General features: G+C 54.9%; 48 protein-coding genes (1 of these 48 only partly in view). 23 read left to right on the plus strand and 25 right to left on the minus strand.

Annotation, left to right across the window (positions count from 1 at the left end; genetic code table 11):
• Positions 1-141 precede the first annotated feature (141 nt).
• The gene (locus ACQE3D_RS03255) at positions 142-813 is read left to right on the plus strand and encodes a hypothetical protein (protein ID WP_313729113.1); all 672 of its coding nucleotides are present in this window, start codon (positions 142-144) and stop codon (positions 811-813) included.
• A gap of 160 nt (positions 814-973) precedes the next feature.
• A complete protein-coding gene (locus tag ACQE3D_RS03260) occupies positions 974-1,513 on the plus strand; it encodes a DUF1697 domain-containing protein (protein WP_313729112.1) in 540 nt (179 codons plus the stop codon).
• 341 nt (positions 1,514-1,854) lie between these two features.
• Here the strand turns inward: ACQE3D_RS03260 and ACQE3D_RS03265 are convergent, their stop codons facing one another.
• The 20 genes from ACQE3D_RS03265 to pyrF form a co-directional block, all read right to left on the minus strand.
• Positions 1,855-2,892 (minus strand): coproporphyrinogen III oxidase, encoded by a 1,038-nt coding sequence (locus ACQE3D_RS03265; protein ID WP_313729111.1) that lies wholly within the window; start codon positions 2,890-2,892, stop codon positions 1,855-1,857.
• Positions 2,893-2,966: 74 nt separating this feature from the next.
• Positions 2,967-4,829: a polysaccharide biosynthesis protein gene (locus ACQE3D_RS03270; protein WP_313729110.1), complete on the minus strand. Its 1,863-nt coding sequence runs from the start codon at positions 4,827-4,829 to the stop codon at positions 2,967-2,969.
• Positions 4,826-5,851 (minus strand): MraY family glycosyltransferase, encoded by a 1,026-nt coding sequence (locus ACQE3D_RS03275; RefSeq protein WP_313729109.1) that lies wholly within the window; start codon positions 5,849-5,851, stop codon positions 4,826-4,828. The genes ACQE3D_RS03270 and ACQE3D_RS03275 overlap by 4 nt, the downstream gene beginning before the upstream one ends.
• Before the next feature lie 5 nt (positions 5,852-5,856).
• Positions 5,857-6,822 carry an NAD-dependent epimerase/dehydratase family protein gene (locus ACQE3D_RS03280; RefSeq protein ID WP_313729108.1) on the minus strand — a complete coding sequence of 322 codons (966 nt, stop codon included), beginning with the start codon at positions 6,820-6,822 and terminating at the stop codon, positions 5,857-5,859.
• Positions 6,823-6,853: 31 nt separating this feature from the next.
• The gene (locus ACQE3D_RS03285) at positions 6,854-7,996 is read right to left on the minus strand and encodes a glycosyltransferase family 4 protein (protein ID WP_313729107.1); all 1,143 of its coding nucleotides are present in this window, start codon (positions 7,994-7,996) and stop codon (positions 6,854-6,856) included.
• 15 nt (positions 7,997-8,011) lie between these two features.
• The gene (gene asnB, locus ACQE3D_RS03290; RefSeq protein ID WP_313729106.1) at positions 8,012-9,949 is read right to left on the minus strand and encodes an asparagine synthase (glutamine-hydrolyzing); all 1,938 of its coding nucleotides are present in this window, start codon (positions 9,947-9,949) and stop codon (positions 8,012-8,014) included.
• Positions 9,950-9,985: 36 nt separating this feature from the next.
• Entirely contained in the window at positions 9,986-11,086 is a 1,101-nt protein-coding gene (locus ACQE3D_RS03295; RefSeq protein WP_313729105.1) for a glycosyltransferase, read from the minus strand.
• A 15-nt stretch (positions 11,087-11,101) separates the two neighbouring features.
• Positions 11,102-12,136 (minus strand): glycosyltransferase family 4 protein, encoded by a 1,035-nt coding sequence (locus ACQE3D_RS03300; protein WP_313729104.1) that lies wholly within the window; start codon positions 12,134-12,136, stop codon positions 11,102-11,104.
• Complete coding sequence (locus ACQE3D_RS03305) at positions 12,136-13,227, minus strand: glycosyltransferase family 4 protein (RefSeq protein WP_313729103.1); 1,092 nt, start codon at positions 13,225-13,227, stop codon at positions 12,136-12,138. The genes ACQE3D_RS03300 and ACQE3D_RS03305 overlap by 1 nt, the downstream gene beginning before the upstream one ends.
• 84 nt (positions 13,228-13,311) lie before the next feature.
• Positions 13,312-14,526 carry a hypothetical protein gene (locus ACQE3D_RS03310; RefSeq protein WP_313729102.1) on the minus strand — a complete coding sequence of 405 codons (1,215 nt, stop codon included), beginning with the start codon at positions 14,524-14,526 and terminating at the stop codon, positions 13,312-13,314.
• 64 nt (positions 14,527-14,590) lie between these two features.
• The gene (locus ACQE3D_RS03315; protein WP_313729101.1) at positions 14,591-15,688 is read right to left on the minus strand and encodes a polysaccharide pyruvyl transferase family protein; all 1,098 of its coding nucleotides are present in this window, start codon (positions 15,686-15,688) and stop codon (positions 14,591-14,593) included.
• A gap of 2 nt (positions 15,689-15,690) precedes the next feature.
• A complete protein-coding gene (locus ACQE3D_RS03320; protein WP_313729100.1) occupies positions 15,691-16,566 on the minus strand; it encodes a nitroreductase family protein in 876 nt (291 codons plus the stop codon).
• 59 nt (positions 16,567-16,625) lie between these two features.
• Positions 16,626-17,828 (minus strand): glycosyltransferase family 4 protein, encoded by a 1,203-nt coding sequence (locus tag ACQE3D_RS03325; protein ID WP_313729099.1) that lies wholly within the window; start codon positions 17,826-17,828, stop codon positions 16,626-16,628.
• 303 nt (positions 17,829-18,131) lie between these two features.
• Positions 18,132-18,590: a DUF411 domain-containing protein gene (locus ACQE3D_RS03330; protein ID WP_064024111.1), complete on the minus strand. Its 459-nt coding sequence runs from the start codon at positions 18,588-18,590 to the stop codon at positions 18,132-18,134.
• A gap of 10 nt (positions 18,591-18,600) precedes the next feature.
• Complete coding sequence (locus tag ACQE3D_RS03335) at positions 18,601-19,020, minus strand: secondary thiamine-phosphate synthase enzyme YjbQ (RefSeq protein WP_071155903.1); 420 nt, start codon at positions 19,018-19,020, stop codon at positions 18,601-18,603.
• A complete protein-coding gene (hemE, locus tag ACQE3D_RS03340; protein ID WP_313729098.1) occupies positions 19,020-20,090 on the minus strand; it encodes a uroporphyrinogen decarboxylase in 1,071 nt (356 codons plus the stop codon). The genes ACQE3D_RS03335 and hemE overlap by 1 nt, the downstream gene beginning before the upstream one ends.
• A gap of 21 nt (positions 20,091-20,111) precedes the next feature.
• Positions 20,112-21,689 carry an AAA family ATPase gene (locus tag ACQE3D_RS03345; protein ID WP_313729097.1) on the minus strand — a complete coding sequence of 526 codons (1,578 nt, stop codon included), beginning with the start codon at positions 21,687-21,689 and terminating at the stop codon, positions 20,112-20,114.
• Positions 21,679-22,761: a 3-dehydroquinate synthase gene (gene aroB, locus ACQE3D_RS03350; protein WP_313729096.1), complete on the minus strand. Its 1,083-nt coding sequence runs from the start codon at positions 22,759-22,761 to the stop codon at positions 21,679-21,681. The genes ACQE3D_RS03345 and aroB overlap by 11 nt, the downstream gene beginning before the upstream one ends.
• The gene (locus ACQE3D_RS03355) at positions 22,742-23,287 is read right to left on the minus strand and encodes a shikimate kinase (protein ID WP_064024119.1); all 546 of its coding nucleotides are present in this window, start codon (positions 23,285-23,287) and stop codon (positions 22,742-22,744) included. Before ACQE3D_RS03355 ends, aroB begins: the two co-directional genes overlap by 20 nt.
• A 163-nt stretch (positions 23,288-23,450) precedes the next feature.
• The gene (gene pyrF, locus ACQE3D_RS03360) at positions 23,451-24,176 is read right to left on the minus strand and encodes an orotidine-5'-phosphate decarboxylase (RefSeq protein WP_313729095.1); all 726 of its coding nucleotides are present in this window, start codon (positions 24,174-24,176) and stop codon (positions 23,451-23,453) included.
• Positions 24,177-25,157: 981 nt separating this feature from the next.
• Here pyrF and ACQE3D_RS03365 point away from each other — a divergent pair.
• Positions 25,158-26,534 carry an undecaprenyl-phosphate glucose phosphotransferase gene (locus ACQE3D_RS03365; RefSeq protein WP_254786686.1) on the plus strand — a complete coding sequence of 459 codons (1,377 nt, stop codon included), beginning with the start codon at positions 25,158-25,160 and terminating at the stop codon, positions 26,532-26,534.
• Here ACQE3D_RS03365 and ACQE3D_RS03370 read toward each other — a convergent pair.
• On the minus strand, positions 26,531-27,346 hold the full coding sequence (locus ACQE3D_RS03370; protein ID WP_313729094.1) for a VanZ family protein: 816 nt from the start codon (positions 27,344-27,346) through the stop codon (positions 26,531-26,533). The two genes, ACQE3D_RS03365 and ACQE3D_RS03370, sit on opposite strands and share 4 nt — an antisense overlap.
• Positions 27,347-27,916: 570 nt before the next feature.
• Between ACQE3D_RS03370 and ACQE3D_RS03375 the strand changes: the two genes are divergently transcribed.
• The 12 genes from ACQE3D_RS03375 to ACQE3D_RS03430 all read left to right on the plus strand — a co-directional run bounded on the left by ACQE3D_RS03375 (position 27,917) and on the right by ACQE3D_RS03430 (position 40,647).
• Positions 27,917-29,401 carry a lipopolysaccharide biosynthesis protein gene (locus ACQE3D_RS03375; RefSeq protein ID WP_313729093.1) on the plus strand — a complete coding sequence of 495 codons (1,485 nt, stop codon included), beginning with the start codon at positions 27,917-27,919 and terminating at the stop codon, positions 29,399-29,401.
• Complete coding sequence (locus ACQE3D_RS03380; RefSeq protein ID WP_313729092.1) at positions 29,401-30,492, plus strand: glycosyltransferase family protein; 1,092 nt, start codon at positions 29,401-29,403, stop codon at positions 30,490-30,492. Before ACQE3D_RS03375 ends, ACQE3D_RS03380 begins: the two co-directional genes overlap by 1 nt.
• 14 nt (positions 30,493-30,506) lie before the next feature.
• Complete coding sequence (locus tag ACQE3D_RS03385; protein WP_313729091.1) at positions 30,507-31,106, plus strand: acyltransferase; 600 nt, start codon at positions 30,507-30,509, stop codon at positions 31,104-31,106.
• On the plus strand, positions 31,096-32,337 hold the full coding sequence (locus tag ACQE3D_RS03390; RefSeq protein ID WP_313729090.1) for a glycosyltransferase: 1,242 nt from the start codon (positions 31,096-31,098) through the stop codon (positions 32,335-32,337). The genes ACQE3D_RS03385 and ACQE3D_RS03390 overlap by 11 nt, the downstream gene beginning before the upstream one ends.
• 148 nt (positions 32,338-32,485) lie before the next feature.
• On the plus strand, positions 32,486-33,205 hold the full coding sequence (locus tag ACQE3D_RS03395) for a class I SAM-dependent methyltransferase (protein ID WP_313729089.1): 720 nt from the start codon (positions 32,486-32,488) through the stop codon (positions 33,203-33,205).
• A gap of 80 nt (positions 33,206-33,285) precedes the next feature.
• Positions 33,286-34,563, plus strand: a complete 1,278-nt coding sequence (locus ACQE3D_RS03400; RefSeq protein WP_313729088.1) for an O-antigen ligase family protein — start codon at positions 33,286-33,288, stop codon at positions 34,561-34,563.
• On the plus strand, positions 34,563-35,438 hold the full coding sequence (locus tag ACQE3D_RS03405; protein ID WP_313729087.1) for a glycosyltransferase family 2 protein: 876 nt from the start codon (positions 34,563-34,565) through the stop codon (positions 35,436-35,438). Before ACQE3D_RS03400 ends, ACQE3D_RS03405 begins: the two co-directional genes overlap by 1 nt.
• Before the next feature lie 62 nt (positions 35,439-35,500).
• The gene (locus ACQE3D_RS03410) at positions 35,501-36,118 is read left to right on the plus strand and encodes a CatB-related O-acetyltransferase (RefSeq protein WP_313729086.1); all 618 of its coding nucleotides are present in this window, start codon (positions 35,501-35,503) and stop codon (positions 36,116-36,118) included.
• Positions 36,119-36,133: 15 nt separating this feature from the next.
• Positions 36,134-37,276 carry a glycosyltransferase family 4 protein gene (locus ACQE3D_RS03415; RefSeq protein ID WP_313729085.1) on the plus strand — a complete coding sequence of 381 codons (1,143 nt, stop codon included), beginning with the start codon at positions 36,134-36,136 and terminating at the stop codon, positions 37,274-37,276.
• A gap of 274 nt (positions 37,277-37,550) precedes the next feature.
• Positions 37,551-38,321 carry a WecB/TagA/CpsF family glycosyltransferase gene (locus ACQE3D_RS03420; protein WP_313729084.1) on the plus strand — a complete coding sequence of 257 codons (771 nt, stop codon included), beginning with the start codon at positions 37,551-37,553 and terminating at the stop codon, positions 38,319-38,321.
• A gap of 14 nt (positions 38,322-38,335) precedes the next feature.
• Complete coding sequence (locus ACQE3D_RS03425) at positions 38,336-39,430, plus strand: Gfo/Idh/MocA family protein (protein WP_313729083.1); 1,095 nt, start codon at positions 38,336-38,338, stop codon at positions 39,428-39,430.
• Positions 39,431-39,780: 350 nt separating this feature from the next.
• Entirely contained in the window at positions 39,781-40,647 is an 867-nt protein-coding gene (locus ACQE3D_RS03430) for a hypothetical protein (protein ID WP_313729082.1), read from the plus strand.
• Between the two features lie 365 nt (positions 40,648-41,012).
• On the opposite strand, the gene ACQE3D_RS03435 is transcribed toward ACQE3D_RS03430, so the two are convergent.
• The 3 genes from ACQE3D_RS03435 to ACQE3D_RS03445 all read right to left on the minus strand — a co-directional run bounded on the left by ACQE3D_RS03435 (position 41,013) and on the right by ACQE3D_RS03445 (position 47,273).
• Positions 41,013-43,118, minus strand: a complete 2,106-nt coding sequence (locus ACQE3D_RS03435; protein ID WP_313729081.1) for a right-handed parallel beta-helix repeat-containing protein — start codon at positions 43,116-43,118, stop codon at positions 41,013-41,015.
• A 654-nt stretch (positions 43,119-43,772) separates the two neighbouring features.
• A complete protein-coding gene (locus ACQE3D_RS03440; RefSeq protein WP_313729080.1) occupies positions 43,773-45,632 on the minus strand; it encodes a right-handed parallel beta-helix repeat-containing protein in 1,860 nt (619 codons plus the stop codon).
• 1,302 nt (positions 45,633-46,934) lie between these two features.
• Positions 46,935-47,273, minus strand: coding sequence for a hypothetical protein (locus ACQE3D_RS03445; RefSeq protein ID WP_313729078.1), 339 nt, complete (start codon positions 47,271-47,273; stop codon positions 46,935-46,937).
• Positions 47,274-47,475: 202 nt separating this feature from the next.
• Between ACQE3D_RS03445 and ACQE3D_RS03450 the strand changes: the two genes are divergently transcribed.
• The 7 genes from ACQE3D_RS03450 to ACQE3D_RS03480 all read left to right on the plus strand — a co-directional run bounded on the left by ACQE3D_RS03450 (position 47,476) and on the right by ACQE3D_RS03480 (position 56,307).
• Positions 47,476-47,883, plus strand: coding sequence for a transposase (locus ACQE3D_RS03450; RefSeq protein WP_231883784.1), 408 nt, complete (start codon positions 47,476-47,478; stop codon positions 47,881-47,883).
• Positions 47,859-48,209, plus strand: coding sequence for an IS66 family insertion sequence element accessory protein TnpB (gene tnpB / locus ACQE3D_RS03455; RefSeq protein WP_313727828.1), 351 nt, complete (start codon positions 47,859-47,861; stop codon positions 48,207-48,209). The genes ACQE3D_RS03450 and tnpB overlap by 25 nt, the downstream gene beginning before the upstream one ends.
• Positions 48,210-48,240: 31 nt before the next feature.
• Positions 48,241-49,800 carry an IS66 family transposase gene (gene tnpC / locus ACQE3D_RS03460; protein ID WP_427551397.1) on the plus strand — a complete coding sequence of 520 codons (1,560 nt, stop codon included), beginning with the start codon at positions 48,241-48,243 and terminating at the stop codon, positions 49,798-49,800.
• Positions 49,801-50,247: 447 nt separating this feature from the next.
• A complete protein-coding gene (locus ACQE3D_RS03465; protein WP_313729077.1) occupies positions 50,248-50,892 on the plus strand; it encodes a hypothetical protein in 645 nt (214 codons plus the stop codon).
• A 157-nt stretch (positions 50,893-51,049) separates the two neighbouring features.
• Complete coding sequence (locus tag ACQE3D_RS03470) at positions 51,050-51,325, plus strand: hypothetical protein (RefSeq protein WP_313729076.1); 276 nt, start codon at positions 51,050-51,052, stop codon at positions 51,323-51,325.
• A gap of 964 nt (positions 51,326-52,289) precedes the next feature.
• Positions 52,290-52,886: a hypothetical protein gene (locus ACQE3D_RS03475; protein ID WP_313729075.1), complete on the plus strand. Its 597-nt coding sequence runs from the start codon at positions 52,290-52,292 to the stop codon at positions 52,884-52,886.
• A gap of 406 nt (positions 52,887-53,292) precedes the next feature.
• Positions 53,293-56,307 (plus strand): hypothetical protein, encoded by a 3,015-nt coding sequence (locus ACQE3D_RS03480; protein WP_313729074.1) that lies wholly within the window; start codon positions 53,293-53,295, stop codon positions 56,305-56,307.
• Between the two features lie 93 nt (positions 56,308-56,400).
• Here ACQE3D_RS03480 and ACQE3D_RS03485 read toward each other — a convergent pair whose 3' ends face one another.
• On the minus strand, positions 56,401-56,925 hold the full coding sequence (locus ACQE3D_RS03485; protein ID WP_313729073.1) for a helix-turn-helix transcriptional regulator: 525 nt from the start codon (positions 56,923-56,925) through the stop codon (positions 56,401-56,403).
• A 102-nt stretch (positions 56,926-57,027) separates the two neighbouring features.
• Between ACQE3D_RS03485 and ACQE3D_RS03490 the strand changes: the two genes are divergently transcribed.
• Positions 57,028-57,671, plus strand: the 5' portion of a protein-coding gene (locus tag ACQE3D_RS03490) for a cytochrome b/b6 domain-containing protein (protein ID WP_313729072.1). Its footprint extends 34 nt past the window's final position; only the first 644 of its 678 coding nucleotides appear in the window; it begins with the start codon at positions 57,028-57,030; its stop codon lies beyond the right edge, outside the window.

The raw sequence follows: 57,671 nt of genomic DNA on the forward strand, positions 1-57,671 counted from the left end.
GAGGAACTCTAACTGGGATACGACAAAAATCTCCAGGCAGCATAGTTTGTTTGTTTGACTGAAATTGCCCGCTTCTATAGAATCCGCGCAGCCTAGCCAAAGGTTAGGAAGCCTGCCAATTCAACAATTCAAGGAGAACTCATGTTTAGATTTTTGGATATTTCACGCGGGATCGCTCTGCTAGGCGGCATGCTGGCAATCAGCTCGGCACAAGCCACAGTAGTTGCCGGAGTGGATTTCGGCAAAACCGCAACCGCTCATTACGTTATTAACGCAACGGGGAGTTCGGCTACCTACAGACCCTCTTTAATCGTAATCGGCGCGGATGGCTCGGAGCCAAGCGAGAACTTTGGACCATTCAGCATATCCGGTTCATTTGACGTCGAACGCTATCAAAGCACGGCAAGCCCTTCTTCAACGTCGGCAAGCGGAGAAATCGCCAACAGGATATTGTTTACCAACGCCAATATCACGCTGAACGGCGCAATCCATAGCTTCGATTTTCCCAGCTTCTTTAGTGCCATGATTAGCGGCACGGCATTTCAGTCGGAGCCTGAATCTCTCGGTTGTTCCATCCCGTCAGGCGTCATTGCTTCCTGCGTGACAATGCCCAATCTAAACCCATCTTTTTGGTCCGGAACACTGAGCGATCAATCCATAAGCATTGACGGTTTCGCGGCGGTAGATAGTATAAAAGCGGGGTATAACTATCACATAGAAGCTTCCGTCATTCCGTTGCCAGGAGCCATATGGTTGTTTGCTTCCGTACTGAGTTTGGTTGGAATGAGCCAAAGAAAACGCCATAGCAATTAAGTTTTTCGCGAAGGACCGTAGATACTGTTAGCGGTAGCGTAATCGGACGTATGTGATTGCGTTCCTCCGAATACGCTGCGCTAATCGGAGCTTGTACTGTGGCGCGCGCCTTTTATGTCGAATGTTCGGTCGCTTAGAGATTTACTCTGGTACTGACAATATGAATACTTACGTTGCCTTTTTTCGCGGTATCAATGTCGGTGGCAGCCATTCGCTACCGATGAAGGAACTTGTTGCCGCCTTGGAACACATCGGGGCTCGGAAGGTTCGGACATATATTCAAAGCGGCAACGGGGTATTTGAGAGTACTGAAAATAACCTGGCTCATCTTTCCAAGCAACTTTCCGCCGAGATCAATATGCGCCGTGGTTTCGAGCCGCATATTCACATTCTTACTCTCGAAGCACTCTCCAAAGCCATCGCGGAGAATCCATTTCCCGAGGCGGTGATTGCCCCGAGTAGCTTGCACCTCGGTTTTCTCTCCGCATCGCCACAAAATCCAAATTTGGAGAAGCTTGCCGCCCTAAGAACGAATAGCGAACGTTTTCTGTTAACCGAGCACGTGTTTTACCTTCATGCGCCGGAGGGGATTGGTAGGTCGAGGCTCGCTGCTAACTCAGAGAAACTTTTGGGTATCTCAATGACGGATCGCAACTGGAAAACGGTTTGTAAAGTCATGGAAATGGCGAGTTCGGGATAGCAGCTTCCTAAGCTCGCAATGCGCCGGAGCCGCGCAAAAAGCCGCGCAGTTCATGGTTCGTTACTATGTTGGTTAAAGCTCGGCGGCCGGGTTTTCGTAGAGCCGAAGGCTAGGGGGACGGCAACAGTGGTGTCCGAGACAGCAATTGCGAAGCGCCTGCGAAAGCCGGCGTTCTAAAACCCTTCAATTTCATTGTGATTCGGCTCATTCCCGACAGATTTGACTTCTTTGCTTAGTTTGAGCAGTTGAGCCGTCACCTTGATGCTCTTCTAAATGGTAAGCAATGCCTACCCAAAGCCCGAGTTTTGAGACAAACCCAGCCGTCGAAGGCTTCATTTTCGTCAACGATGATTGCTGACCGTCGGCGGAATGGAGTTGCCGCTGGCTTGCAAGTCTATGGCCTCCGGATGCGCGGTGTAGTGTTGCCTGAGGCAAGCCGCGAACGCTTGCTTGGTCGCGTCTTCGATCGGGCAGGGGTCGGTTTCCGGCAGACAGGCCAGCAGGCCGCGCAATAAAGCGTCCTGCGGCGCCGGTATTCCGGCGAGCCACGAGGCCAGCAAGCCGCGATGAATTTGGGCCGGCAACGAAGCCAGAATGCCGATGTCGTTCTGATCGTGTACCAGCAAGCCGGAAGTGGTGCCGCGATCCAAGGTCAACACTTGGAAAAGATACAAGGTGTGGTAGTCGAGCTGGCGTTGGCGGTGTTCCTCGCTGGGTTGGGTGCGGGTCGCCAGCGCCGCCGCCAATATCGCGCAATAGGTATCGATCGCGGCCGTGCCGACGGCCTGGGCCAGCTCCAGATCGGCGTCGAAATCGCCGCTATTATGGTTTTCCAAATAAAAGTGGCTGACGCCGCGATGGCGCCGTAACGCCGGGATATAGAAGTAGCGGTCGCCTTGTCGCGCGGCTTCGTCGTAGAGCGCCGGCGCGGCTTGTTTCAGGCAGTCGGCAAACCGGGTCGTGTCCGATTCGATCGGGTTCGACGGATTCAGGTCGGCCATCATCCGCCAGTAACCGTTGCCGTCCTTCATTTCGGTCCAACTGATGTGGATGTGTACCGACGGCGCCAGCGGGTTGTTCGGATGGATGATCGTGGAAAGCGCCGACGCGGAAGCCAGCTTCTTGGCGGGGTCGTCGTCGTACTGAACTTGCGAGGTGTTGACCGAGGCGCGGTTGAATGCGTTCAGGTCGGTGGCCATGTAGCGGGCGCCGCCGCCGTGCCGGCCTTGGTCGCGCAGCCATTCGATCGGCTCGAATGGCTGGCCGTCGCCGAATTGGACCGCGATTGGGTTCAGTTGGCTCACGAAACGCCGCCTAAGCTCGCGGAGCATCGCGTAAGCGCGCTCGGCGCGCGGGGATTTTGCGTGAATCGCTGGCATATTCTGATTTCCGAGATTTAACGAGTTGGTTGAGGTGGGTTAGGCAACGGTCGCCGCGATGCGCCGATCGGGTGCTACCGGGGCGGATCGATGGTCTCGACTCGGTTTTGGGTTTGTTGTTGAAATTCAGGGACCAATTGTTTCAAACAAGATAGCAGCTCGCCGGCTTCGCGGCACAGGCAGCCGGCCTGCATGCGCTCGATGCTGGCCAGCCATTCGCCGCTGTCGTAGACCCTGGCCTTGGCTAGCCGCAGTTTCGGCAGGCCGGTGGCTTGCAAGGCCTCTTGTTCATGGAACAGCTCTTCGTACAATTTCTCGCCGGGACGCAAGCCGACGTATTCGATCGCGATGTCCCGATCCGGGATTTTGCCGCTGAGCCGGATCATTTGTTCGGCCAGATAACGGATCTTGACCGGCTCGCCCATGTCCAACACGAAAATCTCGCCGCCGGCGCCGGCGGTTTCGGCCTGCATGATCAACTGGCAGGCTTCCGGTATCGTCATGAAGTAGCGGGTGATGTCCGGGTGGGTGACCGTGACCGGGCCGCCGGCCTTGATTTGCTCGCGAAACAGCGGCACGACGCTGCCGGCCGAATCCAGCACGTTGCCGAAGCGCACCGTCGTGAAGCGGGTCGAGCCCGGCCGGTCCAGGTTCTGGCACAGGATTTCGGCGGCGCGCTTGGTCGCCCCCATCACGTTGCTGGGATTGACCGCCTTGTCGGTCGAAATCAACACAAAGCGCGCCACGCCGCCGGCGATGGCGGCTTCGGCGAGGATTTTGGTGCCGATCAGGTTGTTGTGCACGGCTTCGCGGACCTGATATTCCAACAAGGGCACGTGCTTGTAGGCGGCGGCGTGGAACACGATTTCCGGACGCTCGGTTTCGATCAGGCGTTGCACGGTTAAGACGTCGGCCACGTCGCCGAGCACCGCGACGCGCGGCAATTGTGGAAACAGCCGGGCCAGGTCGGCGTCGATCTTGTACAAATTGAATTCGCATTGGTCCAAGACGATCAGCCGCCGCGGCTTTACCTTCGCGAGTTGCTTGCACAGTTCCGAACCGATAGAACCGCCGCCGCCGGTGACCAACACGGTCTTGTCGCGCAGATGGGCCTGAATGCCGGGCCAGTCCAATTTGACCGGCGCCCGACCCAGAATGTCTTCGATCGAGACGCTACGCAGATTGGCCTTGGTGACCGCGCCGCTTAACAACTCCTTGACCGACGGCAGGGTTTGGAAATCGGCGCCGCAGCCTTCGCAGATTTCGACGATACGGCGCATCTGCGCGGCGTTGGCCGACGGCACCGCGATCAACACGGTTTCGATGTCCCATTGCTTGACCAATTCCGGAATTTGCTCGGCGTTGCCGGCCACCCGGATGCCGCGAATCTCTCGGCGAAATTTGCCCGGATGGTCGTCGACGAAAATGACCGGAACGTAGCCGCTGTCGTGATTCGCAAGCAGGTCGCGCGCCAGCATTTCGCCGGCCGATCCGGCGCCGACGATCAACGCCCGCCGGCCGACCCGCTCGACGAAGGCCCGCTCCTTCCAAAACCGGTACACCAAACGCGGCACGCTGAGCAGCGAGAATAGAATGATCACGTATAGCGGTACCACCGAGCGCGGCACGCCTTGCAGACGGTTGTAAAGAAACAGGCCGCAGGCGATCCAAAACACCCCGCTTAACACCGCCTTGCCGATCCGGATCAGGTCGGGCAGCGACGAATAACGCCAGACGCCCCGGTACAAGCCGAACAGCCAGAATTGCCCGACCTGGACGCCGATGACGCCGGGCAGAAACAGAAACGCCGAATACAGGTATTCGTCCGGAATCGCGTGCAGATTAAAGCGCAGCCAATAGGCGCCGAACCAGGCCAGCGGCACCATCGCCAGATCGTGCAGAAAGATCGTCGTGCGCGAGCGGAAACGCCAGGTCACGGCTGAAACTCGGGGTGGCCGGCTTGATAATGCCGGGCAAGCAGGATCAGCGGCGTGTAGGCCAGCGCGATCGCCGCCAGCGCGTAAGCGGGGCGGGAGAACACCCAAAATGCAATCGGCAACAGCCAAAGCAGATTGATCGCCCAGCAGGCCAGCAAGACGTTGGCGTGGCCGTGGCGCTTGGCGGCGTGTTGATAGGTGTGCGAGCAATGCGCCGCGTACCAGCGTTGGCCGCCGAGCGCGCGGCGCGCCAACGTGTAGCTGGCATCGACGATGAACAAGCCGTAAAGAATGACACCGCAATACAGCAGCGCCGGGGCCTCGCGCGTGGCCAGCACGATCAGCAAACCCAGCGCCAAACCGATGAAGCCGCTGCCGACGTCGCCCATGAAGATTTTCGCCTTCGGCCGGTTCCAGATCAGAAAACCCGCGCTGGCGGCGGCTAAGGTCAGCGCCGTTGCTGCTAGGCCGGGGTGGATGTAATGTAGCAAACCGGCCAGCGCCGCCGACACGAACAGGGCTTCCGAGGCGGCGATGCCGTCGGTGCCGTCCATGAAATTGAACAGATTCAACGACCAGACCAAGCCCAACAACGCTAAGGCATAGCCCAGGCTGCCCACTTGCCAAATCAGCCCGCCCAATAATCCGTCCAGCGGCGCCGGCATCAGCACGGCCGGTAAACCGTTCAGTAGCCAGACGGCCGTGCCGGCCGACAGCAGATGAACGGCCAGTCTTAAACGGGCGCTGACTTCGGCATGGTCGTCGAGAAAGCCGATCGCGGCGACCGGTAGCGCGGCGGCCAAGGCTAGCGCGGCGTCGGCAGGTAAACGGCCGTCGAGGTATAGCCAAGCCGAGGCGGCCGCGAAACTGATGACCATCGCCAAACCGCCGCCGCGCGGGGTTGGCGTGGTGTGGGAGCTGCGTTGATTGGGGATGTCCAGCACGCGGTTGCGCAAGGCGTAAAGACGGATCAGTCCGGTCAGGCCGGCCGACAGGCAAACGACGAGGAAGAAAAGCAGCACGCGGATCAGGTCAAATAGCGAATCAGGTCGGGCAGGGCGTCCCGAAGATTGCGGGTGGTAGTAAAGCCCAGTTCCCGGCGGATTTTAGCAGACGAATACCAGGCCGAATCGGTTAATTTCCGCAAGGTGTCGCTATCCAACGGCATGCGCTGCCGGCACAGCCGGTTCAGGCCGTCGCCGAACCGAGCGGCGGCGCGCAGAGCTTGGAACGGCACGCGCCAGCGCGCCGGCGGTTTGCCCAGCGCGGTGCGAATCCAGTCGTAAATTTGCCGGGTGGAATAGGGCGTATCGTCGGTGACGATATAGATTTGGCCGGCGGCGGCCGGGTGTTCCGCCACCAGGATCGCTGCCTCGACCAGATCGGCGACATGCACCATCGAGCGCCGGTTGCCGGTTTCCGGCAGCGGCGGAAATCGGCCTTGGTGGATGGCGCGTATCATCTGCGGCAAATTGCCCTTGTTGGTGTTGCCGTACACCATGCACGGCCGGATCACGACCGGATGCGGCACGTAGCCGCCGTGCAATACCAACTGCTCGGCGGCGTATTTGGAGCGGCCGTAAGGCGTGTCGGCCGGCGCGGACGCGGTTTCGTCCCACGGCGCTTGCTCGGCGTCGCCGACGGCCTTGACGCTGCTAAAATAAATGAAACGCCGCACGCCCGCCGCTTTGGCGGCTTCCAGTAATTTGTGGGTGCCTGCGGTATTGACCGCGAAGTACTCGGCCTCGTCCTGGCGATTTTCGGCCAGCGCATGGGCCTTGCCGGCCAGATGGAACACGGTATCGATACCGTCCAGCAACTCGGGCGGACAAGCCGCTTCGCCGGCCATGTCCCAGGCGAAGTCAATGCCGGCCGTCGTGGCGCGGCCGGCGGTTTTCGGCGCATGGCCGCGCACGCATAAGGCGTCGCGTAGGGCCGAGCCGATAAAGCCGTTGGCGCCGGTGATTAAAATCGAGCGGATCGCGTCGTTCATCAAGTGGACAGGGATGCGGCCGGAGTTGGGTTTAGTCGGGGGCGGCGTCGAGCAAGAGCCGATACACCGCGAGTGTTTGCGCCAGGACGATGGCGTCGGAGAATTCCTGTTCGACCTTGCGGCGGCCGGCTAGTCCCATGGCTTGGCGCAACGCTGGGTTGGTCAGCAGTTTTTCCAGCGCGGTGGCCAGGGCCGGTACGTCCTTGACCGGCACCAAATAGCCGTTCTCGCCGTCGGCGACGATTTCGTCGCAGCCCGGCGTGTCGGTCGTGACGATGGCGCGGCCGCTGGCGGCGGCCTCAATCAGGCTCTTGGGAATACCTTCGCCGTAAAACGACGGCAACACCGCGATGTGCGCGTCGCGCCAGAAGTGGGCGACGTCGTCGACGTGGCCAACGCAGCGGACGTCGCCTTGTCGGTTCCAAGCCGTCAACTGGGCTTGGCTGATCGGCGCGAGGTTTTCGTGATCGGGGCTGCCGACCAGCAACGCGTCAAACTCCAGGCCCTTGCGTTTCAAAAGGCCGACGGCGGCGACATACTCGCCGATGCCCTTGTCCCACAGCAAGCGGGAAACCAGGGCTATCGTTACCCGGCCGGGCGGTTCCGGGATGGCGCGAAATTCGTCGGTATCGACACCCGAACCCTTGATCAGGTGCAGGGCCGACTCGGGAACCCGCAACTGGTCGCGCAACAACGCGTAATCCGCGCGATTCTGGACGATGGTTTGGCTGTTGGGGCGCCGGAACAACAGGCTGAACAGCGGCTGGACCACTTTCCGCAGCCATTTGGCGCGTTGGTGTGACGACGAAAAAATCGTACCGAGGCCGGCCAACAGGTTGACCGTTTTCAGTTCCGGCATCAGCAATGAGACGATGCCGCCGTAAAGTACCGGCTTCAGCGCGACTTGGTGGACCAGATCGGGTTTTAGGTGGCGATAGGCCCGCCACACTTGCATCAAGGTGTTTAATTCGATCCACGGATTGGTGCCGCCGCGATCGACCGGCAGGTCGATCAGTTCGAAGCCGGCCGCGCGGATCGCGTCGCCATGGCGAGTGACGCGGGTCATGACGCTGATGTCGAAGCCGGCGGCTCGAGCCGCCTTGGCCAACGCCATCCGGTGCGAGCAGAAATACCAGTCCTCGGTGACGAAATAGAGCAGTTTCGGGTTTGCCATGACCGAATTATCCGCCTAGCCCGTCTGCTTTTCCAGCCATGCCTGAAACATTAATACGTTCCACAGCGGGTATTGACGATTTAAACGGCCACCTCGGTGGGCTTGCCAGGCCTCGACTATCGGTCGCGGTTTTAGAAAACCCTGCTCGCGCAAGCGGCGTTCGTTCAATAGGTCGTCGGCCCAGTCGCGCAACGGTTCGCGCAACCATTGGTCCAACGGAATCGAAAAGCCGGTCTTCGGCCGCTCCAGCAACGCCGGCGGCACGTGGCGGTAAAGCACTTGTTTGACGATATGTTTGCCTTGGCCGCCGCGGATTTTCATCGCCAACGGCAAGCGCCAGGCAAATTCGACCAATCGGTGATCTAGAAACGGCACGCGGGTTTCCAGGCTGACGTTCATCGCCGCTCTATCCACCTTGACCAGAATGTCGTCCGCCAAATAGCCGACGGTGTCGGACAGCATCATGCGTTCGACGAAACCGAAACGAGCGTCGGGCGATGGCGTTGCCGGCTCGCGGCCGTCGACGACTAACTCGGCCGGTTCCCGCCAGTGCGAAATCAAATGCCGATACAGCGCGTCCGGCGAGCGGGCATGCAGCACGCCGGCCAGTTTGTGCAATTTGTCGCCGGGGTTGGCGTAGCGCCAGGCGTTCGGCAATAACGGCGCGGCCAACCGGGCCAGCCGGTTCCACTGTTCGGCGCCGAAGCCGGTTAACAGATTCGCCGCGAGGGTGCGCGCGACGGGCGGCAACGGCGCCAATTTGCGCCATAAACCGGCACCGAGGAAATAGCGGTTATAGCCGCCGAACAATTCGTCGCCGCCGTCGCCGGACAGGCTGACCGTCACTTGCTCGCGCGCCAATTGGCTGACCAGCCAGGTTGGAATTTGCGAGGCGTCGGCGAAGGGTTCGTCGTAAATCGTCGGCAGATTCGGGATTACCGCGCGGGCCTGAGCCGCCGAGACGTAGAGTTCGGTATGCTCGCTGCCCAAATGGCGGGCCACCGCGTGGGCGTATTCGGCTTCGTTGTAGCCGGCTTCGTTAAAGCCGATCGTGAAGGTTTTTACCGGCCGCGCCGACTGCGCTTGCATCAACGCGACGATCAACGACGAATCGATGCCGCCCGACAAAAACGCGCCGAGCGGCACGTCGGCCAGCATCTGACCGGCGATCGATTGGTTCAGCAAGTGCTCCAATTCGGCGGCCGCCTCGGCTTCGTTGCCGGGATAGGGGGAGTCGATCCCGGCCGCCGCCGCGTTTGCCGTCGACCAATACGCGACCGGTTGCGGGTCGTCGCGCCCGGCGAAACGGACGTAACAGCCAGCCGGCAATTTGCCGATACCCCGGTAAATCGAAAGCGGGGCGGGCACGTAGCTCAGACGTAGAAACAGGGTCAGCGCTTCGCGGTCGATCTCGCCGCGAAAATCCGGATGCGCTCTCAGCGCTTTCAACTCCGAGCCGAACAGCAGCGTGCCGTTTTGCCGGCCGTAATACAACGGCTTTTCGCCCAACCGGTCGCGGGCTAGCGTCAACACGCGATCGCGCCGGTCCCACAACGCGAACGCGAACATGCCGACACAGGCGGCCAGGGTTTGTTCCAGGCCCCAGGCGGCAATGGCCGCCAGCAGGGTTTCGGTATCGGAGTGACCGCGCCAGACCGGCGCGCGGTTTTCGCGTTCCAACTGTTGGCGTAGCGCCAGGTGGTTGTAGATTTCGCCGTTGAAGGCGATGACGTAGCGGGCGCAAGCCGACGGCATCGGCTGGTGGCCGGCCGGACTCAAATCCTGGATCGCCAAGCGCCGATGCGCCAAACCCAAGCCGGCCTCTGCATCCAGCCACAATCCGCTGTCATCCGGGCCGCGATGGTTCAGCGTGGCGTTCATGATAGCGAGGCTGTCGCCAAGACGCGTGGAATCGCCGCCGTTGGGCTGAAAGATGCCGGCAAAACCACACATGGTTTCAGTGTCCTCGAATATTGTATGTAAAGGTGTTCATGCCAGCGCTTCCGGGAAAATCGCTTCAACCGCCCGCCGCCAAGTATAGCGTCGATTGTAGTCGCTCAGCTCCGGCTGGGTCCGGTCGGCCAAATAGGCGGCGATTTGCTCGGCCGCCGCGTCCGTGGCGAGCGAGCAGGGAATTTGGCAGGCGCCGGGCGGGGTGATTTCCGGCAACGAGCCGCCGTCCGACACGACGATTTTGCGGTGGAAGCGGGCGGCTTCCACCACCGGTAGGCCGAAACCTTCGTAGGCCGATAAAAACATCAAGGCGTCGGTGTGGGCATACAGCGCTAGGAGTTCGGCGTCCGAGACGTTGCCCAGCACGCGGATGTCGGCGCGGTCGGCGATATAGGCGTCCAAATCGAAATCGAAGTTCCGCCGGGAACCGGCCAGCGCCAATCGGCCCTGGTAACCGTGGCGGTCGCGCAGCAACTTGAAAATATCGACGATGCGGCGCAGATGTTTGTGCGGACGACGGTCGCCGACGTAAAGCAGATACGGCGGGTTCAGCAGCGGCGGTTCGATGTCGCCGCCGGCGTCGGTCAGCACCGGTCCTTCGTAAGCCACCCGGACTTTGCCCGCCCAGCGTTCGCCGACCTGTTCGAGTATATCCTGGCGAGTCGTGGCCGACACCGCGTAACAGGCTTGCGCCCTGGCGACGTGGTGGCGCAGCATTTGTCGGAAATACAGTTTCTTGGCGAAGCCGAGCGACTGCACATAGCCGTCCACCAGCAGCGGAATCAAGTCGTGGACGACGAAGGCGCTCGGTATCTTGATCCCCAGCGGCATGTCGAAATGCGGATAGAAATAGCGGTCGGCGCCTTGCCGGTTGACCCAGCGCGGCACCGAGACGTGTTGACGGAACGAAATCGGCGGCGCATCGACGGCGTGCAAGCGGCAAGCGCCGAGTTCCAGATAACGTTGCAGGGCCCGATAGTGCATGCCGTTGGGATCGCAGCCCCGGTCGATCAGCACGTCGATGGTCAGGTCGGCGCGGCGCGGACTGTCCAACAGGGCGAGTAGCAGCGAGGCGGTGTAGCGGCCCAGGCCGGTGTATTGCAGCGCGATCGGGCGGGCGTCGTAGATCAGTTTCACGGTGGTCTGCTTGGGTTAACGGTGATTGACGGCCGGCGCTAGACGTTCGGCGATTTTTGTCAGCCAGCTATCGATGTCGTCCGGATCGGCTACCAACGCCGTCGGGTCGGCGATGGCCTCCGGCAGGCCGCCGCGCGCCGAAGCCACGACGGGAATACCTAGGACTTGCGCTTCCAGCACCACGCGGCCGAATGCTTCGTGCCAGCGCGACGGGACGATGACCAGTTTGGCGTGGGCGTAAACCCGGCCCGGCGATTGCCACGGCATCGATATCAGATTGCCGTCGCGTCGCTCGGTCAGGTTGCGCCGGTCGAACAAATAAAACCGCTCGCCGGGCAAACGCGCGGCGATTTTACGGGCGATATCGCCGCCCTTGAGAATATTGTCGCCGATCAGGACGATGCCTTTGTTCGACACGTAGGTCGCGTGTCGCGCGAAATCGGCTTGTAGCGTCGCGGTATCCAGCTCCGGATATTCAATGTCGATGGGGGCGTCCGGCGCCAAGCCCTGCAATTCCTGGGCGATAAAGTGCGAATTGGCGATCAGCCGCGACTTGGCGATGGCACGGCGCAAATCGCGCAACCACAAGCGCTCCAGCGGCCATTCGGCGAGCCGGTACAGCGCGAACAACCATCTTTTCAAGCCTTGCCGGTAGTTTCGGTTCCAGCCCAGCCCGTATTCGTCGCGCACCAGATACACGGTTTGGCCGGTAAAAGCGTTGATTACCGCCGGTGCGTACAGGCCGTAAGCGTAAAGTGCGTCGAAATCCTTCAAAGAGCTACCGAGTTCGCTTAGCGCGGCGCGGTTGCGCCAGTAGGCGAAAAAGCGGAAGCGCACCGTATCGGCCGGCAGCGAAATCGAGCGAATGTGCCAGGTGTCCGGCAGCGGCATGCGCAGCGACTCGGCGCCGTGGCTGCGCAGATTGGCGACGATGACGGCGGTGATATTGTCGCCGGCGGCTTCGCGGCGTTTCAACAGCTCCAAGGTGCTGTGTTCGGCGCCGCCGATGTTGTAACCGAAGTACTTGGAAAAGATCGCGATACGGGCCATCAAAAATTCCCGCCGGCAAACTGTAAGATCGCTTCGGCGCGCCGATGCCAGGAATAACGTTGTTCGGCGGCGCTCAGCGCGTTGGCGGCACGGCGCGCGGCGGCGGCTGGGTCGCTCAGGAATGCTTCGAAGCCGGCGTCGATACTGGTCGCTTGCTCGGGATCGAAACAAAACCCGACGCTGTCGTCGAAGACTTCGCCTATCGAGCCGATGCGGGCGCCGAGTATCGGGGTGCCGCTGGCCATGTATTCGAACAATTTCAGCGGCGAGGTACACCAGTAAATCGGCGAATGCCGGGTTGTCATATAAAACAGCAGATCGGCGGCGACCTGGTACTCGCGTATCGTGTCCGCCGGGCGGTGCGGCACGAACTGGACGTTGCTTAGGCCACGGTCGCGATAGTAGTCGCGCCAAACTGCGCACTCGCCGTCCTTGCCGCCGACATGCACGACAGTGATCTGTTCGCGGCCGCGCGCCAGGTATTCGAACAGTTCGGCGCCGCCTTTGTAGAGGCTGCCGGTATGTACCACCAAGAGTGTATCGGTCGGCAAATTCAGGCGTTGTCTGAGCGCGGCTTTCGGCAATGCACGCAACGGCGCGTAGGCTTCCGGAAAGGCGGCATTGTGGGCCGGCAGCAGGTTGGAGTCGCTAAAGCCGTAGACCTTGCGGTAGTGTTCGGCCAATGCCAGGCAATTTGTGGTCATTTTAAAGCGGCCCGCTCGGTTCAATAGCCGAAACAGGGTTTTGGGCAGCCAGCCGTGCGGTTGATCGTGCGCTTCGTAAACTACTTGGCCGCCGGCGAAAATCACGCAGAACGCGACGACGATGTCGCGGGTGACAAATAGAGCCGAGTGCTCGGCACGAGCACCGCTCAACGCCGCCAGACAGGCTCGGATATAGCGTTGCCATTGCTTGGCCGACCAGGGCAGCGGACGGTGCGCGAACGGCGGATTGCCACTCAACCCGCCGGGCGAAATCAGCAGAAATTGCCCGGCCAGCCGGTCGTGGTAGGCCTGGGCCATCGACAGGATTTGACGGGCCTGGGCGCCGGACGCGGACAAGCTGGCACGGGTGATGTAAATAACGCGCATGCGGTTCCAATATTTTCAACTAACGATCATGAAGCGGTTTTTTCGGCCGAACAAGCAAAAAACTTGGCGTGGGAACGGCCGGGCTTAAGCCGGACGCCCTTCCGCGCCGGACCAGGCCAGCAGCAATTTCGCGGTCGCTACGTTCAATACGGTATTGACCAGCAAGGCCAGCGCCAGCGCCAGCGGCTGGGTCAACTCCAGCGCGGCCAGCAAGGCCAGCAAGGCCGTGGCCGGCAAATAACTCAGCGGCGACACCCAATAGACTTGGCGCTGGGTGATGGCGTTGCTCAGCGTCGTCCGCCACACCAAGAACGGCGAGCCGGCCAAAATGGCTACGGCCGCCAGCAAGGTATCGTTCCAGCCCTGTTCCAGCGCCAGCGCCAATGCCGCCAACCCGGTGCTGAGCAGCACCGAAGTCGCCAGCACCCAGCGGGCTCCGCGTCGGTATTGATCGCCCAAATCGCGATCTTGCCGGAATAGGCCGTGACGGACATGCAGGCGTTGTAGCACAAAGTCGGCGATGTTGGTCACCAGGCCGCAGACCTTTTGCAAATAACCGAACAGGCCGGCGCTGCCGAAATCGGCTTGCGCGGCCGGAATCAGCAGCAAGTAGCGCACGCCTAACTGTTGCAGCAATTTGGAGAAAAACAGCGTCATCGCTTGATAGACCAAGTCGCGGTCGAGTCGGCGTAACGACAGATTGACGCTCAGCCGATAGTAACGGCAGATTCGCAAGTTGCTCAAACAGCCGCCCAATAATTCCAGCGTGACGATTTGCAGCGCGTCGCCGTACCAAACCAGCGCGGCGGTCAAGCCCAGGCGTAACGCCGTTCCCTGCGCCAATTGCGCGTCCAGCAACTCGGCGTAACGCTCCGGATCGGCGATTTTGGCGGCGTGAATTCGAAATCCGCAACCGGCCACACAGAACAGCAACATAGACCAAAACCCGGCGGATAAGGGTTCCGGATACAAAGTGGCGAACAGACCAGCCGCCCACGCTAGGCTGATCAGACCGGCATAAGTCGCGGCGCGATCGATCAACGCGTCGCTGGCGGCTTTATCGAGCGACAATGCCGCGCGGCGGCGGATCAATTGCTTATCCAGTCCCGATGCCGTCAGCAAGGTTGACAGATTGAACAAGGCCAGCAAACTCATATATTCGCCGATTTCCGCGAACGGCCAGCGCCATTGCATGACCAATAAAAACAGGCCTTGCGAGGCAACGCTGAGCAGGCGCAGCCAGATCGGTTTGACTACCGCGCGGGTTCGGGCGCGATGGGGGCGGGACGGAGCCGGCATCCGGTCCTACCAAATACTGTCGTGGCGGGTTTCGCCGGTGTAGGCGGAACCCGCCAATGCCGGTCTAGTCCGCATTCGCCAGACGCGCCCGCAACTCGGCAAACATTGCGCGGACTTCGTTCAGTTTCTCGGCGCGGTTTTGCCGGTAGGCGCCCCGATAATACGCGCGCCCGGCTTCGACGGTGTCGCCGTCCGCTATATTCAGAGGATATTGCCAAGCTTGCAGCAGCGATTCGTATTTTTCCGACCAGCCGACCGTCAGCAAGGGGACCTGCGCGTATAAGGCCAGGCAGCAGCCGTGGTAGCGTGCCGATACGCAAATCAGCGCTCGCGGCAACCAGTCCCAAACCGCTTCGGGATCGGGCGCGATGCTAACCTCGACGCTACCGGCGAGCGCGGCGCGGATTTCTTCGAGGTAGGCGGCCTTCTCGCCGGTATAAAACGACGCGATGACCACTTTCCGGATTGCGTCTCCGTGAGCGCTCAGCATGCGTTGGGCGGCCGCGACGATGTCGGCGGTTTGCGATTTAAAGTTGGGAATCACCAGCAGCACGTCGCGCGCTGCCGGGTCGTTCGCGGTTTCGAACGTGGCCAGCCGGGGGTGGCACAATACGAAGTCGGAGCACAGGCCGATGGGCTGGGGCAGGCCGATGGGCTGGGGCAGGCCGAGCGCGGCGGCGGCGGCGTGGGAATGCGCGTCGCGGGCGTACACGATGTCGGCCAAGGCATAGAGTCCTTGGAAAATCGGGCGGTGCGCAGCTTGCTGAATCGACAGCGAATGGGGCAAAAACGCGATCTTGGCGCCGGCGGACTTGGCGAGCCGCAGCAAATGCAACTTATTGTTCATCAGCATCGGCGCATTCGCGTGGTCGTGCAAATAGCCGCTGATGTCCAGCACCGTACCGATGTCGGTCAGCGTTTTAAAGCCGAGCCGGGCGAACGGGCCCGGCGCCAGTCGCGCGCACCATCGGTCCAAGCCACGACGGATCAGCGCGTTCGGCATCAAGAAATAGCCCCGGTACCAGGCGTGCCACTGCGAGCCGCGCGGCATTTCGATGACCGGCGCCGCGCCATCCAGTAAATGATGGGCGACGGTTTCGAACATCAGCCGCGAACCGAAATTTTCGTAGCCGAAGCCGGTCAGCAATACCTGTTTTTTCACGATCAAACCTTGCAAATGCGTCCGCTTTTCGGAGACTTACCGCTGGAAAGCGCGGGGTTTTGGTGGCCGACCAACAGACAGAATACGATCTTCTGGGTGGCGGGTAAATTCAGAACGGCGCGGGATTGGCGATCGGTGTTTGGGCGGATCGGCCAGTTCAAATAGCAAGTGGCCAAGCCCCGGCTTTGCGCGGCCAGCGCGAACAGCAAGGAGGCGAAGCTGCAATCCATGACCGGCACGTGGCGGTCGCGCGGATGGTTCACCGCCGCCAGATCGGCGACGAAGGCCAGCACTGTGCAATGCTCGACGCCGGTGAAATTGGTCAGGCCGATGCTGTTTGCCAGCAGCCAGTCGCGTTTTTCCGGGGTTTCGACGATCAGTACCCGGTACGCTTCGCGGTTGCACGACGTCGGTATATGGCGAGTGTCGTGCAGGATCTCGGCGATGGCGTCGCCGGCGGGGGCAGGCGCGATGAAATGCCGGCAACTGGTGCGTTGGGCGAAGGCGGCGCGCAAGCTGGCGTAGTCGGGTGCATCGAGCGGGATCGCGACGTCGGCCGGCGCTTCGACCGGCAGCGCCGGATTGGCGTGTCGTTGCCGATATTCGGCGAGGACGTGGTCGCCCCAATCGGCGATGGCTGGCGGCAATTGCGAACGGTAGGTTTCGAAGTCGCGTTCGGTTTGGCCGGCATAGGCTTGTCCGAACGGAATCCGGCATTCCGGGTTGCGCAAGCCTTTTTCCAGCCGATGAATGTTACGGCGTAGCAAATATTCCTTGGCGTTGGCGCCGCGCCGCTGGCGGATACCGGCGAACAGCAGGCGGTTGTCGGCCAGAAAGACTCGGAAATATTCGCGAAGAGACTTTAATTTGCTGAACACGGGTGATAGGTCAATGGATTGAGCGGGCTAGCTCCCCGCGTAGCCGGCGGATTCTCCACTTAGCGGGCGGCCTTGTCAATCGGAGCGACGCAAGCGTGGGCGCGGTCGGCGAGTTCCCGATACAGCTCGATGACTTTGGCGGCGTAACCGTCCCAACTGAATTGGCGCGCTCGGGCGCGGGCGTTGTCGCCCATAGCGCGGATTTGTTCGGGATGGGTCTTGAACCACAGCATCCGCTCGCGCAACGCGTCGCGGTCGCCGGCCGCGATCACGAAACCGTCGATGCCGTCGCGCACCACCGAGCCGGACGCATCGCTGACGATGGCCGGCAGTCCGCAGGCCATGGCCTCGAACACCGCCTTGGCCGAACCTTCCAGCCAGCTGGGAAAGACAAACACATCGCAATTCGGCAGGTATTCGAAGGTGTTGACGAAACCCGGCGTCAGTACCGGGTTGGTGGCGGCCGCGACATCGATTTCGGGATACAGCCGGCCGCACAAATGCAGGCTGTCGCCGGCAAAGGCCGGATCGCGCCAGGCATCCAGCAGCAGATCGACGCCCTTGCGGCGGTTAATGTTGCCGGCGAAGCAGAAGTCCAGCGGAGCACCGGGGCTTTTGGGCGGGTGTAGCTTAGTTGGGCCGGAAGGCGGGTCCACGCCGAATTCGGCAATGCGGATTTTGTCCGGCGTCACGCCGATGCGTTGCAATTCCTCGGCGACGAACCACGATGGCGCGGCAATCAAGTCGGCCAGTTCGCACGCGGCTTGCTCGAAATCCAGCATGCTGCGATGGGTCATCAGAAAATCGAGGTCGTATTGCTCGGCGATGCGCAGTGAATACGCGGTCGGTGCGACCGGTATGTCCAACAGGACCGGAATACCAGCCGTCTTCAATGCCGTCAGCAATCGCGGGCAGGCGTCCCAGACGTGGGCGATCGGCCGTGGTCCGGCGCTGGCTTCTTGCCAGTGGCGGGCCGCGAACCACTCGAACAATTTGACGTCCGGATAGCGATGATTAAAGCTGGGGGCCAGATAAATTCGGGTGGCGTTCAACAGTCTCGGGAGATGGCCGAGCCAGCCCATGTCCCGGTAGACAAAGCCCGGCGATTTGAGTTGAGCTTGGCGCGACAAACAATAGCCGCTATCGCCTTGGGCCGACAGCGCGCGGATGATGCGCTCGGTGCGCACGCCGATATTGCCGGGCTTGCCGACGATGGTATTGGCGAAATGGCGGATATTCAACATGGCCGGAGGAGTGGGCAATACCCCCGCCCGGCGAGAGGTGGCCGGGATGAAGGGATCAAAAAACCTAAATTTGCGATTTGATAACGATATTCCGTCATTCGGAGGGTGTCGTAAAAGCCCCTCTCCTTGCGGGAGAGGGGTTGGGGAGAGGGTTCTGTTTCGACTTTTACGACACCCTCATTCCGACGGAGGACGCCGAATCCAGCCGCGTCAGAACACAAGACTTGGCGTTCTTGATTTGAGGTCCACTCTCGGTTATCGGTGTTTAGCTAGGCTTAAACCGGGCTGGTAAAAGCCGGGCGGGTTTGCCGTGCCAGCCGATCAGCGACCGTTACCGTGTTCGGCATAAACTGCGTAATGCCCATCCTTATCGAAAGACACGACTTTGTAGTCATCCTGGCGGCCGCCCATTTCCATGCCGGGGCTGCCCATCGGCATGCCGGGCGCGGCCAACCCGGCGACGGCGGGTTTTTCCTTCAGCAATTTTTGCACGTCGGCGGCCGGGACGTGGCCTTCGATCACGTAGCCGTCCACGACGACGGTGTGGCAGGACGCCAATTTCTCCGGCACGCCGTAACGGGCCTTGATTTGATCCATGTCCGAGCTGATCACGTCCTTGATTTTAAAGCCGCTGTTTTCGGCATGCTCCAGCCATTTGCCGCAGCAACCGCAGGTTGGGCTGCGGTAGACGGTCATTTCGGGTTGGCTGGATTCCTCGGCGAATAACAGACCGCTGAACATCGTAGCCAGCGTTAAAACGGAAATTTTCGCTATTTTCATAAGAGCCTCTTCATTCGCCATTCAGCGTTGCGATAATCGTGCGCGGCCCCGCGTGATTGCGGTGTTCGCATAAATAAATCCCTTGCCAGATGCCCAATGCCAATTGGCCGTCGCCGACCGGTATCGTCAGCGAGCTGCCGAGGATCACGGTCTTGATGTGGGCGGGCATGTCGTCCGCTCCTTCGAGGGTGTGACGGTAGTAAGGTTCATTTTCCGGCACCGCTCGGGAAAAGTAACTTTCCAGGTCGCGGCGCACATCGGCGTCGGCGTTTTCGTTGATCGCCAACGAGGCCGAGGTGTGTTGCAAAAACAAATGCAGCAGGCCGACTTCCAGTTCGCGAATTTCGGGCAGCTGGTTGACGATCTCCCGGTTGACCAGATGAAAACCACGCGGTTTGGCCGCCAATTGCAGGCGCTTTTGAAACCACATCAGCCGGCGCGATGGTATTGCGGACTGAATTCGCGCACGGCATCGACCATCGCCTTGACGTGCTCGGGGGCGATGTCCGGCAAAATGCCGTGACCGAGATTGAACACGTGGCCGGTGCCGTAGCCGAAGTCGTGCAGGATCTTGCCGACCTTGGCGCGGATCACCTCGGGCTTGGCATACAGCGTAATGGGGTCCATATTGCCTTGCAAGGCCACCTTGGCGCCGACGCGGGCGCGGGCGTTGGCGATGTCGGTTTGCCAATCCAAACCCAGCGCGTCGTAGCCGGTGTCGGCCATCGTTTCCAGCCACAGGCCGCCGCCCTTGGTGAACAAGATGGTCGGGATTTGCCGGCCGTCGCGCTGGGTGTTCAGCAGTTCCCGCACCTGGCGGGCGTAGCTCAACGAAAACTCCAGATAATCGTCATGGCTAAGCATGCCGCCCCAGGTGTCGAACAGCATCACCGCGTCGGCGCCGGCGGCGATTTGGGCGTTCAAATACGCGGCCACCGCTTGCGCCAGTTTGTCCAGCATTTGATGCATCAAGGCCGGTTCCTCGAACATCATGCTTTTGACTTTCTGAAAGCTTTTGCTGCCCTTGCCTTCCACCATGTAAGTCGCCAAGGTCCACGGGCTGCCGGAAAAGCCGATAAGCGGCAGTCGGTTGCGCAGATTGGATTTGATTAGACGCACGGCGTCGACGACGTAACGCAATTCGGTTTCCGGATCGGGAATCGGCAGGCGCTTGACGTCGTCGGCAGTGCGGATCGGATGGGCGAATTGCGGGCCCTCGCCCTCGGCGAAGGATAAACCCAAGCCCATCGCGTCCGGTATCGTCAGAATGTCGGAAAACAGGATGGCGGCATCGAAGCCAAAGCGCTCCAAAGGTTGCAGGGTTACTTCGCAAGCCAGTTCCGGGTTGGTACACAGTTGCATGAAACTGCCGGCTTTGGCGCGGGTAGCGCGGTATTCGGGCAAATAGCGGCCGGCTTGGCGCATCATCCAGACCGGGGTGCGTTCGACCGGTTGCTTTAACAGTGCTCTAAGGAATATGTCGTTTTCTATTGTTGTCATCGGTGAGAAGGTGGTGAGTGATCAGCGTTTGCCGTCTTTTTGAATGGCCTTGAACCGGATCGGCTGGGCGTTTTGAAATTCGCCGGGCATCAGCGTTTTAAACTGATTGGCTTCGGCCGGGCTGGCGAACGAGCCGTAAATCAGCACGAACTTTTCCTGGTCGCCTTGGTGAATCGTGTAGTACTTCAGACTCTCGCTGTATTCTGCGTATTTCTTGAAAAAGCGCGGCAGGCCGGCTTTATTCGACAGCGTCATGACTTGTAGCGTGTAATGAGTGCCCGGTTGAGCGGCAATCCAGTCGCTATCGCCCTGATCCGACGGCTTGGCCGGTTTCGCCGGCTTTTCGGGCGGCTTGCCGGCGACGACCGGCGGCGTCGCGGATTCGGTTTTGCTCGGAACCGTCGGCGTCACGGCCGGTGTCGGCGGCGCAACGGGCGGAGTCGCCGCAGTGGTTGCCGCAATCGGTGCGGGAAGGCTGGGTGCCGCATCGGATGCGGGCTGCGCTGGCACGGGTGCCGACGCGGTTTGCACGGCGTTTGGTTCGTTTTCGGCCGGCGCGGCTTTAGTCGTTTGCGGCGGAGTTGGAAGCGGCTGGGTGGATTGCGGTGTTGGCAACGGCGCCGGTTTTGCCGCGTCGGCGGCAAGCTCGCCGGCCCGAGCGACCGGTGCGGTCTCCGTAAGCGGTTTGGATGCCGGTGCCGGCGTTTCAGCCGGGGCCTGGGCGGGTGGATTCACCGGCTCGGCCGGTAGCACTTGGCTCGTCGGCTTGCCGAGGGACGGCGCGGCGACGAGGGTTTTCTCGTCATTGTTCGGCCACAACCAAACCATTGCACCCCCGGTGCCGGCGATCACTGCGATGACTCCCAGCCACAAGCCCCAACGCGCGCCGGTCCGGCCTTGTTGCTCGGCCAGTTTCGGCAATTCTTCGAGTATCCGGCCGGGAATGCCGTGGGTTTCCAGGTACAGCGCTTCGATCAACGGGTCGGTGACCGCGTTGAACGAAATGGCGGAACCCGGTTGGGCCGACAGGTTTTGCAGAAAATCCCGATAATGGCGCTGCTTGAGCGGCGGCAGTTCGATGACGTGGGCGTCTTCGATGCGCCGGTCGGTACCGGCCTTGATGCTGAATTGGTCGTGGCTCAGTGCGAATACCAGATGCAGGCCCGGCAGCGAATCGGCGAATTCGATCAACATCGTGATCAGCCCCGGCATCAGATGGCCGGCATCGTCGATCAACAGCACCACCGCCTGCTTGCCGCAAACCTCGCGCAGCCGGGTTAAATCGAAGCTGGCCGCCAGATTATCGATGTTCAGGCTGCGCAGCAACTCGTGAACGATGCTTTCGAAACTGGATGCGGCGGACGCCCGCAACAACGATAGTTGCCACTGGTCGCGCTGGCTTTGTTGCAAGGCTTCCAGCAGCGTGGTCTTGCCGATGCCCGGCGGGCCGCAGACGACCAGGGCTTGCTGCAGATTGCTCAGCAAATGCACCAACAAGTCCAGCTTTTGGGCGCGCTCCGGCGTCAATAGGCTGCGCTCGGGCCTATGATCCAGCGTGCGCTTTTGGTAGCTGTAAGTCAGATTTTCGTTATCCGGCATAAGCGTTCAAGGTTGCCTGCAACGGCGCTCTCTCCACGCTGATCGGCAACAAGGCCTTGCCGAGCGCTTCCAACAAAATCACCCGAATCTTGCCGTCGACGTTTTTCTTGTCCACCGCCATCAAGTCCAGATATTGCTCGGTGCTCATCTCGGTCGGCGGCCGGGTCGGCAGGCCGGCGGCGTGCAAAATGGCCAGCACGCGCGCGACATCGGCATCGCTCAGATAACCCAGCCGGCGCGACAAGTCGGCCGCGAAGCCGGTGCCTATCGCCACCGCCTCGCCGTGCAGATATTGGCCGTAACCGCAACCGGTTTCGATGGCGTGGCCGAAGGTGTGGCCCAGGTTCAAGGTGGCCCGTACGCCGTTTTCGAATTCGTCTTCGCCGACTACCGCCGCCTTATTGGCGCAGGAGCGTTCGATCGCATAAGCCAAGGCGGCTTTGTCACGGGCCAGCAACTTCGGCATATTGGCTTCCAGCCAGTCCAGAAACTCCGGATCGCGGATCAAGCCGTATTTGATCACTTCGGCCAAGCCGGCCGACAATTGGCGATCGTCCAGGGTATCGAGCACGTCGGCGTCGGCGATCACGCATTGCGGCTGATAGAACGCGCCTATCATGTTCTTGCCGAGCGGATGGTTGACGCCGGTCTTGCCGCCGACCGATGAATCGACTTGCGCCAGCAAGGTGGTCGGAATCTGGATGAAGGCGATGCCGCGCTGGTAGCAGGCCGCCGCGAAACCGCCCATGTCGCCGATGACGCCGCCGCCCAGCGCGATTAGCGTGGCATTGCGACTGAATTTGTTGGCCAGCAGCCCGTCGAAAATCTTTTCCAGATATTGCAGGGTTTTGTACTGTTCGCCGTCGGGCAAGATGACCGTTTCGGTTTGGTAATCGCCAAGCCCGGCTAAGACCTTGGACAGATACAGCGGCGCGATCGTGTCGTTGCTGACGATCGCGACCTGCTTGGAACGGATGTACCGGGTCAGCAGCTCGGCTTGGCCGAGCAGGCCGGCGCCGATATAAATCGGATAGCTTCGTTGCTTGTCGAGTTCAACTCGCAGCTCTTTCATGGTTCTCCAGGGCGGCTTGATATTGCTGCAAAATGGTTTTGACGACGGTCTTGCCCGGCAACATGCCGGAATCGATTCTAAAATCCGCGCATTCCCGGTACAGAGGATCGCGGATGGCAAACAGTTCCTGCAAACGCTGGCGCGGATTTTCGGTGCGCAGCAGCGGCCGCTGAGTATCGTGTTTGGTGCGGTGCAGGATTTTGTCGATCGAACAATGCAAATAGACGACAAAGCCTCGGGTTTTCAGGGCCTCGCGGTTTTCCGGCCGCAGTATCGAGCCGCCGCCGGTTGCCATCACGATGCCGTCCAGTCCGGTCAATTGGCGAATCATCGCCTGCTCCCGGTTGCGAAAGCCTTCCTCGCCTTCGTAGGCAAAAATGGTCGGGATGTCGGTGCCGGTGGTTTCTTCTATGACCTTGTCGCTGTCGTAAAACGGCCATTGCATCGCTTTCGCGACCTGCTTGCCTATCGTGGTTTTACCGACACCCATCAGGCCGATCAGATAGATATTGGGAGCTGGTTTCATGGCGCGGATGGGAAGCGGCTATCAAAAAATTCTACCATTATGCCGTCTTTTGCCGTCGAACGAAACGCCAGCCAACCCGCGAACACGGCAAATCGAGATTTGCACTCCGCACAGCGACTCGAACAGACCCTACCGGAGTGCAAACCTCGGTTTGCCTCTCTGCTTATTCAAACTGAGCCGCAATTTGCCGCTGTATTTTTTCCGCCATGGCTTTGCGGTCCGCGGCGTCGCGGATCGGCCGGCCCACCACCAAATAATCGGCGCCGCTTTGGATGGCCTGTTCGACGCTGACCGCCCGTTTCTGGTCGTCGTCTTCCCGGTTGTCGACCGGCCGTATGCCCGGCGTAATCACCAATAACTTGTCGCCCAACTGGGCGCGAATCAATTCCGCTTCCATGCCCGACGACACGATACCGTCGCAACCAATTTGCAGTGCCCGTTTGGCGCGCGACAGCACCAGTTCGCGCACGTCGCATTGAAAGCCCAAGTCGTCCAAATCGCCCCGGTCCAGGCTAGTCAACGCCGTCACCGCCAAGACCTTCAGATTGCCCTTGGCTTCGGCCGCGGCTTCCATGATGGAATCGTTGCCGTGTATCGTTGCCAGGTCCACGCCCTTGCTGCTCAGGGCTTTGATCGCTCGCCCGACGGTGGCGGGTATGTCGAAAAACTTGAGGTCCACGAAGACTTTCTTGTCGTGCGCCTTCAACCATTCGATAAAGCCGAAATAGTCGCCGGACATAAACAGTTCCATACCGACTTTATAAAACACCACGGAATCGCCCAGTTCCTCGACCAGGGCTTGGGCTTCGGCGATGCTGGCGACGTCCAGCGCCATGATCAGGCGTTCGCGAGGAGGAATGGGTTTTTGAGAGATAAAGGTATTTGACATGAGAAGTCCGAATTAACGTTAACGGCGAGATTTTAACCGCAAGCCGGATTTAAATTGGGAGCATTTGCTGGCCCTTCAAAGGCCTGGGCGGGGATAAACACGCAAACACCGTGTCCGCGCGGGAAGGGCGGAACAAAATGACTAAGCCGCGCGAGGCTTTCCTGCGATTTATCCAATGCGGTGTAGGCCGAATTCGTGACCGTTTTCCGAGCGTGACGTGAACAAGCGACGGAACTTTTCCTGGAAAAACTTTCACGGAATGGATTTTTGCATCATTATTAACTTGGAAAAGTGGGGTAACCGATGACGAAAACATTAGGATGTCATTAAAAACGACAGATCGGAATGCCGTTCGCGTATAAATCGGCCGTTTGTTTACGGCTGCGGGAATGTTCGCATTCGGGCCGGGGAGTCGTAAAGCATTGATTAGCAGGCTAAAGGTATCGCCGAAAGGCGTTTTGCGACTTTGTCGGCGTGATGATGAACCAAGATGGTGCGGTTGCAACGCTATGTGATGGTCGGCAAAAAACTCGACACTGGGCACTTAGCGCGTGTTGTGCCTGATGAAGATTGGCTTATCGGTGTATCCTTAAGGCGCACTCGGGATGGTGTGTTCGGTCACGCTTGACATTGCTGCGGTGGGCCACGAGTGGAACCAGCGTTTAGAGGTATGGCAATCGTCGGGGGCTTCCCGGCTAGCAGGGATAACTGGTGTGCATTTTGCTGACAGTTACGTTTGAATCCAGTCGCCGCATCGAGCGGCTGGCGTATAGAAGCGGCCTATCAGTGTTTGCAACGACTTAAAACACCGAAAGGCCGAATCGATAGTCGGGTAGGGAGCCTAGATTCATGGGGCTGAAATAAAGTGCTGATAAATTATTGGATCAGCGCGGATCAATCGGATGTTCAACGAATAGTCTATAACTTCTGGATATGAACCAACTTCGCTCAAAAGGATTTATCCGTCCCTTGCGGCCTGAAATGCAAGGGGTTAAACGCGCCATCGATACCGGGATCATTTTTGTGTCGATGTTTGCGTCGCTGGAGCTCTATCAAATCCCTTTCACGCGCGAGTATTTGATCCTCTTCATCGCTTGTACGGTGTTGTTCGGTATCTTCGCCGAACATCAAGAGATCTATCACGGTTGGCGCGGCGACCCGATGTTCGACGATGCATTGCGGATTTTACTGTCGTGGATAGGCTCGTTTGCGGTGGTGTCCAGCGGCGTGTACTTGCTGGAGCCGGATTTCGAATTCTCCAAGCAAGTGCTCGAGTTGTGGTTTCCGCTGGTGCCGTTGGGCATTATATTGGTGCACACGCTTCGGCGAGCGACATTGTCGTTTCTGCGTTTGCACGGTTTGAATGTCCGTTATTACGCGATATTGGGTGCCAATCCACTCGGCAAGCGCTTGAATATCGCGCTGACCGAAATGCCCTGGTTGGGCTACCATTTTGCCGGCTACTTTGACGATCGCGTCGAAAACCCGCAACGCCGCGAGCAAGGCGAGTTGATAGAAGACGACATTACCGGCGATTTCAAGGAATTGTTAAAGCGCAGTCAGCGCGGCGAGATCGACCATATCTACATTACCCTGCCGCTCCGCGCCGAAGTACGGATCAATCAGTTGATCCGCGAACTGGCCGACAGTACGGTGTCGGTGAATATCGTTCCCGATTTTTTCACCTTCAACCTGATGCAATCCAAACTCAGCAGCGTCAAGGGTATCCCGGTAGTCAGCGTGTTCGACACCCCGCTCAATTCGGTGTTGGACGGTATGGCCAAACGTCTGGAAGACTTGGTGTTGTGCGCGCTGATTTTGCCGCTGATCGCGATTCCGATGCTTCTGATTGCGCTCGCGGTCAAGGTCACTTCGCCCGGTCCCGTCATCTTCAAACAATTGCGTTACGGCGTAAAGGGCGAGCCGATCGAAGTCTGGAAATTCCGCTCGATGTCGGTCTGCGAAAACGGCGACACCGTCAAGCAAGCCACCGCCAACGACAGTCGGGTCACGCCGCTGGGCGCGTTTTTACGGCGTACCTCGTTGGACGAATTACCTCAGTTTCTAAACGTCCTGCGGGGCACGATGTCCGTGGTCGGCCCGCGTCCGCACGCGATTGCTCATAACGAATACTATCGCAAGCAAATCCAGGGTTACATGCTGCGCCACAAAATGAAACCCGGCATCACCGGCTTGGCGCAAATCAGCGGCTGCCGGGGCGAAACCGAAACCATCGACAAAATGCAGGCCCGAATTCACTACGATCTGGAATACATCCGCCAATGGTCGCTGTGGCTGGACATCAAGATCGTATTCATGACCGTCTTCAAGGGCTTTGTCGGGGAGCAGGCGTATTAAATGTTTCCCCGCCGGTAGAACAGCAAACCGCACAACGCGGATATCGCTAAACCGAAAACGATACCAATGCAGTCGATAAAGATGTCGCCCAGTTGCGGTCCTCTGCTCGGGATAAATAGCTGTAAGATCTCGCTGCTGGTCGCGAACAGGCTCATCAAGAAAAACCGGCTGGCGGAAATCGGCCGAAACCGGTTGCTGGCGCCTATGGCCCAGGCGAGTAACGCAAACATCGTAAAATGGCCCAGTTTGTAAATATCGATGATCGGAATCGAAAAATCCAAATTAAACGTTTGTACAAATTCGGCGTGATCGCCGTGTGGTGCCAAAGCGGCGGCCGGCCATAGGGTTTCGCCGAGAATTTCCTTCAGCGATTCAGGCATCAAAACCCCGGCCAGAATGCCGAAAGTTGCCAGCAACACCAAGCGATTCGACGGGGTGTTTAAACGATTCATAACAAAGGGCCAGCCAATCCAAAAACCGAGGGCCAGCCAGGCCGCGAAGAGTACAGAACGGTAGCGGGCGAATTCAGGATTTAACTGTACAGCGTGCAAATTGAGTCCTGTAACCAGAAAGCGCCCTCGACTATGCACCAATTGGGCGCTGACTTGCAGACTAGTGGTATCCGGGCTGACTTGAAATACCCGTTGATGTTGGGTCCAATCGGAAGTGCCGAATAGCGATGCCAGCACATGTGGACGGTCGTAGCGCGGTTTCCCGGAATGGTCATAAGCCACGAGTACGATACGCGCGATTTCCCAGTCGAGCGGTCCCTTGACGACGTTTTCCACTTTGAGGGTTGCGGAAAGTTGCAATAATGTTCCGGGCGCGGAAGGTGGAAGCGACTGATTGATTGAGATAATTTTGTCGCCCATATCGCTGCTTAGAGCAATGCCGCTACGGGGTGTATTGCTGACGGCCGAAACCGAAGCATCGGTTGGTGAGCGAGTGGCTTCATCCGCCTGTTTAAAGGCTAGAACACCGTCACGGGACCACGACCAATGGGATAGCCCGTCAAGGAAATTCGGGTTTGCCAGAAGTTCCGGGCCGGCGCTCAAAACTTGCGGATACCGATTGAAATAACCAATAGTCGCCAGTCCGAGCAGAACGGCGCAGAGGACTTTAGGCAATAAGCGAGTCTGATATATGGGGTGATGGTCGGTTGATGTCATTCGTAGTCGAACAGCGATTTAGGTTGGAAAGCGAGCGGACGATTATTTAAAGCCGCTGGAAATTCTAACAGGAAGAGGTCAATTCAATCCGTGATGCGAAGATGGCAAGAAAATATAAATCGCAGTCGAACGACGTATAGCGGCCGGAGTAAAACCGGTTTGAAACAAGGCGAGTCGGCAAGCGATTTGAGTTTTTGATTTTCAACGAATTAAATGAGCATATTAAATAGCGTTAAATGGAATTATCTTGGAGTGGTAATCAAAGGCGTTTCCCAGTTGGCCGTGCTGGGCGTCATGGCCAGATTGTTGACGCCGGAAGAATTCGGGTTAATGGCGCTAGCCTTAGTTGCCGTTAAATTCGGCGGATATTTTTCGGACTTTGGATTGTCTGCCGCCATTCAGCAAAAAGACGAAATTGACGACGCGGATATTCAGTCTTCGTTTTGGTTTTCGCTCGTGACCGGCGTCGTGTTCTGTGCGGTTACCGTTTGGCTGGCAGAGCCGCTGTCGGTTTTTTTCGAATCGCCTAAGCTGGTGCCTGTCATCCAGTTGATGGCCTTTAATTTTGTACTGATCGGTGCCGCCGCGACATCCACTGGACTGATCAAGCGGCGAATGCAATTCAAATATTTATCGATACTGGAGACCGTAAACTATTTAATCTCCAACGGACTCATTGGTATCGTATTAGCTTATTTAGGTTATGGGGTGTACAGCTTGGCGATTGCGAACCTAAGCCAATCGCTGATTTTGCTGATCGCCTGCTACTTTAAGACCAAACACACGTTACGCATTAACTTAAGAATGTCCGCGTACAAACATATATTAACCTTTGGTGGAGGGTATTCGGTAGCCAGCTTTATGACGTTTGTCGGCTCGAATATCGACCACATTCTGGTCGGCAAGTTCTTTGAATCGGCGGAACTGGGCTTGTGGAACCGAAGCCGTAATATTATATCCCTGCCGGCATACAATCTTTTGGTTTCGATTACCCGCGTATTGTTGCCGGCCTATTCCCGCTATCAGCAACAACCAGACTTATTTGCGCAACTTTACTTGAAAAGCCTGACGATGACCGGCTTCTTCCTGATTCCGGTCGGCGCAGGCATGTATGCCGCCGCACCGCAATTAGTCGACGTTTTATTGGGGGCGAATTGGCAGTCGGCGGTCCCGTTCGTTTGCATGTCGGCTCTATTCGTACCGATAGAAATGCTGGCCAGCGTGGCGGCTACCGCATGCAGCGCATTGGGCGTGCTGTCCATGCAAATTCGGCTGCAAATCTATTTGCTGATCTTGTCGATACCAGCGATGTTGTATTACGCGGTAAATCATCAATTACAGATGATACTGTGGGTCTTGACAGGCTATTACTGGCTGCGCTTTACCGCATATATCCTGATTCTGGGATACAAACTAAAAATTAAAGTCGTCACGCATCTTCAAATTCTGGGGTCTCAGTTGGCCTGCGGAGCATGGGTTGCGGCGCTGATTTACTTGTTGGAAAACAAATTCGCTTGGATTGGGGCTTTTCGCTTATTGCCGGCCGAGGCCGCGTTGGGTGGTATCGGCTTAATGACTTTTATTGTTTTCGGCCCGGCGCGGTATTTTAGAGCAATCATTCGAGAGTTTTTAGCCGGTCGATCCGCGGCAAGTAAAACGGCACGAATGGCAAACTTAATATTAAAGAAAGGATATTGATGATGAAAAAACTCAGGCTGCTGTATCTGCCGGTCGAAACAGCCGAGGGCGATCAACGAGCTAGACGAAAAATTTTCGCCGACATGCTTTCCGAAGGCCGCTTGGAAGCGCTGGAAATCTTTTCGTATCGAATTTTCGGACGTGAACACGGTTGGGATGCCATGGCGGAAAAGGTCTACGAAATTGCAAAAGATTTCAGTGCGGATGCAATTTATTGGCATGGACTCTGGACCGGACATTTAAACGAGCAAATCATGGCAAGGATCAGGGATTTACCGACCAAGCCGGCGATCTGTAACGAAAACGGCGATCCGTTCGGCAATTTTTGGGTCGTGCCCTATCCTAAGTGTCTATTGTCTTTAATTAAGTACACCGATGTTTGTTTCAACTCAGGACTGGGGCGCGTAGCGGAATATTTGAAAAGACATGGCGCGAGGCATGTTTATTTATTGCCGCACGGATACGACGAGGTATCATTTGGCGAGCCTATAAAAACCGAAAGGGATTATCAGAACGACTTAGTGATGATCGCCAATCAATGGAAATCTCGCCGGCCCTTCGCATCCGCGCCCGGAGCTAAAGAACGGTCCAAGTTAATTGCCGCGCTACAAGAAGAGTTCGGAGATAAATTTGCGCTCTATGGAAAAGGCTGGGACAAGTTCCAGTGTGCCAGAGGGCCTATCGACTTTTTTAAACAGGTCGATGCATATAACGCATCCAAAGTCGCAATCGGTATTCCGCAATTTAGCGACATCGAATATTACGACTCCAATCGTCCGTTCAACACCATCGCAATGGGTATCCCTTACGTTTCCGGTTATTCGCCGAAATTTGATGAAATCTTGAAGGACGGGGTACATTGCCATTATTTCAAAACGCCCAATCAAGCCGTCGATAAGGTTAAATGGTTGCTCAGTATGCCTGAACAGCAAAGACTGGAGATGGCCTTAAACGCAGCTGACTATGTTAGGCATCATCACACCCAACGAAGCAGAATGGAAATTTTATTATCTACGTTGGAAGGGATTTGGACGCATAAACATTATAATTCTGCATTTCCTGAAGAAATAAAAAATTTTATCGCCCAATAAGTTTCAAAATTTAAATGAATATTCTCTTTAAAGTCGCCGGAAAGCTTCGATATTGGTATTGGCAAATATCGGCCAGAATGTTGGCTAGAGTGCATGGCGTGGTTTTGGGTAGGGGATGCAAATTCTATGGCATGCCGATATTCTCCATCGCTAAAGATTCGAAAATAATAATCGGCGATAGAGTTGTTTTTTGCTCCGACTCAAGATTTACCGCACTTGGCGTCAATCATCCTGTTATTCTTAGAACTTTGCAGCCGGGGGCAGTGTTGATGATAGGGGACGACTGTGGGCTTAGCGGTACGAGTATTTGCGCCGCCAAGTACGTCAGTATCGGTAAGAGAGCGTTATTAGGTGCAAATGTGTCGATATTCGATACCGATTTTCATGCAAAGGCTTCGGATAATCGCAGATATTGCAAAGACCCGGTCAAAATCGCCGTAAAACCTGTTGAAATATCCGATGACGTATTTATCGGAGCCAATTCAATTATCGTAAAAGGTGTATCTATTGCTGCGAATAGTATTGTAGGAGCTGGCGCCGTAGTTGTGCGAGATATTGCGCAGTCAAAAATTTATGCCGGAAACCCGGCTAAGGAAGTCGGCAATGTCGATTAAAAAAATTCTCTACGTCCAGCATTCCGGAGCGAATGGTGGGGCTCCGATGAGTCTGTTCTATTTGTTGGAGTATGTCAGAAAGCAATACGACATCGTTGTTTACTTTATTACCGAGGGTCCGGCTGTGGAATTCTACCGAAAGGCCGGCATTCGTTGTGTCGTAGATAAGCGGCTTGGAAAGCTGCCCCATTGCACCATCGAAAATCAGTCGCTGAATCCATTCGGCGCAAAGTTTTATTACGATTTAAAAACTTATACGCGGCACTATCTAAAATTGCTCCCAGGCTATTTGGCAATGAAGCAAATCATTGCCGCAGAGAAGCCGAATATCGTGCATTTGAACTCCACGGTATTGATTTCAGAAGGCTTGGCGGTTAAGTCGATGAATATACCCTTGGTTTGGCACCTGCGGGACTTTTTGGAATATGGCAATTTCCGCTTACGCTATTCAGTGTTGCGGAATATCATCTCTTATTGTGCCGATGTAACGATTGGGTTATGTGAGTCCGAGTTAAAGCGGATAGGCCCGAGCAAGCGCGGCGTCGTGATTCCCAATTTCGTGAATTTCGATAAGTTCGATTACCGCAAGGCCCGGCCAGTGTTCTTAAGGCAAAAGCTTGGGCTTTCGGAATCCGCCAAAGTCATTGCAATACTGGGTTGGCACACGCCGGCGAAAGGTGCGTTGACCTTATTGAAAGCGTTCGCGGCAGTCGCCGATAGGCATCGCGATGCGGTATTGGTGTTTTTTGGTGAGGGTGCTAAACACGCGGACAGCAACCCAGTCAAAAAGCTACTGAGTAAGCTGGTTGGCAAAAAGAATTTGCGTTCTGAATTGCAATGGGTGATAGAGCAACACGGTTTACAAAGTCGGGTGTTTTTTCCGGGCGTGATTTTCGATATTGCAGATTATATTGCTGAAGTCGATATCGTCGCGGCTCCTTTCACCGAGCCGCATTTTGCCAGACCCATATTGGAGGCGGGCGCGATGCGAAAACTAGTGATTACCAGCGACATCGACGGCACTCGTGAGATGGTTTTGAATGGGAAGGCCGGGTTGTTGGCGAAGTCCGGTGATATTCTCGATTGGTCGAATAAACTGGATTTAGCGTTAACGACGAATAATCAGGAGAAAATCGATTCTATGTTCGAGAATGCTTTTAATACCTACAATTCGAATGTTAACGCTAGCCGAACGATAGATTTATATAGTTTTTTGAATTATGATTATTGAGTTTGAAAGTATTGCGTAACGCGGATTGTTTCTGTTTTATTAAATTATAATTAATAGATTGCTCGCTCATTGCGAGGTGGGTTTAAAAAAAGCAGGTGGTAATGTGATGCTTGGGTAGATTTGCTAATTCTTTATTGTCGGAGGACTTATGAGCTGGAAAACATTGTTTATGCTGGTGTTAACCAATAACAAATGGATTAGGTTAATGCTTAGGCGGGTGGAGCTGCTAGAGGACATCAAGTGGTTTCAGCTTTTAAGTCCATTGAACGGAAGATATGTGCCTTGGACAGGGTCTGCTATGAGGCCTGGTGCGCTCCAAATGATTTTGAATGATATAGCGGTAAATAGGCGAACCAAAATTGTCGAGTTGGGCGGTGGATTGTCTACAATATATATTTGTCGCCTCTTGAGTCAAATGCGATCCGATGGAGTGAGCCGCAAAATAGTTTGTATAGAGCACGATGATGAATGGGTTAAGATATTAACCGCTATACTTAAGGCTAACGAAATTCCGGATGATTTATTTGAGATAATGCATTGCCCTCTGATTTCCAGCGCGAATACAACTGGGAGTTCATGGTATGCTGAGAATGAGTTCATGAAGGCTGTTACGGATATTGAATTACTGTTGATCGATGGCCCTCCCGCCTACAGAAAGGAAATTGAAATGGCAAGAGAGCCCGCGCTGCCTTATTTTTACAGCAAGTTATCCGAAAATGCTTCGGTTTATCTCGATGATATAGATCGATCAGGAGAGAGAAAGGTTGCCTATAAATGGTGCAAAAAATTCAATATCTCTATTTCAGTGTATAGACTGAGAGGGAGCTTTGCTGTTTTTAGAAAGTCGGTTGGTCTTTTTAATGTTTAATCCACTGATGAAGAGTTGAGTTCGAATCGAGTAAGGTTTTTATGGAACACAATATTTTTCAGTGTTGATAAGATATTAATATGATCGAGATTGCTATTTTTTTTGTTGTCGCCGTTTTTTTATTTCTTATGCCTACGGCGATCCCCTATTTGGCGCTGCTATATTTGTTCATTAACGGACTTGCCAGTCGAGAGTTTGTCGGCAGCCTGAAGTTTACACTGGGAAGTGTTAATATTCTTCCACTTGATTTGTTGTATGCCGTATCGGTAGTTTTTATGATGATCTTTTTTGTAAAGAAGTTTTTCTTAAAAACTGCGGTATATCGGGACTCAGCAGAAGCGAATGTTGTTATATTTTTGATAGTTTTATATTTTCTGTTTTACATGGGTAAGTTAGTCAACGGGTTTTTGAGTAATGTTCCGTTGGATAGCTTGGTTCGAATGTTCATGTCAGATACTCAGCAGGTTTATTTTTTTCTGCCATTGGCTATTTATAGTATTGGCAGTCAGTTTAAACGATTAACTGTTGTTGTTATTGTGTTGTCAATATGTTTTCCTTTGTATCAGCCGTTTTTGTATGGCTCTAAAGATACAATGACGGCCTTGAGGGGGCAGGATACTCTGAGGCTCGGGTTTGGTGATGGTAATGTACTTTTAGGTTTAGGTGCAATTGCTCTTTTTTGCTGGGAGTATAAAAAATATCTTACATTTTTACCGCTTTCGGGTATTTTAATGTTAGGTCATCGTTCTGCTTTTATTTCAATAGCGCTCGCTTTTTCGGCGCTTTCCTTTTTTAAAGGAAATAAAATAAAAAACCTTGTATTGATAGGGTTGTCTGGTGTGCTTATGCTGGCGGCTTTGACTGCGATGCAGAGTTTTGCGAACATAAATATGTTAGATAAGCTAATAAGCCGTGTTGAACAAACATTCGAGCCTACAAAAACTACCATGGTTAGGGCTGCGGTTATTACAACCGTCATAGAAGAGGTTGATAAACGTCCTTTTACCGGCTTAGAGTATCGGGAGCTAAAGGAAATAATTAAACGTGCGGAGTTCAGTCCGAGGGATTTTAATATTTATCATCCCCATAATTTTATCTATTTGTTTTTGATGGGCGGAGGTTTTTTGGGCTCGGCTTTGTTGTTTTTGGTTATTGGAAGATCAATGACGGCCGCATATGTGCTCGCCAAAACCGACGAGTTTAAATTGCACGGTAGTTATCTTTTTTCTAGTATATTGTATTTTTTGATCTTCTCATTAATGAATACAACAATGACAACGGTCGGTTACGCTCTTTGGTTTTTATGTGGTTGTGTTTTCTGGTTTTTTAATAAATATAAAGCTACCGGAATCGAGTGATGAAGATTTGGATTTGTGTTCCTGTGTTTAATCGCGTTGAATTTACATTAAAATGCCTTTCTACTATTAAAAAGCAAAGTTTTCAAAGTTTTAATGTTGTTATTTGCGACCATGGCTCTACCGATGGTACGACAGAAAAGATTGGGCAGGCTTTTCCAGATATCGTGGTGTTGAAGGCAGATAGTAGCTTATGGTGGACCGGTGCCATAAATATCTGTGTTGAATATGTGTTACAGCATGCCGAGCCTGATGACTTTGTGTTGACGTTAAATAACGATACAGAGTTGCCGGAGGATTATTTAGCTGAAATGGCCGCTCAAGCAGTTAAATATCCGCATGCGTTGTTGACGTCAGTGGTTCACGACATAGCTACCGGTAAAAGAGTTAGAGAAGGATTTCGGCAGAGTTGGTGGGGAGCTAAAGACCGGGCGGTATATTTCGCTCAAGACCATTGTCCGAGTGATGAAAACGCGATGCTGGTTAGTCTGGTTTCCGGAAGAGGGACTTTGATTCCGGTACAGGTGTTTCGCCAAGTCGGTTTATATGACGAGGTTCATTTGCCGCATTATGCCGCCGATTATGACTTTGGGCATAAAGCTCGGAGAGCAGGCTACCCGGCATATGTCTTTCAAAGCTGCAAAGTATTTTCGTATGTCGATGCTACGGGTATGACAGCGGTGCGAGATCAATTTTCTTTTAAGAAATTAGTAAATTTTTTGTCCAATATTAAGTCGCCAGCGAATTTACGCGCGCGGTGGTGGTATGGTTGGAATAATTGCCCTAGGTATATTTTTCCATTTTATATTGTAATTGATTTGGCTAGGGTGTTGGTTGGCTACTTTAGGTACTTTATACGCGGTCAATCAGTTGCTTAGCGCGCGGCGTGAGTTTAACTATATTTATTTTTGAAAATAAAATTTCCGCAGGCTAAACAAAGATGTTTAATAATTTATTAGCTGCTGGGCGTCGCATACAAACACAGTTAAAATTAATGCGCTCAACGTCGATTACTCGGGTTGGAAGAGACTTACATATCGGCGCGCGCGGTCGTTTTTGGGCGCCGAATGAAATTACCATCGGCAATGGTGTGTATATTGGTAAGGATGTGTTGGTGGAAACCAATGCGGATATTGGCGATTACGTTTTAATTGCGAATCGAGTTGCGTTGGTGGGGCGGCGGGACCACGACTTTCGATGCGTTGGTATTCCGGTTCGGTTTTCTCCGTGGATAGACAGCAAATCGTCACCGAATCCTTATCGAAACGACAAAGTGGTGATCGGTGCCGATGTTTGGATTGGCTATGGTGCCATCATTCTGTCCGGCGTCACGGTTTCTCGCGGTGCGATTGTCGCGGCTGGGGCGGTGGTAACGAAAGATGTGGGGCCATATGAGATCGTTGCAGGTAATCCGGCCCAGAAGGTGGGTATGCGCTTCAAAGACCAAGAAACCATCGATACGCACGAAGCATCCATCACTTCCGGACGTTTCGTCTCGTCGGAAAGAGGTTACGAGCATTGGGTTATCGAACCAGGTAAAAATTCAATACTTGATTAATCGATTGGATAGGACATGAAAAAAGTCGTCATTTTGCAACATCGGTTGTTGCATTATCGCTTGGGATTATTCGAAGGCTTGCGTTCGGCCAGCGCCGCTCGAGGCATAGATTTGCATTTGGTTCACGGACAGCCAACCAAGCGCGAGGAAAAGAAACGCGATGTCGGCACTTTGCCTTGGGCCAGCGTCGTCGTTAATCGTTACGTGTCTATCGGGGGCAAGGATATTCTTTGGCAGCCCTATCCGGAGGAGCATCGCGATGCGGAACTTGTGGTGGTGATGCAGGAAAATCGTTTGGTGTCCAATTATCCCTGGTTGCTGTTGCGTGGGTTTCATAAAACGAAGTTAGCCTATTGGGGGCATGGACGTAACTTTCAGACTACGAAACCGAGCGGTTTGCGGGAAAGATGGAAGCAGTACATGGTCGATAGCGTCGATTGGTGGTTTGCTTACACTGATATGACCAGGGATATTTTAATCGCGGACGGTTATCCTGCCGAACGCATCACCGTGTTGGACAATGCGATTGACAACGAACGATTCGAAGCCGATTTGGCGACGATATCGGATGATAGATTGCGGGAAGTTCGTGCCGAGTTGGGTATCGGCGATACCAGTCGCGTAGGATTGTATTGCGGATCGCTTTATCCGGATAAGCGGTTGGACTATCTGGTCGCCGCGGCCGACCGGATTCGCGAGTCGATTCCGGATTTTCAGGTGGTGATTATTGGCGACGGGCCTAGCGCGGCGGATATTCAGGCGGCAGCGGAAAGTCGCCCGTGGTTGCATTGGCGGGGCGTTCGAAAAGGGGTAGAAAAAGCGGCCTATTATCGCCTGGCCGACGTAATATTGAATCCCGGCCTGGTTGGCTTGCACGTATTGGATGCGTTTTGCGCCGGTTTGCCGATGGTAACAACGTCCGACGCGCGACATAGTCCCGAGATCGCTTATTTGAAGGACGGTGAGAACGGATTGGTCGTTAACGGCGCTTCGGATGCTTACGCCGACGCCATTGTGACACTACTTGGGGATTCCGAAGCCTACCAGCGGATACGCGCCAATGCGTTGGCCGCCGCGCGTCGTTATACGTTGACGAATATGATCGATCATTTCGTTGACGGCATGGAGCGGTGTTTGGCGATGGAGCGTAAAAAATAGGGCAAGTTTTGCCCATAGGGTTTTGCTGGCTTCTGAGAGCGCCCAACGGAAAACTGTTTTTAAGGCAATTGTCCTGGGTTTGGCAATCGTATAATAAGGCACATTGCCGAGAACTAGTTTTCTGTGGCAGACCTTATGCCGAATTGGGAAAGTTCGGTCTTATAGGGATAAAAACTCTTCCTCGTGGCTGTTCTTTGGGGTCATCGGACATAAGAGTAGAAACCGTGTTAATCGTGCTAGCGGTTACTCAATTATTTATTCAGAGGATTTTGTCGTGACAACCTTTACAGACAGGTTGATGGGGATGCCCGTTTACACCGGGCCCCACGCAGACGTTTTGGCCGAAATGGCTAGGGCGATTTCAGCGGGCGAAACCGGCCGATACATCTCGATCACCAATACCGAATCGATGTATCACGCCTTGCGCCGCCCGGATCATTTAAAATTCGTTCAAAACGCTAACTTTTCATTGTGCGACGGCGTGGGCGTCATCGCGGCCGGTTATTTTTGGGGCTTGAAAATCAACCGTTATAATGGCCCGATCTTGCAATTGGATTGCAGTGAATACGGTCAGTCCAGAGGGTGGCGGCATTTTTATTACGGCGGCAAGGAAGGCGTCGCGGATTTAATGGCGGAGAAATTGAAAGAACAATTTCCGCAAATGCAGGTGGTCGGCACCTACTGTCCGCCGTTTCGGGAACTGACCGCCGAAGAGGACGAGGAAGTCGTTCGCATGATCAACGAGACCAAGCCCGATATCGTTTGGGTCGGCTTAGGTCTGGTAAAGCAGGAAGCCTGGATCGCCAAGCATTTGCACCGGGTTCGCGCGCCCTGGATGGTTGGGGTTGGCGCGGCCTTCGATTACCATTCCGGCGCGGTGCCGTGGGCGCCGGAATGGATACGCGCGCTGGGATTGGAGTGGGTATTCAGGCTGATCATACAGCCTAAGTTAAGGGCTAAGCGTTATTGGTGGTCGTTTATATTCGTCGCCGAGGCCGCCGCGGCTGGTTTAATGCGGCGGTTTCAGCGAGCAAAAGTTAATTGAAAAGGAGTAATGCGGTGGTTCGTGTAGCTGTTGTAGGTTTGGGAAAAATGGGGTTGTCGCATCTGGCGATTATTAATGCACATCCCGATGTGCAGGTAACGGCGATCTGCGACGCGACTGGCTACGTCCTGGACGTGTTGAATAAATATACCGGGGTGCCGACGTTCAGCGATTACGACGTCATGTTGCGGGATGCCGAACTGGATGCGGTGGTGATTGCCACGCCGTCCAGCATGCACGGCCCGATGGTTCGCAAGGCATTGGAAAAAGGCTTGCATGTATTTTGCGAAAAACCGTTCAGTCTCAATCCGCAAGAATCCGAGGAACTGGCCGGTATCGCGGCGCAAAAAGGCTTGGTCAATCAGGTGGGCTACCATTACCGATTTGTCGGTGTGTTTCAAGAGGTCAAGCGTTTGCTGGACATGAACTTGATCGGCGATATCTCCCACGTTCTGGCCGAGGCTTACGGCCCGGTCGTGATGCGTCCCAAAGGCAGTTCGTGGCGAACTCAGCGTACCGCCGGCGGTGGTTGTCTTTACGATTATGCGGCGCACCCGCTGAATTTGCTGACTTGGTATCTCGGCATGCCGCTCGGCGTTGGCGGCAGTGTCTTGAACAGCGTATTTTCTAAGGAGACCGATGACGAGGTCTTCGGTACCTTGTATTACCCCGGCGGTATGAATGCGCAAATCTCGGTGAACTGGAGTGACGAGTCTTACCGCAAAATGAGCACTAAATTCAGCATTTGGGGGGCCAAGGGTAGAATCATCGCGGACCGCCAGGAGTTGCAAGTTTATTTGCGCGATACCGCCACGATACCGGCCGGTTACCAACAAGGCTGGAATGTCAACAACACCACCGCGTTGACGGAAGAAGTCTGGTTTTATGTGCGCGGCGAGGAATACTCCGCGCAATTGGATTACTTCGTTAAATGTATCGCCGAAAAACGTGCCGAAAACGTCAACTCGTTTGCCAGCGCGGCCGAAACCGACAAAGTGATCGCGATGATGATTGCCGATGCCGAAAAGGGGCCGTCGGTGAAAAACGACGAAGCTTTGCCGGTTACCGCCCCTAAAAAAGGCGGGCTGTTTTCGTTCTTGAGCAATTGACGATAGGCTGGTTGTGATCGTTATCGCCCAGGCTGGCTGAGCACGGTGTTGTAGGAGCGGCTTTAGCCGCGATTACGGCGGTATGCGTTAACTTAGCCGTTCGTGGTGAGCTAGTTGAACCATTAACGACTTAATCACCCGCCCTTCGGTTTTGCTCGGGACGAATGGTTAAGCCTTAACTAAACGGTATTGGGGTAGAAAAGAGGTTAGCGAACTGTGGGTTCGTTTTCCTCGTCTTAACTTTCCGCAGAGCGAGGGGGTAATAAACAGGGAATTTGCCCGCTTTTAGCCTTTGACGAATTGCTACCCGTTTTTAACAGTTACCCCATGAAGGGGCTGGAGTAGATTAGATGGACCAATTACTTTTTGGCGACAATCAATTTTTTGGCGTCAATCATATGTCGGAAGAAAAGGCGCGTGCTCAGGCCATGCGTTTTCAGGACATCGGGGCCGTGATCGAGGTATTGGACAATGCCTACGACGAAGGCATCAAAACCTTTATGTGTACCACGCACGAGCGGATAGCCTTGGTTTGCGACCACATGCGCGCCAACCCAACACGTTACGCCGATTATAAATTTTACCCTTGCATGCCTTATGCGCATAAATACGCCAATGCAATGACCGATCACGGTTTGTTGGGGGCGATCAAACACTTCTTGCCGGAAGAAGGCTTCCTGGATTCGGCTATGCGTGGCGGTATGTCATTGGCAAAAAAAGACATCGAAGGCATCACCACTTTATTGATAGACGCCGAGATGAAAATGTTCGCTGGCTTGCAAACACCGGTGATTTTCTTGCAGAACGTGGTCGTCGACTTTTTGCTGGGCCTGGGTTTTAACGAAGCCTTCCGGATATTTGCCAACCACGTCAAGGCGAGATACGGCGCCGAGCCCGGCTTTATCACGATGAATATGCCGAGGCTGTTGGATGTGTTGGAGGAATTGGGTGTCGAGAATCCCATCGTTTGCGCGAATATCAATAAAGTAGGATTCAGGATGTCCGGCGGATTCGAGGCCTACGAAACGGCCTTGAAAGAGAAAAAATTTCGAGCCATCGCGATGTCGGTATTCGCCTCCGGCGCCATCCCAGCCAACGAGGCTATCGAATGGGTCTGTGCCCAGCCGAATATCGAATCGATTGTCTTTGGTGCTTCCAGCAAAGGCAATATTCGGTCTACCCGCGAGTTGGTTGATCGGTATTGGCCTCGGAATTGATTTGCCGTCGCGAAATGGTTTTCACCACGACGTATACCTCCTCGCTCCAATAATGTCGTAACGCTAAGGATTGACCGTTCGTCCTGAGTCTGTCGAAGGGCGATTGGTTAAGCCGTTCATGGTTCGACAAGCTCACCACGAACGACTTAACTTAACGGCATTGCCCTACGGGAGAGGGGGGGCAAAAAACCGAACTTTGAAGTGCGATTACCATAGTAAATATACTTGTCACTGTTCGGAGTCTAGCAAAAGTCAGCTCGCGATCAAGAGTAAACTAACTTCTTCCGACTGCTGAATAATTGCGTACCATCAATTAAATTGCCGAAAATCTTTGAACGCGGAATTTAAGCTTAATTTGTACCATATTATTTAATCAAGCCAATATCGGCTGGAATAGTTTGAAAGCCGATGCGCTTTGCCGGCGATTCGGCACAAAAGACTGCTTGTTTGCCAACAATGCTAACGCATGGGTCAGCGATCGAGCTATCTTTTTCGACTCCTAGGTTAATCCAGTCTTGCCAATTAATGATCGATTTTTTCGTGCCTTTCTCGCTGAAGAAGTAATTGACAGCGACCTTGCCGGCGGTAGACCACACGATATTATTTCCTATTACAGTACCCATTGTGGGTAACCAGTATCGGAAGATTTGGCCATCTGATTTGCTGCTGACCACGACATTCCGCTCTATCCGGTTCCCTTCCGGCCAGATTTTGTTTGTCATAGGTGCCGCCAACTCAGGGTATTTTTGTTGCCAGTGTGCCGTTTTGTAGGGCGATGTATCCAATTTCTTTTGATTTTCACTCCAATTGAAGGTTTCAACCATTTGCGAGACCCAAATTGCCGAATCATTGGTGACGATTAGGTTATCGTGAATCTTGTTATCTCTTCCTCCATGTATGTGGATAGCGACAGATCCTGCGTTTTTGAATATATTGCCGCTGACATCGAAACCGCTGGCACCGTCATCCAAATACACGCCCATCGAATAATTCGGAGATTGGTAAATAGCCTGATTGTTGGCAATATCCACACTCTTCATACCATAACCGATCACCTCGTGAAGGTAATTGTTACGGATGATATTGCCTCGGGCCGACCAGTCCCGGCCCGTATAGATGGCCCCACAATCGGCCGCTTGCAGGCAAAAGTCGTGAATTTCATTTTTTTCAATTAAATGATCATTTCCTGTAAGAATGATTGCGTTGCTAGGCCCATATTCCAGCAAGTTATTGGTGACGATATTGCCAACGCCGTTTATTTCGATGCTTGGTCGATTCATCAATAATATTTGGCCGGTTTGGCCTATTTGATTGTTTCGTATTGTGTGTCCGGATACTTGTAATAGGTTTTTATCTCCCCCGGACACCACCATGCCTTGAGTCCCGGTATCGTGAACCTTGCTATTCGCCAGGGTTACGCGGCGGCCGCTCTTAATCTCCAGGCCTTTACTGCCGGTCTGACTTATTTCCACGCCATCGAAAAGCACATTCGAGGCATTCTTGACAATCACGGCCGTGTCGTCGCTATGTTTGAACTTTAATCCTTTGAAGCTGACATTGGCTATGTGATCGGCAATAAGCAAGTTCGGTAAAACACTAACTATCGCGGTACCGGGGGTGCTGTTTGCGCCGGCCTTTTCCGGCGGAATTAAAATGACCTCTTTGGCTTGGCGGTCGAAATACCATTCACCTGGCATATTCAGCAGTGCGCGCAAATTGCGCAGATAAAAACGTCTGCCGGATTGCAGCTTATATTTCGCGGGACTCGCGGTTTTGATGGTGTTGGCCGTGCTATCGATGGTTTCGACGCCAACATATTGATCGAACCAATCGTTGCCGGGGAAAATATGCAGTTGCGCATCGTAGACATCTTGACCCAGTGGTGGTAGCGATTCCATCGCGCTAAAACTGCTTTTGTCGTCGAATGGCAGTTTGATGTGCGCCCATTCCTGATCCGGCCAGCGTGCCAGGGTCATACGCTGGTCACCGACATAAACGTCGAAGGTCGGTGCGTTGCCCTGAATCCGGTCGCTATCGATAGAGTCGGTTTTGACAGGTACTTTCGAAAACGGACAGTGCCACAAATTGTCGGCGCCTGATTTGCATTGAATGGCTTGTCCACCGCTCAATATCGTGTCTGCACCGGGTTGAGCTTGCCAGACGATTTCGTGGTTCGGCGTACCGGAATCGGTGTCGTTAAACAGCAAAGAATGGTCCAGATAATAGGTGCCGCCAGCGATATTGACTTGAATGGTCTCGTCAGGTCCCCGGCTTTGTTTTGCAGTCCGGATTGCTTGCTGCGCCCGTTCCAGCGTTTTGAAAGGGCCGTCGTTTCCGGATTCATTGGGAAACTGGCGAGTTCCGGACCACGCATCGTTTCCATTCTGGCCGACAAAGTAATCCAAGGCCGCGGCTGGTGTGATGAAAACGATGAACGCCGTGGTGGTCAAGCTAAGGATCGGAAATTTCATAATGCGTTGTCCTGTGTCTAACAATTTTGATGAAACCGTACTCCGCAAGAAAAAACAAACGGCTAGGAGAGGGATTGGGCCGCGATGTTGAGTACCAGTGTAGTATAGAGGCCCTGGGGTGAGAGCCGTTCCATTGACCTAACGGTCATGAAAACGCTGCATTCCCCCGGCAAATGAAAGTTAGTGGCGTGGGAGCGGCTTTAGCCACGATTGACAGCCTTCCGACACTGGATGGGCTACCGGCCGTTCGGTGACTTTCAGAGTGACGATCTGAAAATGCTGTATTCCCCCGGCAAATGAAAGTCAGTGGCGTGGGAGCGGCTTTAGCCGCGATTGACAGCCTTCCAATACCGGATTGGGTGGCGGCGTCCGGTGGCTTTCAGAGTAAATCGTAGGTTAGAACCGTTACCTGGAAAAGCCTATCGCCTTGTTGGCGTTCACGGTGCGTGGCTGGATTCGCTTCGTGGCACGGTCGAGAAATCTAATAGTTGTAAAGGGAGTAATGCTTAACTTCGCGGTACCAGGGCAAGTGCCAGCTATTCTTGACTAACTATTTCCCTGTCGCGCCCTTGTGATCACAAGGGCGGCAGTTCCTGGGACTGAGGGTTCTCGCGTGTCGGGCGCCTAAAACCCGCAGGCTTCAGTTTTTCAAGCTTATTTTGCCAAGCCCATATCGGATGGCAGGCTTTTGATGCCCAGTCGGGTAATCGGCGAGTTGTCGCAGGTCAATCGAACCGTGCTGCCTACGATTGTTAGGCAAGGATCTTCGTTCAAGCTATCGGTTTCTAACCCTTGGGCAATCCAGTCGCTCCAAAGTGCGCCACCTTTCAATGCCCCGGTATCCGGTATTCTATAATCCACTCGAATGTCGCTGCTCGCGTGCCATGCTAAATTGTGATCTACTTGATTGCTTTCCGAAGCCAGTTGGTATCTTAAGGAGTAGCCTTTATAAGCCGTCGAGATTACAACGTTATGCTGAATAGTATTCCCTTCCAACCAGGTGTCGTGCGCCATCGGCTGAGTCAGTTCGGGATATTTAGTTTGCCATAATTCGCTATCAATAGGCATGGTTAACAATGACGCCCGATTCCAGTCCCAGTTGTAATATGGACTATACATCGACACCCATAAGCCAAACTTATTGGTTTTGATAATGTTATTTTCAACTACAGTGTCCCTGCAATTACCCAATTGAATGGAGTTGCTTCCGGCATTGACCAGTAGGTTGCCTAATACAGTGGTTCCGCTCAGGCCGTCGTCCAAATACACGCCTCTGGCACCTGTGTAGGTGTACTGAATTATATTTTTGGCGATATCCACATTCGCCAACCCGTAGCCATAAGAGTCATGGATGTAGTTGTAACGGATGATATTGCCTCGAAATGTCCAGTCGCGCCCAGCGTATATGGCTCCGCAATCATTGCTGTTTTGGCAAATCGAATAAATTTCGTTTTTTTCGATTACGTGGTCATTGCCGGCAAAGCGTATGCCGCCGCTAAGCCCTTGTGCAATTAAGTTGTGAGAGACGTGAGTTGCAACGCCTCCTATTTCCACACCGTATATCATTAGGTTGGTGCTGAAATTGTAAATTTTGTTGTTATAAATGCTGTTACCGGAAGCTTGCAATGTCGGTCTGTCGCCACCGGTTAGAGCGATGGCGCCAGTTCCGGTGTGATGAATAGCGCTGTTGGATATTGTGATATTGGTATTGTTATCATCGACAATGCTTTGCTCGTCGGCCGCAATGCCTTTCCCGCCAACATTATTGATTTCCAAGCTGTCGAAGGCCAGGCTGTCGGAGTTTATGATCGTGATCGCGTCGCCGGTGCTGTGCCTGAGTGTCAAGTTTTCGAAGCGTATATGGCTTGCGTCGGTCAGGTTAACTAGGTTTTTTGTCGACGAAATAACCGGCGATTTGGGGATCGAATCGTAAGGTGGAATGAAGAATAGCTGGGCATTATCCTTGTCGTAAAACCATTCGCCGGGGGTGGTCAGAAAATCCTTGGCGTTTTGCAGATAAAAACGTCGACCTTCGGCTAATTCATAGTTGCTTTCAGAGGCCAAGGTGATTTTATTGTTGGCTTGATCCAGGATTTTTACGCCCAAGTATTGATCATAATAATCGTTACCGGGAAAAATATGTACTTGCGCATTGCTCAGGTCTCCGGAGAAGGTTGGCAATTTCTGGAAAACGCTGAATTGGGTTTTAGCGTTCGACGGAGTCTTGATGTAAAGCCAGCCGTAGTCCGGATAACGGGCCGGTTGCATGCGGGATTCGTTTAAGAACATTTCGAACGCCGGGCCATTGCCCTTAATGCGGCTGTTGTCTTCGGCGGTTATGCTGTCGGTTATTGTGGAGTCCAGAGGGCAACTGAGGATTTGTTCGGGATTTTCGGCGTCGTAAGCTTGACAGCCTGTTAACAGTAGGCCGCCGGTAATCAACGTGGCGCCTTTTTCACCAAGCCAAGTAATGTCCTTACCGGCTTCTCCTGAATCGGCCTCGGTAAACTCCAACGGGGCTTTCAGTTGGTAGACGCCGGCGCTTATATGTACCGTCACCGCTTCGGTCAGATTGCCGGCGGCTTTCAGGTCGCGTATCGTTTGTTGGGCTTTGGCGAGGGTTTTGAACGGTCCGGTTTTGGTGGCAGTGTTTATTGTTGTGGACGATCCGTCCAGCCTGTCGTCCCCGTTCCTGGCAACGTAAATGTCCTTGGCTAGGGATACCGAACAGAAACAAAGCGACGCGGCACTGACTATCAGTCTTATTGACATAAACTTCTCCTAAAAGCTGGCTTGGCATACCTATGTTTCGCCGACCATGGCTTGCAAGCGGTTAAAAATATAATGAATTCGGGGAGGGTGTGTTTCCGTCCTGGGATACGAGGATACTTTAGGATTATTACAAGGATGGGGTTAGGTCTATATAGCACAGAAGGTCAATTTCTCCAACCCCTGGCGATCTGTTACCCGTGGTGCTATTCCCAGCGGCAGTGTTTTCCTGGCCGCTTCTGGATGTAGGAGCCGCTGCGTCGCGAAGGCGCGTAAAAGGCGGGGAATGGTGTTTTCTGGCTACTGATCATTCCGGTCTGGAACGAAAAAGAATTTTATCTTTAGCATTTCCAATGCCGGTAGGTCATTCCCCGTATGCGGAAGGTTGGGAGGAAATTACCTCAAATCAATAGGTTGTTTTACCTCCGCAGACTCGGATGGTTTGGTTTGGCATGGTTCCCGTTTGGACAGGCAAGAGGTTCGCTTCAACACTCAAGCATTTCCTCCTGATAGCCGACGATCTCTGATGAACATCGAGCAATCTATTTTTGCAAGTCAGACTTCTTGTTTTAACAGGCGCCATTGATTGTTGGACAGTCAGGCGTTTAATTTGAACACTGGATGATTTTTGTTTGACAGCGGGGCTTCCGTGATTGCAGCGCACGCCCCACGGGCTATCGGCGGCGGTTGTATGTTGTTTGTGAATTGAGGGCTGTTTATCGGAGAACGTCCGATGTTGATCGCGGAACGCTGGATGCCCATTGGAGAATTCTGTGTGTTGATCGGTCGGTTGCGGATGTTCTACGTAAATGTCCGCGTGTCGCTAACGGATGTCGGCCTGTTCGAATGGCGTCGTTGGTTGTTGCAGCTAAAGCGTTGGGTCTTATGATTCGACCTTTTGAGGTTTTGCTTTGAAAGCCTTTTGGCAAAGTAGGGACGCGCGGGAGCCGGAATGCTCTTAACTGCGGCAACGCTAATTCCGGCTGGGCGTGTTAGCTTTGCCGGGGTGTTGTGCCCGGCAAAGCCGTTAAACAAGCGTGTTAATCGCTACTTGGGATTGTTGTCGGAAGACGAGCCTGGCGTCTTGCGGGCAAAGCGTTTGCCCAAACTATCCAGATGCTCATCCAGGGAGCCGTCCTTGCCGGCTAGTTTGGCGGACTGATAGACAACTAGCGTTTGGGTATAGGCGTCGCTGCCCGCCGCTAAAAAAGTATCTTCCATTTTTTTCATCAGTTGTCTCATAGCCATCATCAGGGGTTCCAGATTTCTGACCATTTCGACATCGGCGCGGTATTCGTCCAGATCGAAGATACGCGGCAGAATACCTGTGTTTTGCGTGGCCAATGCCAGGCCTTGATCGACGAAGGCTCGGCTCTTGCCGCCCATTTTAGGCAGCCCCTTTCTATCTTCTATCGATAAGTCGATTAAAAACGGTAGCTGGGCCTGTATGTCTCCTATCAGTTTTAATACGGCTTCTTGTTGGTCTGGGAGTAGTTCTCCTTTAATCGTAAGCGGTCCTTTAACAGCATCTGTATAAACAGCTCGAAAGGAACGAAGATAGTGTCCACTTATAATCAGGTGGACACCTATGAAGGAGCATAACACGCGATTATCGCGGCCATTAATCGTGGGGCACGGGCGAGACGGCCGTTGCCTTTATGATCCGGAAGCCAAGCGGGAGCTAGTGAAAGTTTGCTTGCATTCGGGCACATCGGTTGCCAAGATCGCTCTGCAATACGGTATCAATGCCAATCTGCTGCGCAAGTGGATGGGGCATTACCGAGAAACAGGACATCCGAATCCGAACAGTCCATTAACGTTGCCGGCTTTTGTGCCCGTTCAGTCGCTGAGCGCAGAGAAACCGGCTGAGTCAGCGCTCAGTGCGGAGTTGCCCAACGGCGTTAAACTCGCGTTACAGCCTGTCGCACTGAGCGACCTGCCGGTGATTTTGAAGGCGTTGGCCGAGCTGCCATGTTTCGTTTCGACGCAGGATTGAAGGTCTACCTGCACCGCGAGCCGGTCGACGGCCGCAAGGCCATCAATGGTTTAGCGCTGCTGGTTGAGCAGGCATTAGGCTTGAATCCGTTCGAGCCGGCCATCTACGTGTTCAGCAACCGCCGGCGGGATCGGATCAAACTGCTGTTGTGGGACCGCACCGGTTTTTGGTTGATGCTCAAGCGGCTGGAAGCCGACCGTTTTCACTGGCCGAAAGAGGCAGCAGTTGTGATGTTGACGGTCGAGCAACTCCACTGGTTGTTAGCCGGTATTGACTTGGCCGCGATGCGGCCGCATCCGGCACGAACCTATACCCAAGTGGGCTGAAACGCGGATGTAAAGCCGGTAAAATAACGGCATGACGCCCACCATCACGCTGTCCACCGAAGACTACCAAGCCTTGCTGGCCGAGCAGCAACGGCTGGCGAGTCAACTGCGGTTGGTGACGGCCGAGCGGGATTTATTGAAAGAACGTGTGGATGCCTTTCTGCATAGGCTGTATGCCGCAAAATCCGAGGCGCGGGCCAATCCGGCCCAGCGCGACCTGTTCCTGAACGAAGCCGAAGTGTTGGCGCCGAACGGTGCTCCAATCGCCGAGGAAGCCACGCCCGAAGCGGTCGAGGTGGCCGGTCACCGCCGTAAGAAACGCGGTCGCAAACCGCTCGATCCGCATCTGCCGCGTGAGATCGTGCGCCATGAATTAGCGGAAGCCGAACGCATCTGTGCGCATGACGGTACTCGTCTGGTGGAAATCGGCGCTGAAATCAGCGAGCAGCTCGACATCGTGCCGCAACAGGTGCGAGTCATTCAACATCACCGCGTCAAATATGCCTGCCCGTGCTGCGATGAAAGCATTCGCGTGACGCCGGCACCGGTTCGCATCATCCCCAAAGGCTTACTCACCGAAACGGCATTAGCCTGGGTCGTCACCGCCAAATACCAGGATAGCCTGCCGCTGTATCGGCAAGCCGCGCTGTTGAGCCGTTTCGGCGGCGATCTGTCGCGCAACACGCTGGCGGCTAGCATGGTGCGGGTTGGCGACGCAGTGCAACCCATCATCAACTTGCTGCGCGACCATCTGCTCGATGCCGATCTGATCCTGGGCGACGAAACCGTGGTTCAAGTGCTCAAAGAATCCGGCCGAGCCGCGCAAAGCAAAAGCTATCTGTGGGCACAAATGACCGGCTCCGGACCGCCGATTCGGCTGTTCAGCTACACGCCGGGGCGCGGCGGAACGCATGCGCAGCCGTTGTATGAAGGCATCAAACCCGGCGCGGTACTGATGAGCGACGGCTATGAGGTGTATAACGCCATTGCAGCCAGCCGGGGTGCGATTCACCTCGGCTGTTGGGCGCATGCGCGGCGTTATTTTGTCGAGGCCGAAGCCGCCATTCCTAAAGCCGCGCGCGGCCCGGAGCAACTGGCGACGCAGTTTATCGCGGCGATGGGTGAACTGTACGCGATTGAAACTCAGACGGAAGACCTGAGCGTCGAACAGCGTGGGCAGCGGCGCCAGGAGCAAAGCCGACCGGTTTTGGTCAAAATCGAAGCCCTGCTGCTACAACATCTGCATGCGGTAATCCCCGGTAGTTTGCTGGGCAAGGCTTTGCATTACTTGTCATCGCAGTGGTCCAAACTGATCCGCTTCGTCGACAACGGCGCTTGGCCCATCGACAACAACCTCTGCGAAAACGCCATACGCCCCTTCGTGGTGGGCCGCCGCAATTGGTTGTTTTGCGATACGGTGGCCGGCGCCCGTGCCAGCGCTAATCTTTACTCGTTGATCGAAACCTGTAAGGCCAATAGCGTCGACCCTTACACCTATCTGGTCGATCTGTTCCGAAAGCTTCCCACCGCAAAAACTGTCGAAGAGTTCGAAGCGCTGTTGCCTTGGAATCTCGACGCCCTAACGGACTAATCGTACGCCAACGGTTAAGTCATTGTCCGTTTCAGTTCTAGTGCGTCCTTCAAAGATCGCTTACCTTTAATCAATTCGCTGGACATCATAACCTCCGAGTTTAGAAAGAATTTGGCGTTTGCCGTTTTGAAATGAACCTAGGGAAATGATGGGCGTTAGATGTTTTGGACAGAAAACGCCGCGAAACAATGCTGGGCATTGTTCAAAAATGACGAATTCCGTGGACTCGACACGGAGTATAGCGGAGGAAGTGCCAATGTCGCGGCAAACGCGAAAAGCAATTCGACATGGTCTGGGTTGACCGGCCGCGATTGGGTTGCGCGGATCGCAGGTAGGTGGGGTCGGCCTGTAAGACGAGGCTTACCTAAATGTACTTTGGTCTAATGTTGCTTGCTTTACCGACTCCGTAAACTGTGACGCAAGTTTAATCATTCAGGAGTTAAATTCATGCAAGTCGTAAAATCACTTCTGCTGGCCGGCTTTGTCGTACTATCCGCATCCAGCGTATCGGCGGTCCAAGCGAGTACCGTTTTAACGCCGGCCTCGGCAACCGTGATCAACCAGTCGGTTGCGGACGGTTCGTTTCAGGACGTTTACAGCTTTGCGATCGACAACGCCTATAGCGCCTACAACTTGTCCGGCGCCTTGAGCTTTCAATCTATTCAAACCGTGGTCAGCTTGACTAGCGATTTTGCGTCGCCGTTGGTGACCAGTACCACTGGCATCGCCAGCGCTAGCGTCGAGTTGCTGGATTCGTCCGCTGCTCTCGTTGCGACCGGTTCGTTGAGTTCTTTCTCGAGCGCGTCCGCGCCGACTTTGGTTTCTTTGCCGATCCCCGGTTTCCCGTCGTTTTATCAAGCATTGTTGACGACGTTCAATACCATTACGTTGAACAACGTCCCGGTAATCGGCGCGGGCAATTACTTCCTGAAAGTGCAAGGGTTGGCATTTAATAGCGGTACGTATACCGGTAGCTTGAGCGTATCGCCCATCGTGCCTGCTGCGGTACCTCTGCCGGGCGCCGCGTGGGCGTTCCTGACCGGTTTGTTGGGGGTATTGGGTGTACAACGCCGCCGTTTGATGAAAGCCTAGGCTTACGCATTGCTCGCCTCAAAAAGCCGGCGGTAATGCCGGCTTTTTTATGTGCGGCATATTGTCGCTGTTGCGGTGCCGAGGTGATAAATGCCAGTCGAAGATCAATGGCAGTGGCGTGCGACATGCTTTTATAAAGCAAGGCGATGATGGGGGTATGATCGATCTAAATTTACTGGTAGATTTTGCGAGTTCGCCGCTGGGAGCAGGCGTTTATTTCACAGAGGCTTTCGGCATCAATGATCGAGGTCAAATCATTGTCAAAGACTCTTGGTACGGTGCGGAATCATTGACTCCGATTGCGAGTGTACCCATCCCAGGTTCAATCTGGTTATTTGGTAGTGTTTTCATTTTGCTTGTTAATTCTTTGTCAGATTCTCCACGAGTTCGTCATGCCCGCCGGGAAGCGGGCATCCAGAGCCAAGGATGGTAGGCTCGAACCCATCCATGGTGCCTGGATTCCGGCGATCCATGCCGGAATGACAACTTACAGAAGAAGTAACGCCGGTTCGTTTGGGGGGCGTTTTGCTTTGGCCGGAATGGGATTCTGGCCTAAACTGGTAGTCTCGTGGGTTGGAATGCGCCTGGTCTGATTGTTTCGGTTAGAGATTTGTAGATTTTCGACAAGAATCAGCTACACTAAAAACCACGGGATCAATTGGATAAAGCGATTCCGTTAACGATATCGAATAGTCTATATGACGAGGAGGTTTGCGACAGTGTCTCTAACTTATATTTCTGTACTCGGTCGTTAAGACCTTTATTGATTCGTGGAATCAAATACCTAGAAAATACCAACGAACCCCGAAGACGCAAAATCTTCGGGGTTTCGTGTTTTAAGTGTCCAGCGATGCCGGAGAGTCGATGGGGATATGTTTGTTATCTCTCCCAATTGCGTTGACAAATGCGCGTGTTTTGCTTCGAATTGCCGGTTTGAACGGCGAATCCGACGGATGGCATTAGCTCATTGATCGCTTTCCCGGCAAAAACAAGCTTGCGGATAGCATTAACGGGCCTGTTGAAATGGTTCCACGCATGCCCTTTGGGTCGCCGGTAGGGTCTCCGTCATAGCAAAATCAAAAAGTCCAGGGTGTCGCCTACATCTTTAACACTTTAGTAAAGTCGCGGAGAAACGAAGAGCTATCCAAATTTCAGCATTGGCATTCCGGTGTTTGCCAGACGTTGAGCTAACGCTCAAGAAACTGCTACGTCGCCCCGGCAAATGAAAGTCAACGGCGTGGGAGCGGCTTTAGCCGCGATTGACAGCGTTCCGACACCGAATTGGGTGACCGCGTTCGGTGACTTTCATAGTAAAAAAGATGGAAAGGTATTAATCACAATAAAGTTATGGTATTTTGTTCCGGCGTAACTTGCGTGTTAAACCAGGAGGATTCGTTATGAAAGCTTGTCCTATTTTAGGTGTCATACTGCTTTTGGTTGCAAGCTCAACCAAAGCGGATTTTATTTATCAGCCGTTTAGCGGTAACGAACAGAACCCTTATTGGGGTGGGTTCGGAACCATTTCCATCCCTATTGCGATCACCGAGGATTTGGGCAACGGCTTATTTAGCTTTTTCGCTGCAAATTCCTACGATTGTTGCGGGTTTTCGGGCATTAACGGGACGTTAAGTTACGAAAATGGTGAGGTCACTCGTTGGGATTTCACAAGCTATCGGGGCGATGCGCGCATAGCAACTTATACTAGCGTGAGTCGCTTCGACGGGACCAATTTTTTCGAATCTTACTCGGTAAGCGACACCGGCAGCGGCTTTCCAAGCGACGGTGGCGTAGTGTATTCCAGCGCGCCGGGAACTTGGACTTACATTGATGTCCCGCCGCCACCGCCGCCGCGAATCGTTCCGATACCCTCATCTTTGTTCTTGTTTGTGTTGGGTATGGTGCAAATTGGGCTACTCCGGGTGCGCCGAGGTTTTTCAATTCCCATCCAACTCGCTCCGTTGTTTACTATTGGGACGTCGCGCTTCGGTTTCTAACCTATCCGCTTATCCGCTTATCCGCTTGGCAAGCCGGCCGGCGCTGTCACGGGCGCCGGGCCGTCACAGGATTGACGCGCACATCGTCGTAACGTCACTATATACGCCTTCGGCTGTTCAAATTTTGGTACATCCGCCCTCTTGCTCTTCGGAGGGCTGCCAGAGTCGGAGAATGAGAAAATTGGAAAATAGGCGTGCGGTGATTTTTGCCATTAAAGGACTATGTATGGAAACCTCCGAAATCAGAAAATACGAGTCTAAATCAATTGCTGAGTGCAATCCATCCGTACTCGCGCGGCAGCGAGGCCGCTTTGTCTTTGGGAGCTAGCGAAATTAACGGCGACGACGGTAGACAGTTTCTCGGGCGGTTAGCTGACTTGAGGGGGGCGGCGTGGCGGCGGCGGACATGACCGGCCTGTCGGCTTTGGGCAGTAACAGCCTGCTTGAAGTGCAAGCAGGAGAGACCGAGGCACAGGCGCCCAGCCTGTCCGACTCCGGCTTGCTGGACAATATCAATGATGCCAATACCTGGTTATTTCCAGGCCACACGGCCGGTGCATGGCAAAATCCGTTTAGTTTTGCCGCGATTAAAACGAATGGTGCGGTGATAACCTGGGGTGGGACTACGGATTATTCCGGGGAGATGGCTAGCCAGCTCAACGGCGAGAAGGATGTCGTGCATGTGTATTCGTCCGGCTCCAGTTTCGCCGCCTTGCATGCGGACGGTTCCGTGTCGGTTTGGGGCGCAAGCCTCGGCGATTACCGCGACGCGATGCAAGCGCTGGACGGCAGCGTGCCGGCGCTACAAATGTTCTCGACCCAATTCGGCGCGTTTGCGGCGTTGCGCGCGGACGGATCGTTGGTGACCTGGGGTTCCATCGCCGCTTTCAACAGTTCGGACCCGATCGCGGCGCAACTGGACGGCACGATCGATGTGGAACAAGTGTTTTCAACCAGCCAGGATTTCGCCGCCTTACGTGTCGACGGGTCGGTGGTGACCTGGGGTTCGTCGTATTATGCCGGCGATAGCAGCGGCGTGGCCGGTCAGTTGGACGGTACGGTCGATGTCCTGGACATTTCTTCTACCGGCTATGCTTTTGCCGCGCTTCGCGCCGACGGCTCGGTCGTTACTTGGGGATTTTCACCGTTCGGCGGCGATGCTAGCACGGTCGCCGGTCAACTCGATGGCTCGCTGGATGTGCTGAGCATCGCGGCGAATTTCGTATCCTTCGCCGCTATTCGCGCCGATGGTTCGGTGGTGACTTGGGGCGAATCGACGTGGGGCGGTAACAGCGGCGTGGTTGCCGATCAATTGGACGGCACTGTTGACGTGGTGTGGATTTTTTCCTCGTTGTATGCGTTCGCGGCATTGCGTTCCGACGGTTCGGTGGTGACCTGGGGACGGGCATCCGACGGTGGCGACAGTCGTTCCGTGGCAAGCTCGCTGAACGGCACGGTGGACGTGGCGGATATCTACGCGACCGAGAATGCGTTTGCCGCGGTGCGTGCCGACGGCTCGGTCGTGACTTGGGGCGATGCGCAATACGGCGGCGACAGCTCGGCCGTGGCGGACGAAATCGACGGGACTATCGACGTGATGAACGTTTGCGCCACGAATGGCGCCTTTGCCGCGTTGCGGGCCGATGGCTCGGTGGTGACGTGGGGCTATGCGTTCACGGGCGGCGACAGTAGTACGGTCAGCGCCGCATTGGATGGCACGGTCGATGTCGTGCAACTGGTCAGCAGTGGCGTGGCGTTTGCCGCGTTGCGGGCGGACGGTTCGGTAGTGACCTGGGGCGACTCGCAATTCGGCGGCGATAGTGCCGCGGTCGCCGCCGAATTGCAGAAAAACGTGCTCGAGCTAGTCACCGTCGAGGATGACCGTCATTTGACGTTCGCGGCGAATCAATTGCCGGTGCTGTCGGGCGTCGACGATGCGACCTTCGCCGGGCCGTTCCAAAGCCGGACGCCGCAAATCGTGGACGGCGACGTCGGTGTCAGCGATGCTATTACCAATAACTTGGTGCGCGGGCAGTTACTGGTTTCCTACGATCCCTATTTCGCGGGCTCATATAGCGACAATCTGTCTTTCGTGGATGGCGTGGGCGGTATCGAAGTGTCCGGGCGGGCGCTGTCCTACGACGGCCATGTGTTTGCCGAGTTGGATGCGATAGAGAACGGGGCGCACGGCGGGCGATTGGTTTGCCACTTTACGACGGACTATGCGACGCCGGCCGCGATCGAGGCCTTAATCCAAGCCTTGGCCTACCAAAACGACCCGCAAGCCAATTCCTATAACCCGGAGTCGCGGGTTCTGACGATCCGCATCAGCGACGGCGAGGGGCAGACCAGCAGTCCGGTTCAAATCACCATCCATACCGTGGCAACCACGGTCGGAAACGATGACGCGATAGGCTATTTTGGCGGGGACCGGGCCGATGCGATCTTCGGTTTGGGGGGTAACGATACGTTGAACGGCCTGGCCGGCGACGATTGGCTCGACGGCGGGACCGGCGCCGACAACCTGATCGGCGGGGCCGGTAACGACACCTATATCGTCGATAACCTCAAGGACAAAATCGTGGAACTTGCCGGGCAGGGCGTCGATACCGTGGAAGCCGGCGTTAGCTTCACGCTGACCAAGTTTTTGGAAAATCTCACGCTGACCGGCGCCAACTCCATCGCCGGGAAAGGCAATAGCTTGGCGAATACGATCACCGGCAATAGCGGCGGCAACGTACTGACCGGTGCCGCCGGCGACGACACGCTGGACGGCCGTTTGGGCAACGATAGCCTGTTGGGTGGAGCCGGCAACGATTGGCTCCTCGGTAGCTTGGGCGACGACCTGTTTAACGGCGGGGCCGGTATCGATACCGTCACCTTTGCCGAGGCCGGTAATGGCGTATCGGTGAGTTTGCTGACCAGCGGCGCGCAAGCGACCGGCGTGGGCAACGACCGTTTCGTCGGAATAGAAAACCTGATCGGCGGCGATCAAGCGGATTATTTAAGCGGCGGCAACGTCGGTAATCGTCTGGACGGCGGCGGCGGCAACGACGTACTACGCGGTTTGAAAGGTAAGGATGTGTTGATTGGCGGCGATGGCGAGGACATCTTCGTTTTTGATACCAAGTTTTCGAAGGCCAATCTCGACAGCATGCTGGATTTCGCTAGCGGAACCGACCGTATTCAACTGGACGATGCCGTCTGTAAGAACATTGGCGGCTTAGGTCGATTGGCGATGGACGACGAGCGGTTTTACCTGGGCGCTAACGCCCACGATGCCAGTGACAGGGTGGTATACGATCCATCCTCCGGGACGTTGTATTACGATGCCGACGGTACCGGCAGCACGGCGGCGGTACCGATCGTTTTAGTGGCCAACCATGGCCCGGTCGTCGCGACCGACCTTTGGATTGCATGAGCGGCCGGCGGCGTTAGCCCGGCGCCGGGCTTGTAGGCGCACGAATCGTCCGAGGTTTGCTTGTCGCTAACAAGCGTGGCGGAGGTCGGCGGCTTATCGCGGCGGGAGTAAGTCTTCTAAAAAAAAGGCCGACAGTTCGCTGCGTCCGGCGACCCCGGCCTTGCGATAAACCGCTTGCGCTTGGTCGCGTATGGTGCGTTCGCTGGTCCGCCGCAGCTCGGCGATATCGCTCAGACCGAGGCCTTTCAAAATCAACAAGCCGACTTCCGTTTCCGCCGGCGTCAAATGCCAAAGATCAAACTGCTTCTGAATTTGAGCAGCCAGCCCGGCGACCAGTTCGCGATTGGTTTCCCGCCATTGCCGGGCTTGTTGCTCGGCTAGTGCCAAATCCTGGGTCAGTCCGGAAATTTTAGACTGCGCGAGTTGGTAGCTTAGCCGGCCGAAGTAGACCAGTCCCGCCAGCGACAACATCAAAATGACCACTTCGGTCAGCAAGTGCGTCCAGGACACGCCATTGCGATAGTCGCCGAACAGATCGATAGCAATCAGCACGAACACCAGCAGGCTGACGGCTATGGCCCACAGGTTGAAACGTTTGTTATCGTCGATTAACGCCACGGATCGTCGCTTATCCGTCGGATGACGGATGTTAAAAGTCGCAGTTTAACCCACTATTCGTTCCAACTTAATTCGTATCGGACATCCGGTTGGAGACATGTCATGAGAAACGCTAAACAAGTAGTGAACGTATGGGACCCGGTGATTCGAATTGGACACTGGACTTTGGTGCTTGCCTTCTTTACCGCCTATTTAACCGAAGACGACCTTATGACCGTACACGTTTGGGCCGGGTATTGCGTTGCCGGCTACCTGTTGCTTCGATTGGCGTGGGGGCTGATCGGCGGCAAGTATGCGCGCTTCAACCGTTTTGTTTACTCGCCGGCAAGGGTATTCGCGTATCTGAAAAACTTAGCCGCCGGAAAGTCGCAGCATTATATAGGCCACAATCCGGCCGGCGGCGCGATGGTGATCGCCTTGCTCTTAAGTTTGAGCGGAACCGCGTTGACCGGCATGAAGTTATACGCGGTCGAGGACAATAAAGGACCTTTCGCGGTATCGATAGGGCACGCGGAAACGTCATTCCGATTTATTGCCGCTGCCAAGGCGGACGAGGCTAAGGATGACGATGAGGACGGCAAATCAGCTGATGCCGGAGAACGGGTGGGTCGGCAAAGCGAGGAGTTTTGGGAAGAGTTGCATGAGTTTTTTGCCAATTCGACATTGTTGCTGGTGTTATTGCATGTTTTAGGTGTCGTGGTTTCCAGCCGCGTCGACAAAGAAAACTTGGTGAAAGCCATGCTGAC

Origin of the sequence: Methylomonas sp. MS20, assembly GCF_050275925.1 — a bacterium.
GTDB lineage: Bacteria > Pseudomonadota > Gammaproteobacteria > Methylococcales > Methylomonadaceae > Methylomonas > Methylomonas koyamae_A.

What these genes read in the sequence shown, in the direction of transcription:
- ACQE3D_RS03330 (WP_064024111.1), bottom strand. Translation starts at nt 18,590, where the DNA reads ATGAAAATAGCGAAAATTTCCGTTTTAACGCTGGCTACGATGTTCAGC.
- ACQE3D_RS03480 (WP_313729074.1), top strand. Translation starts at nt 53,293, where the DNA reads ATGACCGGCCTGTCGGCTTTGGGCAGTAACAGCCTGCTTGAAGTGCAA.
- hemE (WP_313729098.1), bottom strand. Translation starts at nt 20,090, where the DNA reads ATGACAACAATAGAAAACGACATATTCCTTAGAGCACTGTTAAAGCAA.
- ACQE3D_RS03475 (WP_313729075.1), top strand. Translation starts at nt 52,290, where the DNA reads ATGAAAGCTTGTCCTATTTTAGGTGTCATACTGCTTTTGGTTGCAAGC.
- ACQE3D_RS03260 (WP_313729112.1), top strand. Translation starts at nt 974, where the DNA reads ATGAATACTTACGTTGCCTTTTTTCGCGGTATCAATGTCGGTGGCAGC.
- ACQE3D_RS03285 (WP_313729107.1), bottom strand. Translation starts at nt 7,996, where the DNA reads ATGGCAAACCCGAAACTGCTCTATTTCGTCACCGAGGACTGGTATTTC.
- ACQE3D_RS03375 (WP_313729093.1), top strand. Translation starts at nt 27,917, where the DNA reads ATGAGCATATTAAATAGCGTTAAATGGAATTATCTTGGAGTGGTAATC.
- aroB (WP_313729096.1), bottom strand. Translation starts at nt 22,761, where the DNA reads ATGAAAGAGCTGCGAGTTGAACTCGACAAGCAACGAAGCTATCCGATT.
- ACQE3D_RS03305 (WP_313729103.1), bottom strand. Translation starts at nt 13,227, where the DNA reads ATGCGCGTTATTTACATCACCCGTGCCAGCTTGTCCGCGTCCGGCGCC.
- tnpB (WP_313727828.1), top strand. Translation starts at nt 47,859, where the DNA reads ATGTTTCGTTTCGACGCAGGATTGAAGGTCTACCTGCACCGCGAGCCG.
- ACQE3D_RS03405 (WP_313729087.1), top strand. Translation starts at nt 34,563, where the DNA reads ATGAAGATTTGGATTTGTGTTCCTGTGTTTAATCGCGTTGAATTTACA.
- ACQE3D_RS03380 (WP_313729092.1), top strand. Translation starts at nt 29,401, where the DNA reads ATGATGAAAAAACTCAGGCTGCTGTATCTGCCGGTCGAAACAGCCGAG.
- ACQE3D_RS03395 (WP_313729089.1), top strand. Translation starts at nt 32,486, where the DNA reads ATGAGCTGGAAAACATTGTTTATGCTGGTGTTAACCAATAACAAATGG.
- ACQE3D_RS03470 (WP_313729076.1), top strand. Translation starts at nt 51,050, where the DNA reads ATGATCGATCTAAATTTACTGGTAGATTTTGCGAGTTCGCCGCTGGGA.
- ACQE3D_RS03390 (WP_313729090.1), top strand. Translation starts at nt 31,096, where the DNA reads ATGTCGATTAAAAAAATTCTCTACGTCCAGCATTCCGGAGCGAATGGT.
- asnB (WP_313729106.1), bottom strand. Translation starts at nt 9,949, where the DNA reads ATGTGTGGTTTTGCCGGCATCTTTCAGCCCAACGGCGGCGATTCCACG.
- ACQE3D_RS03445 (WP_313729078.1), bottom strand. Translation starts at nt 47,273, where the DNA reads ATGGGCGGCAAGAGCCGAGCCTTCGTCGATCAAGGCCTGGCATTGGCC.
- ACQE3D_RS03435 (WP_313729081.1), bottom strand. Translation starts at nt 43,118, where the DNA reads ATGAAATTTCCGATCCTTAGCTTGACCACCACGGCGTTCATCGTTTTC.
- ACQE3D_RS03365 (WP_254786686.1), top strand. Translation starts at nt 25,158, where the DNA reads ATGCAAGGGGTTAAACGCGCCATCGATACCGGGATCATTTTTGTGTCG.
- ACQE3D_RS03300 (WP_313729104.1), bottom strand. Translation starts at nt 12,136, where the DNA reads ATGGCCCGTATCGCGATCTTTTCCAAGTACTTCGGTTACAACATCGGC.
- ACQE3D_RS03465 (WP_313729077.1), top strand. Translation starts at nt 50,248, where the DNA reads ATGCAAGTCGTAAAATCACTTCTGCTGGCCGGCTTTGTCGTACTATCC.
- ACQE3D_RS03255 (WP_313729113.1), top strand. Translation starts at nt 142, where the DNA reads ATGTTTAGATTTTTGGATATTTCACGCGGGATCGCTCTGCTAGGCGGC.
- ACQE3D_RS03355 (WP_064024119.1), bottom strand. Translation starts at nt 23,287, where the DNA reads ATGAAACCAGCTCCCAATATCTATCTGATCGGCCTGATGGGTGTCGGT.
- ACQE3D_RS03310 (WP_313729102.1), bottom strand. Translation starts at nt 14,526, where the DNA reads ATGCCGGCTCCGTCCCGCCCCCATCGCGCCCGAACCCGCGCGGTAGTC.
- ACQE3D_RS03430 (WP_313729082.1), top strand. Translation starts at nt 39,781, where the DNA reads ATGGACCAATTACTTTTTGGCGACAATCAATTTTTTGGCGTCAATCAT.
- ACQE3D_RS03450 (WP_231883784.1), top strand. Translation starts at nt 47,476, where the DNA reads ATGAAGGAGCATAACACGCGATTATCGCGGCCATTAATCGTGGGGCAC.
- ACQE3D_RS03345 (WP_313729097.1), bottom strand. Translation starts at nt 21,689, where the DNA reads ATGCCGGATAACGAAAATCTGACTTACAGCTACCAAAAGCGCACGCTG.
- ACQE3D_RS03400 (WP_313729088.1), top strand. Translation starts at nt 33,286, where the DNA reads ATGATCGAGATTGCTATTTTTTTTGTTGTCGCCGTTTTTTTATTTCTT.
- ACQE3D_RS03265 (WP_313729111.1), bottom strand. Translation starts at nt 2,892, where the DNA reads ATGCCAGCGATTCACGCAAAATCCCCGCGCGCCGAGCGCGCTTACGCG.
- ACQE3D_RS03335 (WP_071155903.1), bottom strand. Translation starts at nt 19,020, where the DNA reads ATGTGGTTTCAAAAGCGCCTGCAATTGGCGGCCAAACCGCGTGGTTTT.
- tnpC (WP_427551397.1), top strand. Translation starts at nt 48,241, where the DNA reads ATGACGCCCACCATCACGCTGTCCACCGAAGACTACCAAGCCTTGCTG.
- pyrF (WP_313729095.1), bottom strand. Translation starts at nt 24,176, where the DNA reads ATGTCAAATACCTTTATCTCTCAAAAACCCATTCCTCCTCGCGAACGC.
- ACQE3D_RS03415 (WP_313729085.1), top strand. Translation starts at nt 36,134, where the DNA reads ATGAAAAAAGTCGTCATTTTGCAACATCGGTTGTTGCATTATCGCTTG.
- ACQE3D_RS03410 (WP_313729086.1), top strand. Translation starts at nt 35,501, where the DNA reads ATGTTTAATAATTTATTAGCTGCTGGGCGTCGCATACAAACACAGTTA.
- ACQE3D_RS03280 (WP_313729108.1), bottom strand. Translation starts at nt 6,822, where the DNA reads ATGAACGACGCGATCCGCTCGATTTTAATCACCGGCGCCAACGGCTTT.
- ACQE3D_RS03385 (WP_313729091.1), top strand. Translation starts at nt 30,507, where the DNA reads ATGAATATTCTCTTTAAAGTCGCCGGAAAGCTTCGATATTGGTATTGG.